This window comes from Paenibacillus timonensis (assembly GCF_022427145.1).
GTDB lineage: Bacteria > Bacillota > Bacilli > Paenibacillales > Paenibacillaceae > Fontibacillus > Fontibacillus timonensis.
In genome coordinates, this window is sequence record NZ_JAKSXN010000011.1 from 1 (window position 1) to 56,484 (window position 56,484).

62 protein-coding genes and 1 riboswitch (1 of these 63 only partly in view) are annotated in these 56,484 nt (G+C 55.4%); of the genes, 56 read left to right on the forward strand and 6 right to left on the reverse strand.

The features are described from left to right. The first annotated feature begins 107 nt into the window (after positions 1-107). The 31 genes from ypeB to aroH all read left to right on the forward strand — a co-directional run bounded on the left by ypeB (position 108) and on the right by aroH (position 26,433). Positions 108-1,475, forward strand: coding sequence for a germination protein YpeB (ypeB, locus tag MJ257_RS05890; RefSeq protein ID WP_240268362.1), 1,368 nt, complete (start codon positions 108-110; stop codon positions 1,473-1,475). Between the two features lie 149 nt (positions 1,476-1,624). Then, positions 1,625-2,278, forward strand: a complete 654-nt coding sequence (locus MJ257_RS05895) for a flagellar brake protein (protein WP_240268363.1) — start codon at positions 1,625-1,627, stop codon at positions 2,276-2,278. Between the two features lie 100 nt (positions 2,279-2,378). Beyond that, entirely contained in the window at positions 2,379-2,588 is a 210-nt protein-coding gene (locus MJ257_RS05900; protein WP_240268364.1) for a hypothetical protein, read from the forward strand. A gap of 114 nt (positions 2,589-2,702) precedes the next feature. Then, entirely contained in the window at positions 2,703-3,401 is a 699-nt protein-coding gene (gene cmk / locus MJ257_RS05905) for a (d)CMP kinase (protein WP_178022695.1), read from the forward strand. A gap of 6 nt (positions 3,402-3,407) precedes the next feature. After that, complete coding sequence (locus MJ257_RS05910; RefSeq protein ID WP_178022694.1) at positions 3,408-3,989, forward strand: lysophospholipid acyltransferase family protein; 582 nt, start codon at positions 3,408-3,410, stop codon at positions 3,987-3,989. A gap of 202 nt (positions 3,990-4,191) precedes the next feature. Then, positions 4,192-5,427, forward strand: coding sequence for a 30S ribosomal protein S1 (gene rpsA / locus MJ257_RS05915; RefSeq protein ID WP_178022693.1), 1,236 nt, complete (start codon positions 4,192-4,194; stop codon positions 5,425-5,427). A gap of 189 nt (positions 5,428-5,616) precedes the next feature. Beyond that, positions 5,617-6,939: a ribosome biogenesis GTPase Der gene (gene der / locus MJ257_RS05920; protein WP_178022692.1), complete on the forward strand. Its 1,323-nt coding sequence runs from the start codon at positions 5,617-5,619 to the stop codon at positions 6,937-6,939. 11 nt (positions 6,940-6,950) lie between these two features. Continuing rightward, positions 6,951-7,562, forward strand: coding sequence for a glycerol-3-phosphate 1-O-acyltransferase PlsY (gene plsY, locus MJ257_RS05925; RefSeq protein ID WP_178022691.1), 612 nt, complete (start codon positions 6,951-6,953; stop codon positions 7,560-7,562). Further along, positions 7,555-8,595 (forward strand): NAD(P)H-dependent glycerol-3-phosphate dehydrogenase, encoded by a 1,041-nt coding sequence (locus MJ257_RS05930; RefSeq protein ID WP_178022690.1) that lies wholly within the window; start codon positions 7,555-7,557, stop codon positions 8,593-8,595. The genes plsY and MJ257_RS05930 overlap by 8 nt, the downstream gene beginning before the upstream one ends. A 451-nt stretch (positions 8,596-9,046) precedes the next feature. Beyond that, the gene (locus MJ257_RS05935) at positions 9,047-9,319 is read left to right on the forward strand and encodes a stage VI sporulation protein F (RefSeq protein WP_178022689.1); all 273 of its coding nucleotides are present in this window, start codon (positions 9,047-9,049) and stop codon (positions 9,317-9,319) included. A gap of 164 nt (positions 9,320-9,483) precedes the next feature. Beyond that, entirely contained in the window at positions 9,484-9,663 is a 180-nt protein-coding gene (locus MJ257_RS05940; RefSeq protein WP_178022688.1) for a DUF2768 family protein, read from the forward strand. A 43-nt stretch (positions 9,664-9,706) separates the two neighbouring features. After that, positions 9,707-10,345 carry a nucleotidyltransferase family protein gene (locus MJ257_RS05945; RefSeq protein ID WP_178022687.1) on the forward strand — a complete coding sequence of 213 codons (639 nt, stop codon included), beginning with the start codon at positions 9,707-9,709 and terminating at the stop codon, positions 10,343-10,345. Positions 10,346-10,355: 10 nt separating this feature from the next. Then, entirely contained in the window at positions 10,356-10,706 is a 351-nt protein-coding gene (locus tag MJ257_RS05950) for a 2Fe-2S iron-sulfur cluster-binding protein (RefSeq protein ID WP_240268365.1), read from the forward strand. A gap of 30 nt (positions 10,707-10,736) precedes the next feature. Continuing rightward, positions 10,737-11,492, forward strand: a complete 756-nt coding sequence (locus MJ257_RS05955; protein ID WP_240268366.1) for a YphF family lipoprotein — start codon at positions 10,737-10,739, stop codon at positions 11,490-11,492. 423 nt (positions 11,493-11,915) lie between these two features. Then, entirely contained in the window at positions 11,916-13,394 is a 1,479-nt protein-coding gene (gene spoIVA, locus MJ257_RS05960; protein WP_178022896.1) for a stage IV sporulation protein A, read from the forward strand. Positions 13,395-13,748: 354 nt separating this feature from the next. Then, a complete protein-coding gene (gene hbs / locus MJ257_RS05965; RefSeq protein WP_178022684.1) occupies positions 13,749-14,021 on the forward strand; it encodes a non-specific DNA-binding protein Hbs in 273 nt (90 codons plus the stop codon). A gap of 121 nt (positions 14,022-14,142) precedes the next feature. Further along, positions 14,143-14,394, forward strand: coding sequence for a trp RNA-binding attenuation protein MtrB (gene mtrB, locus MJ257_RS05970; RefSeq protein WP_178022683.1), 252 nt, complete (start codon positions 14,143-14,145; stop codon positions 14,392-14,394). A 113-nt stretch (positions 14,395-14,507) separates the two neighbouring features. Beyond that, the gene (locus MJ257_RS05975; RefSeq protein ID WP_240268367.1) at positions 14,508-15,047 is read left to right on the forward strand and encodes a hypothetical protein; all 540 of its coding nucleotides are present in this window, start codon (positions 14,508-14,510) and stop codon (positions 15,045-15,047) included. A 149-nt stretch (positions 15,048-15,196) separates the two neighbouring features. Next, complete coding sequence (locus tag MJ257_RS05980; RefSeq protein WP_240268368.1) at positions 15,197-16,045, forward strand: heptaprenyl diphosphate synthase component 1; 849 nt, start codon at positions 15,197-15,199, stop codon at positions 16,043-16,045. A 12-nt stretch (positions 16,046-16,057) separates the two neighbouring features. Then, positions 16,058-16,786 carry a demethylmenaquinone methyltransferase gene (locus tag MJ257_RS05985; protein WP_240268369.1) on the forward strand — a complete coding sequence of 243 codons (729 nt, stop codon included), beginning with the start codon at positions 16,058-16,060 and terminating at the stop codon, positions 16,784-16,786. Next, positions 16,779-17,651 carry a UbiA-like polyprenyltransferase gene (locus tag MJ257_RS05990; protein ID WP_240268370.1) on the forward strand — a complete coding sequence of 291 codons (873 nt, stop codon included), beginning with the start codon at positions 16,779-16,781 and terminating at the stop codon, positions 17,649-17,651. The genes MJ257_RS05985 and MJ257_RS05990 overlap by 8 nt, the downstream gene beginning before the upstream one ends. After that, positions 17,651-18,268: a UbiX family flavin prenyltransferase gene (locus tag MJ257_RS05995; protein WP_240268371.1), complete on the forward strand. Its 618-nt coding sequence runs from the start codon at positions 17,651-17,653 to the stop codon at positions 18,266-18,268. Before MJ257_RS05990 ends, MJ257_RS05995 begins: the two co-directional genes overlap by 1 nt. Continuing rightward, a complete protein-coding gene (locus MJ257_RS06000; RefSeq protein WP_240268372.1) occupies positions 18,249-19,115 on the forward strand; it encodes a menaquinone biosynthetic enzyme MqnA/MqnD family protein in 867 nt (288 codons plus the stop codon). The genes MJ257_RS05995 and MJ257_RS06000 overlap by 20 nt, the downstream gene beginning before the upstream one ends. Then, entirely contained in the window at positions 19,112-20,086 is a 975-nt protein-coding gene (locus MJ257_RS06005) for a polyprenyl synthetase family protein (protein ID WP_240268373.1), read from the forward strand. Before MJ257_RS06000 ends, MJ257_RS06005 begins: the two co-directional genes overlap by 4 nt. A 116-nt stretch (positions 20,087-20,202) precedes the next feature. After that, positions 20,203-20,646, forward strand: coding sequence for a nucleoside-diphosphate kinase (gene ndk / locus MJ257_RS06010; protein ID WP_240268374.1), 444 nt, complete (start codon positions 20,203-20,205; stop codon positions 20,644-20,646). Then, positions 20,637-21,470, forward strand: coding sequence for a CheR family methyltransferase (locus tag MJ257_RS06015; RefSeq protein WP_240268375.1), 834 nt, complete (start codon positions 20,637-20,639; stop codon positions 21,468-21,470). Before ndk ends, MJ257_RS06015 begins: the two co-directional genes overlap by 10 nt. Positions 21,471-21,704: 234 nt before the next feature. Further along, a complete protein-coding gene (locus MJ257_RS06020) occupies positions 21,705-21,878 on the forward strand; it encodes a hypothetical protein (RefSeq protein WP_240268376.1) in 174 nt (57 codons plus the stop codon). 347 nt (positions 21,879-22,225) lie between these two features. After that, a complete protein-coding gene (locus tag MJ257_RS06025; protein WP_240268377.1) occupies positions 22,226-23,563 on the forward strand; it encodes a hemolysin family protein in 1,338 nt (445 codons plus the stop codon). 230 nt (positions 23,564-23,793) lie between these two features. Next, complete coding sequence (aroC, locus tag MJ257_RS06030; protein WP_240268378.1) at positions 23,794-24,963, forward strand: chorismate synthase; 1,170 nt, start codon at positions 23,794-23,796, stop codon at positions 24,961-24,963. Continuing rightward, positions 24,963-26,066, forward strand: a complete 1,104-nt coding sequence (gene aroB / locus MJ257_RS06035) for a 3-dehydroquinate synthase (protein ID WP_240268379.1) — start codon at positions 24,963-24,965, stop codon at positions 26,064-26,066. The genes aroC and aroB overlap by 1 nt, the downstream gene beginning before the upstream one ends. Then, the gene (aroH, locus tag MJ257_RS06040; RefSeq protein ID WP_240268380.1) at positions 26,059-26,433 is read left to right on the forward strand and encodes a chorismate mutase; all 375 of its coding nucleotides are present in this window, start codon (positions 26,059-26,061) and stop codon (positions 26,431-26,433) included. The genes aroB and aroH overlap by 8 nt, the downstream gene beginning before the upstream one ends. 124 nt (positions 26,434-26,557) lie before the next feature. Here the strand turns inward: aroH and MJ257_RS06045 are convergent, their stop codons facing one another. Beyond that, the gene (locus MJ257_RS06045) at positions 26,558-26,713 is read right to left on the reverse strand and encodes a hypothetical protein (protein ID WP_240268381.1); all 156 of its coding nucleotides are present in this window, start codon (positions 26,711-26,713) and stop codon (positions 26,558-26,560) included. An 81-nt stretch (positions 26,714-26,794) separates the two neighbouring features. Between MJ257_RS06045 and trpE the strand changes: the two genes are divergently transcribed. From trpE to MJ257_RS06085, 8 genes are read left to right on the forward strand one after another with little or no spacing between them, the layout of a single operon-like run. Further along, positions 26,795-28,357 (forward strand): anthranilate synthase component I, encoded by a 1,563-nt coding sequence (gene trpE / locus MJ257_RS06050; RefSeq protein WP_240268382.1) that lies wholly within the window; start codon positions 26,795-26,797, stop codon positions 28,355-28,357. An 18-nt stretch (positions 28,358-28,375) separates the two neighbouring features. After that, positions 28,376-29,416, forward strand: a complete 1,041-nt coding sequence (gene trpD, locus MJ257_RS06055; protein WP_240268383.1) for an anthranilate phosphoribosyltransferase — start codon at positions 28,376-28,378, stop codon at positions 29,414-29,416. Continuing rightward, positions 29,406-30,245 carry an indole-3-glycerol phosphate synthase TrpC gene (gene trpC / locus MJ257_RS06060; protein ID WP_240268384.1) on the forward strand — a complete coding sequence of 280 codons (840 nt, stop codon included), beginning with the start codon at positions 29,406-29,408 and terminating at the stop codon, positions 30,243-30,245. The genes trpD and trpC overlap by 11 nt, the downstream gene beginning before the upstream one ends. Continuing rightward, positions 30,238-30,903: a phosphoribosylanthranilate isomerase gene (locus tag MJ257_RS06065; RefSeq protein WP_178022892.1), complete on the forward strand. Its 666-nt coding sequence runs from the start codon at positions 30,238-30,240 to the stop codon at positions 30,901-30,903. The genes trpC and MJ257_RS06065 overlap by 8 nt, the downstream gene beginning before the upstream one ends. After that, positions 30,903-32,102 (forward strand): tryptophan synthase subunit beta, encoded by a 1,200-nt coding sequence (gene trpB, locus MJ257_RS06070; RefSeq protein ID WP_178022891.1) that lies wholly within the window; start codon positions 30,903-30,905, stop codon positions 32,100-32,102. The genes MJ257_RS06065 and trpB overlap by 1 nt, the downstream gene beginning before the upstream one ends. Beyond that, entirely contained in the window at positions 32,099-32,920 is an 822-nt protein-coding gene (gene trpA, locus MJ257_RS06075) for a tryptophan synthase subunit alpha (protein WP_240268385.1), read from the forward strand. The genes trpB and trpA overlap by 4 nt, the downstream gene beginning before the upstream one ends. 46 nt (positions 32,921-32,966) lie before the next feature. Beyond that, positions 32,967-34,064 (forward strand): histidinol-phosphate transaminase, encoded by a 1,098-nt coding sequence (hisC, locus tag MJ257_RS06080; protein WP_240268386.1) that lies wholly within the window; start codon positions 32,967-32,969, stop codon positions 34,062-34,064. 36 nt (positions 34,065-34,100) lie between these two features. Then, positions 34,101-35,195 carry a prephenate dehydrogenase gene (locus tag MJ257_RS06085; RefSeq protein ID WP_240268387.1) on the forward strand — a complete coding sequence of 365 codons (1,095 nt, stop codon included), beginning with the start codon at positions 34,101-34,103 and terminating at the stop codon, positions 35,193-35,195. Between the two features lie 1,286 nt (positions 35,196-36,481). Here MJ257_RS06085 and MJ257_RS06090 read toward each other — a convergent pair. Continuing rightward, the gene (locus MJ257_RS06090) at positions 36,482-37,414 is read right to left on the reverse strand and encodes an AraC family transcriptional regulator (RefSeq protein ID WP_240268388.1); all 933 of its coding nucleotides are present in this window, start codon (positions 37,412-37,414) and stop codon (positions 36,482-36,484) included. A gap of 140 nt (positions 37,415-37,554) precedes the next feature. Between MJ257_RS06090 and MJ257_RS06095 the strand changes: the two genes are divergently transcribed. Then, positions 37,555-40,680 carry an alpha-mannosidase gene (locus MJ257_RS06095; protein ID WP_240268389.1) on the forward strand — a complete coding sequence of 1,042 codons (3,126 nt, stop codon included), beginning with the start codon at positions 37,555-37,557 and terminating at the stop codon, positions 40,678-40,680. A gap of 243 nt (positions 40,681-40,923) precedes the next feature. Here the strand turns inward: MJ257_RS06095 and MJ257_RS06100 are convergent, their stop codons facing one another. Next, positions 40,924-41,226 carry a hypothetical protein gene (locus MJ257_RS06100; protein WP_178022663.1) on the reverse strand — a complete coding sequence of 101 codons (303 nt, stop codon included), beginning with the start codon at positions 41,224-41,226 and terminating at the stop codon, positions 40,924-40,926. A 194-nt stretch (positions 41,227-41,420) separates the two neighbouring features. Continuing rightward, positions 41,421-41,524: riboswitch (TPP riboswitch) on the forward strand. Between the two features lie 155 nt (positions 41,525-41,679). On the opposite strand from MJ257_RS06100, the gene tenA reads away from it, so the two are divergent. The 10 genes from tenA to MJ257_RS06150 all read left to right on the forward strand — a co-directional run bounded on the left by tenA (position 41,680) and on the right by MJ257_RS06150 (position 49,075). Next, complete coding sequence (gene tenA, locus MJ257_RS06105; protein ID WP_178022662.1) at positions 41,680-42,384, forward strand: thiaminase II; 705 nt, start codon at positions 41,680-41,682, stop codon at positions 42,382-42,384. A 46-nt stretch (positions 42,385-42,430) separates the two neighbouring features. Beyond that, positions 42,431-43,279, forward strand: a complete 849-nt coding sequence (thiM, locus tag MJ257_RS06110; RefSeq protein ID WP_240268390.1) for a hydroxyethylthiazole kinase — start codon at positions 42,431-42,433, stop codon at positions 43,277-43,279. Then, a complete protein-coding gene (gene thiD, locus MJ257_RS06115; RefSeq protein WP_240268433.1) occupies positions 43,276-44,094 on the forward strand; it encodes a bifunctional hydroxymethylpyrimidine kinase/phosphomethylpyrimidine kinase in 819 nt (272 codons plus the stop codon). The genes thiM and thiD overlap by 4 nt, the downstream gene beginning before the upstream one ends. A gap of 38 nt (positions 44,095-44,132) precedes the next feature. After that, positions 44,133-44,774 (forward strand): thiamine phosphate synthase, encoded by a 642-nt coding sequence (gene thiE, locus MJ257_RS06120; RefSeq protein ID WP_240268391.1) that lies wholly within the window; start codon positions 44,133-44,135, stop codon positions 44,772-44,774. A gap of 318 nt (positions 44,775-45,092) precedes the next feature. Further along, entirely contained in the window at positions 45,093-45,686 is a 594-nt protein-coding gene (locus MJ257_RS06125; protein WP_240268392.1) for an RNA polymerase sigma factor, read from the forward strand. Next, positions 45,683-46,285: an anti-sigma factor family protein gene (locus MJ257_RS06130; protein ID WP_178022657.1), complete on the forward strand. Its 603-nt coding sequence runs from the start codon at positions 45,683-45,685 to the stop codon at positions 46,283-46,285. The genes MJ257_RS06125 and MJ257_RS06130 overlap by 4 nt, the downstream gene beginning before the upstream one ends. 72 nt (positions 46,286-46,357) lie before the next feature. Beyond that, entirely contained in the window at positions 46,358-46,957 is a 600-nt protein-coding gene (locus tag MJ257_RS06135; RefSeq protein ID WP_178022890.1) for a histidine phosphatase family protein, read from the forward strand. A 116-nt stretch (positions 46,958-47,073) separates the two neighbouring features. Beyond that, on the forward strand, positions 47,074-48,162 hold the full coding sequence (locus tag MJ257_RS06140) for a DUF5302 domain-containing protein (protein WP_178022656.1): 1,089 nt from the start codon (positions 47,074-47,076) through the stop codon (positions 48,160-48,162). 155 nt (positions 48,163-48,317) lie between these two features. Beyond that, a complete protein-coding gene (locus MJ257_RS06145; protein WP_240268393.1) occupies positions 48,318-48,824 on the forward strand; it encodes a gamma carbonic anhydrase family protein in 507 nt (168 codons plus the stop codon). Positions 48,825-48,889: 65 nt separating this feature from the next. After that, on the forward strand, positions 48,890-49,075 hold the full coding sequence (locus tag MJ257_RS06150; RefSeq protein WP_009226994.1) for an IDEAL domain-containing protein: 186 nt from the start codon (positions 48,890-48,892) through the stop codon (positions 49,073-49,075). 66 nt (positions 49,076-49,141) lie between these two features. Here the strand turns inward: MJ257_RS06150 and MJ257_RS06155 are convergent, their stop codons facing one another. Both MJ257_RS06155 and MJ257_RS06160 read right to left on the reverse strand, forming a co-directional pair. Next, entirely contained in the window at positions 49,142-50,446 is a 1,305-nt protein-coding gene (locus tag MJ257_RS06155; protein WP_240268394.1) for an MFS transporter, read from the reverse strand. Between the two features lie 19 nt (positions 50,447-50,465). Next, positions 50,466-50,948, reverse strand: coding sequence for an ArsR/SmtB family transcription factor (locus tag MJ257_RS06160; protein WP_240268395.1), 483 nt, complete (start codon positions 50,946-50,948; stop codon positions 50,466-50,468). Between the two features lie 168 nt (positions 50,949-51,116). Here MJ257_RS06160 and MJ257_RS06165 point away from each other — a divergent pair, with 168 nt between their 5' ends. The 6 genes from MJ257_RS06165 to MJ257_RS06190 all read left to right on the forward strand — a co-directional run bounded on the left by MJ257_RS06165 (position 51,117) and on the right by MJ257_RS06190 (position 55,679). Beyond that, the gene (locus MJ257_RS06165; RefSeq protein WP_240268396.1) at positions 51,117-51,548 is read left to right on the forward strand and encodes a DUF2487 family protein; all 432 of its coding nucleotides are present in this window, start codon (positions 51,117-51,119) and stop codon (positions 51,546-51,548) included. Between the two features lie 177 nt (positions 51,549-51,725). Next, positions 51,726-52,268: a Rieske (2Fe-2S) protein gene (locus MJ257_RS06170; protein ID WP_240268397.1), complete on the forward strand. Its 543-nt coding sequence runs from the start codon at positions 51,726-51,728 to the stop codon at positions 52,266-52,268. A 16-nt stretch (positions 52,269-52,284) separates the two neighbouring features. Beyond that, positions 52,285-52,956 (forward strand): menaquinol-cytochrome c reductase cytochrome b subunit, encoded by a 672-nt coding sequence (gene qcrB, locus MJ257_RS06175; RefSeq protein ID WP_240268398.1) that lies wholly within the window; start codon positions 52,285-52,287, stop codon positions 52,954-52,956. A 109-nt stretch (positions 52,957-53,065) separates the two neighbouring features. Beyond that, complete coding sequence (locus MJ257_RS06180) at positions 53,066-53,941, forward strand: menaquinol-cytochrome c reductase cytochrome b/c subunit (protein WP_240268399.1); 876 nt, start codon at positions 53,066-53,068, stop codon at positions 53,939-53,941. 120 nt (positions 53,942-54,061) lie between these two features. Beyond that, a complete protein-coding gene (locus MJ257_RS06185) occupies positions 54,062-54,688 on the forward strand; it encodes a DUF1405 domain-containing protein (protein WP_240268434.1) in 627 nt (208 codons plus the stop codon). A 58-nt stretch (positions 54,689-54,746) separates the two neighbouring features. Further along, positions 54,747-55,679: a sporulation protein YpjB gene (locus MJ257_RS06190; protein WP_240268400.1), complete on the forward strand. Its 933-nt coding sequence runs from the start codon at positions 54,747-54,749 to the stop codon at positions 55,677-55,679. A 116-nt stretch (positions 55,680-55,795) separates the two neighbouring features. Here MJ257_RS06190 and MJ257_RS06195 read toward each other — a convergent pair whose 3' ends face one another. Next, positions 55,796-56,484, reverse strand: the 3' portion of a protein-coding gene (locus MJ257_RS06195) for a YitT family protein (protein WP_240268401.1). 181 nt of this gene lie beyond the right edge of the window; only the last 689 of its 870 coding nucleotides appear in the window; its start codon lies beyond the right edge, outside the window; it ends in the stop codon at positions 55,796-55,798.

Below are 56,484 nucleotides of genomic sequence, written 5' to 3' on the forward strand. Positions count from 1 at the left end.
GTGATCGAAAGCCGTTTTTTGAACTACCTTATTCATATGCATAAAGTTCTTTCCTTCTTGTCACACTAATCCCAACCTAGTTGAAGAAGGGAGAGAGCATAAGCCCAATGTACAAACGACTGAGTGCGATCCTGTTTCCGGTGACCGCTGTGCTGTTGATCGGAGCCCTGGTTTGGGGGTATCAAGAGAACCAGGAGAAGAACTCGATTCTGATTAAGGCGGAAAACCAATATCAGCGGGCTTTTCACGATTTGTCCTACCACGTGGACAAGCTGCATACGGAACTGGGCAACACCCTGGCTGTAAATTCGGCCTCCACCGGCGCGCAGCGTAAAGGACTGGTTAACGTTTGGCGTATCACCAGCGAGGCGCAAAACGAAATCAACCAACTCCCCTTAACCTTGCTCCCGTTTAATAAAACGGAAGAGTTCCTTTCGCGCATCGCCAAGTTTTCGTACCAAACCGCCATTCGCGATTTGACCCAACAACCGCTGAGCGATAATGAAAAGAAAAACCTGAAGGAGCTGTATAAAAGCTCGGCGCAAATCTCCCAAGACCTGCAAGGGGTGCAGAACAAGGTTATCGCCAACCGGTTGCGCTGGATGGACGTCGAAACGGCGCTGGCCAGCGAAAAAGAACCGCGCGACAATACGATCATCGACGGCTTCAAAACGGTAGATAAAAAGGTTGGGGAATATCCGGAACTGGATTGGGGACCGTCCATCTCCAGCATGTATAATAAACGTTCAGTGAAGAAGCTGGGCGGAAGCCCGATCACCGTCGAGGAAATCAAACGCAAAACGGCGGACTTTACGGGCGTCCAGAACGCAGCCGCGATCCAGGTCGTGGAGAACGGGAAAGGAACGGAATGGGCCTCGTATACCGCCAACCTGAAGATCGACAAAGGCGGCGAGTCCTGGTCGCTTGATTTTACCCGGAACGGAGGACACTTGATCTCCTATGTCTACCACCGCCAAATCGGCCCGAAAGCGGTAGACTCCAGTACGGCGAGAGAACGGGCCAGCGAGTTTCTGGAAAACAAAGGGTATCCCGGTCTGACGGCCGTTTCGTACGACGAGTACGATAATGAAGGGAACTTTACGTTCGTCAGCAAGCAAGGCGACGTCCTGATTTATCCGGAGAAAATCACGATCCGTGTCGCGCTGGACAACGGGCAAGTTACCGGGATGCAGGCCAGCGACTATGTTTATGAACGCGAAAGCCGCGAGAAGATCGGAAAGCCGAAACTGACGTTGCAGCAGGCACGCAAATTTTTGAATCCAGAATACAAAGAGAAGTACCATCGCTTGGCGCTCATTGAAAACGAGCAGTCGGAGAAGGTGCTGACCTACGAATTTGGCGGTTCGATCAACGGATCGCAATACAAAATCTACATTAACGCCAATAACGGCAATGAAGAGATTATCGAAGAGATTCGAAACCGCAACAATAAAGGAGGAGCCACGTCATCTTAACGCGGTGCGAGGCAAGATCAAAGGAATGTTCCGGTCGTCCGGAAGATTCCTTTTTGGCTTATCCGTAATAATTTAAGGTCCAGCTTGCGCCTCTCCGTGCTATAATCAGAAGGTAGCAATACTACCATGGTATAGGACGGTGGGGAAACTTGTTTCCTAAAGTGAACGATCTCGTATACATTCAAGTCGCTTCGGCGGACAAGCCAAACGAAGAGAAGAAATGTAAGTCACGGATCGCGGACGTAGAGGAAGAATCGTTTTTGATCGAGGTGCCGATCGAGGGCGGGAGCGGCCGCATCAAGAAATTGTACATCGGGGACGAGTTATCCGTTTATTTCTTGACGGAATCCGGAGTGAAAAACTACTTTAATACATACGTGTTGGGCTTCGCCGATGACGTCGTTCAATTGGTGCGCATTCGCAAGCCCGAGCCCGAAACGATCACGAAAATCCAACGGCGCAATTTCTTGAGGGTGGTTGCCGAATTGGAAATTGCCGTACTCATGAAGGACGGCGTCCGCTTCGTCGCTCATACGGAAGATGTTGGCGGCGGCGGGGTATCCTTTAGCTGCAGCAGCGAATTCAAGCTCGCTCAGGGGGATCAACTATTTTGTTGGCTGTTAATTCCCTTCAAGAACGGTTCGATCGACCATGCCCCTTTCGAAGCTGAAGTTGTTCGTACGAAGAAGCTGGAGACGGGACGGAACGTAGTGATGCTCAAATTCGTCAGCATTTCGGACCTGGAACGGCAGAAACTGATCCGGTATTGCTTCGAACGGCAGTTCGATTTCAAAAATCGTTGATTTCCCTCGACGTAGGCGTATTCCCGGATTCCCGAAATGGATAAGCTAGACATTGACGCCATGATTTCATGCGCGTTGACCAAACTAGGGAGGGAATAACGTGAAACGACCCCGGGATGATGAAATCTATACTGAGTTGTTTTTATCGTTCTCGGAAAAGGCGGAAACATGGCTGAAACGGGGACTGCTGGTGTTATTCGCGGCGTTATGCCTGTTTCAGATGATGCTGCGGATTCCGGAGCTGCGATATTTTCTCGCCTCGGCGGAAAAATACGAAGGGGTGCCGATTCACAGGGAGCAGGGGAAATAACGGGGAACGCAAGAGCGATTCTTTTGCATCCCTTTGCTATCTGTGGTATAATTTTCACGTCGCAGGCAATGCCTGCTTTTTTCTTGAGGATTTGTTTTGAGGAGGAATGCCCCTTTGGCAAGCGAGACGTCTACAACCCATGATAAAATCAACATCGCGATCGACGGGCCTGCGGGGGCAGGGAAAAGTACGATAGCTCGAATGGTCGCCGGCAGACTGCATTATGTTTATGTCGATACCGGTGCGATGTACCGGGCGGCAACCTGGTATTTTCTGCAGCGGGGCGTCGGACCGGACGAAGTGGACAAAGTGCTTCGTTACTTGCCTGAACTGGATATCGAATTGTTGCCCGGCGAACAAGGACAACAGGTTCGGGTAAACGGTCAGGACGTAACGGAGGAAATTCGCTCGTTGGCCGTCAATGCCCAGGTGTCCCGATATGCGCAAATCGAGGGGCTGCGCGAACGGCTTGTCTCTTTGCAGCGGCAAATGGCTTTGCGCAAAGGCGTCGTCATGGACGGACGCGATATCGGCACGTGCGTATTACCTGATGCAGAAGTGAAAGTGTTTATGACCGCGAGCGTCGAGGAACGGGCACGCCGTCGGTACAAGGAAATGAAGGAGCAGAACGAAATTTCGTTTGATGAGCTCGTGCGTTCGATTGAGGAGCGGGATCGGCTGGACCGGGAGCGGGAGGTTTCCCCGTTGCGCCAGGCAGACGATGCCCAGCTGTTGGATACGACGCAAATGTCCTTGGACGAGGTGGCCGACCATATCGTATCTTTGTGCAAAACCTATGGAAGTGAGAGTTGAGCCTGAATGATCTATCGTTTTTGTCGAAGCGTACTTCGGATCCTCTACAAGCTGTTTTTTCGACTTGAAGCAAGCGGCTTGGAACATATCCCGAGTGAGGGCGGAGTGCTCTTATGCTCCAACCACTTAACTTTGTTTGATCCACCAACCATCGGCATCATGCTGAAACGTAAGGTGCATTTTATGGCCAAACAGGAATTGTTTCAAATCTTCGGTTTCGGTTGGCTGATCAGACAACTGGGCGCTTTTCCCGTTAAGCGGGGGGGCGTGAGCAAAGAGTCGATCAAAACCGCGTTGACCTTGCTCCGTAACGGCCATGTGATGGGAATCTTTCCGGAAGGCCGACGGGTGAAAGGGGCCGAGGATAGCATGATCGGCAAGAAAGGGGCGGCGACTTTCGCGCTCCGCAGTGAAGCTACGGTGATTCCGGTCGCGATTATTGGCACTTATAAAATGTTCAAAAAAATGCGCGTTGTTTACGGACCGCCGGTGGATCTGACGGAATTCAAGGAGAATGGCGGGCCCGACGCGGCCGAGCGGGCTACGGAGAAAATTATGGCCAGCATCGCCGAGCTCAAAAAACGTTAATTTCTTCATGTCTTTGCCCGGTTGGGATGCATGAAGGCTGAAGACATTAGGGAAGCTATACCTTAAAGGCAAGTTTTGAACTTCGCTACAAGTGGGAGTTCGAAAAGTCAGGTTTTCTGCCTCGTGATCCAAGGATGACTTTTTGAACAACCTTTAGGGCGGGTTTAAATAAATGGGTTTTTGAATTGAGGAGGTTATTGACATGTCGGAAGAAACAAAAAATGTTCAAGAAGCTGCGGAAGTCGCAAGCCAGGATGAGATGGAGCAAATCGTCTCTTTGAAAAAAGGGGACACCGTCAAAGGAACGATCGTCAAAATCGAAGATAACCAAGCTTACGTAAGCATTGGATATAAATACGACGGCGTTATTCCTATCCGCGAGCTGTCCTCCGTGCACCTGGACAACGCAGCAGACGCTGTTGCGGTTGGTCAGGAGGTAGAAACGAAAGTGGTCAGCATCGACGACGAGAAGGAACGCCTGGTGCTTTCCAAACGCGCGATCGACAGCGAGAACGCTTGGGAAGAGCTGGAGAAGAAGTTCCAAAACGGCGAAACGTTTGAAGTTACGGTAGCTGACGTCGTTAAAGGCGGCATTGTAGCTGACGTAGGCGTACGCGGCTTCATTCCGGCATCGATGGTAGAACGTCACTTCGTCGAGGATTTCAGCGACTATAAAGGCCGCACGTTGCGCGTGAAAGTCAAAGAACTTGACCGCGAGAACAACAAAGTGATCCTTTCCCAAAAGGACGTGCTTGACGAAGAGTTTGAAGCCAACAAGCTGAAAGTCATGGGCGACTTGAAAGAAGGTCAAGTGCTGGAAGGTACAGTACAACGCTTGACTCAATTCGGCGCATTTGTTGACGTAGGCGGCGTGGACGGATTGGTACACGTATCCGAAATCGCATGGAACCATGTCGACAAACCGGCTGACGTCCTGTCCGAAGGCGACAAAGTGAAAGTTAAGGTTCTCAAAGTCGATCCGGAAAAAGGCAAAATCAGTCTCTCGATCAAAGCGGCACAACCAGGTCCTTGGGATACCGCGGCCGAGCAATTCCATACCGGCGACATCGTCAGCGGCGAAGTGAGACGTCTGGTGAACTTCGGCGCCTTCGTGGAAATCGCACCGGGAGTAGAAGGACTTGTCCATATCTCTCAAATTTCGCATAAACATATCGGTACTCCGCATGAAGTGCTGAAGGAAGGCCAAACGGTTCAGGTGAAGGTGTTGGACGTGAACCCGAGCGAAAAACGGGTAAGCCTCAGCATCAAAGAGACGGAGGAAGCTCCAGCTCCCGCACCGAAGAGCGAAAGACCTTCCAAAGGCAGCAGCGTGAGAAAAGAAGATTTGGGCGACAACCCTAACGTATCGCTGAGCAACCAAGGCCTGAGCATCACGCTGGGCGAACGCTTCGGCGACAAACTCAGCAAACTGAAATAATCAGGTTGATGTGGCTTGAACATCGGCGGACCCTGAAGAATCGGGTTCGCCGTTTTTGTTGTTGCCCGGTTAGCCAAGCAAACGTTTTTTTGCTATGATGATTAACGTGTATCCGCAAATAAACGAGTAAACCCTATATAGAAGAAATGAAATTGCAGTGTGAAAAAATACGAATTAGGAGGGATGTCTATGGCAAGACCCGTTGTGGCCATTGTCGGGAGGCCGAACGTGGGGAAATCCACGATATTTAACAGGATTATTGGAGACCGTCTGGCAATCGTAGAAGACAAGCCGGGGATCACGCGCGACCGGATATACGGCGCCTCAGAATGGAACGGGAAACCGTTCAGCATCATCGATACCGGGGGGATTGAGCTCGACGATGAGGAGCCGATTTTGAAATCGATCCGGATGCAGGCCGAGCTGGCGATCGAGGAGGCCGACGTGATCGTGTTTATGTGTGACGCCAAGGCCGGAGTGACCTCGTCGGACGAGGAGGTCGCCAATTTGCTGTACCGGTCGGGCAAGCCGGTCATTGTTGCCGTGAATAAGGTGGATAACATCGGCCGAGTCGACAATATTTATGAGTTTTACAATCTGGGCTTTGGGGATCCCATTGGGGTTTCGGGAAGCCATGGCACCGGTATCGGCGATTTGCTCGACGCGATTGCCGACAATCTGCCGGAGCTGGCGGATGACGACTATGACGAGGACGTGATCCGCGTCGCTCTGATCGGGCGGCCAAACGTCGGCAAATCCTCGCTCGTGAATGCGATTCTCGGGGAAGAGCGGGTCATCGTCAGCGATATCGCAGGGACCACCCGCGATGCGATCGATACGCCTTTTGAGAAGGATGGCCAGCGGTATGTCTTAATTGATACGGCTGGTATGCGTAAACGCGGGAAGGTCTACGAAACGACGGAGAAATACAGCGCCATGCGCGCGATGAAGGCGATCGAGCGGGCGGACGTTGTGCTGGTGCTGATCAACGGCGAAGAAGGGATCATCGAGCAGGATAAACATATCGCCGGATATGCCTACGAAGCGGGTAAAGCTTCCATTTTCGTCGTCAACAAATGGGACGTGGTTGAGAAAGACGATAAAACCATGCATCAATTCGAGCAAAAAATCCGCGACCACTTCCTGTTCATGACCTATGCGCCGATCGTCTTCCTGTCGGCCAAAACCAAGCAGCGTTTGCATAAACTGCTGCCGGTGGTTCAACATGTGGCGGACCAGCATGCCAAACGCGTGCAGACCCATCTGTTAAACGATGTCGTATCCGATGCGATCGCCATCAATCCTCCGCCAACGGATAAAGGACGGCGTCTGCGGATCAATTACGTGACGCAAGTCGCGGTCAAGCCGCCGACGATTGTGGTGTTCGTCAACGATCCAGAGCTGATGCATTTCTCCTATGAACGGTATTTGGAGAATAAAATTCGCGCGGCATTCGATTTTGAAGGAACGCCAATCCGGCTGTTTACGCGGCGTAAGTCTGACGAAGGTTAGGGGAGAATAAGGTGATTTTACCCATAATTGCTGTAATCGTTTGTTATTTGCTTGGTTCTGTCAGCTTCAGTGTCGTCCTGGCGAAGGCGCTTAAGGGAATCGACATTCGCCAGCACGGCAGCGGAAACGCGGGAGCAACCAACACGCTACGCGTACTGGGGAAAGGCCCGGCGATTCTCGTTCTGGCGCTTGACGTGCTAAAGGGCATCGCCGCGGTCTGGATCGGCCGCTGGCTGGGTGACGGCGTAGAATGGACCGCGGCGCTGTGCGGCATCGCAGCCATCATTGGCCACAACTGGCCGCTGTATTTCCGTTTTCGCGGCGGAAAAGGGATCGCCACCACGATTGGCGTGATGGCCACCCTGTTTTTCTTCCCTGCGTTGTACGCAGGGATTATCGCGATATTATCGATCGTGATTACCCGGTACGTCTCGCTTGGTTCGCTTATCTTCGTTTTTTTGACGCCGATTTTCCTGGCGGTCTCCGGCGAATTCGGCCCTTATTTCTGGACGAGTCTCATCATCTGCGTGTTCGCTTTCTGGAGACATCGCACGAATATCGTGAAAATCGTGCACGGCAAAGAAAATAAGCTGGGATCCAAAGGAGGAGATCGCGTTGTCTAATAAAGCCGCCGTGCTGGTGGCGGGCAGTTGGGGAACGGCTCTTGCCAGCGTGCTCGCCGACAAAGACATGGAAGTTGCCTTGTGGACGCGTAACGAAACGCAAAAGGAAGAAATCAATACGAAGCACCGGAATGAGCGGTTTTTGCCCGGAGTCGACCTATCGCCGCGGCTTGCCGCAACCACGGATTTGGAAGCCGCCGTTCGCGGCGCCAAAGCGGTCGTGATGGTCGCGCCGTCCTCGGCCGTACGCGAGGTGGCTCGGGCCTTAAAGCCATTCTGGCATGAGGATATGCTGGTAGTGCATGCCACCAAGGGCTTCGAGATCGAAAGCATGAAGCGGATGTCTTCGGTTATCGCCGAGGAGCTCGGCTGCGAGGAAGGGCGGATTGTCGTATTGTCCGGTCCGAGCCATGCGGAAGAAGTGGTTAAACGTTGTCCAACCACGGTAGTGGTCGCTTCGCAGATCGCGGCCCAGGCCGAGTTGGCGCAGGACCTGTTCATGAACCCGTATTTCCGCGTTTACACGAATCGCGATATGGTTGGGGTAGAACTTGCCGGGGCGCTGAAGAACATCATTGCGCTGGGCGCAGGGATGTCCGACGGCTTGGGATACGGCGATAACGCCAAGGCGGCGCTGCTTACCCGCGGGCTGGCGGAAATCACGCGGGTCGGCGTTGAAATGGGGGCCAACCCGCTGACGTTCGCCGGCTTGGCCGGGATCGGCGACCTTGTCGTGACCGCGACCAGCCGGCACAGCCGCAACTGGCGGGCCGGGTTTATGCTCGGCGAAGGCAAGCCGCTGGAGACCGTTTTAACCCAAATGGGCATGGTGGTGGAAGGCATCCGCACAACGAAAGCGGCGCATGCCATCTCCGAGAAATATCAGGTGCAAATGCCGATTGCGGCGCAGCTTTACCACGTCCTGTTCGAGGGTCTGGATCCGCGCACCGCCGTAGAAGCCCTAATGGGACGCGACCGGAAAACGGAGATGGAAGTGATGTCCCTAGAAACCTGGGAGCAATGGCACACTTGAGAGGAAGTTCAAAAGACGGCTTTTGATCACGATGTGGTCCGAAGAAGGTGATTCAGCGTCGAATCTTGAATTCAGCCGGGCCATCCGTTGCTCACGTACCCAAAACGTACGCTCCGCTACTCTGTCCCTAGCTTCATCCAACCTTCTTGGTGCTGAAAAGCCGACTTTTTGAACCTTTAATATAATGAAAGTTCAAAAGACGGCTTTTGATCACGATGTAGTCCGAAGAAGGTGATTCAGCGTCGAATCTTGAATTCAGCCGGGCCATCCGTTGCTCACGTACCCAAAACGTACGCTCCGCTACTCTGTCCCTAGCTTCATCCAACCTTCTTGGTGCTGAAAAGCCGAGTTTTTGAACTTCCGCTATAGAGCCCGTTTTGGTGGGTTGAGAGCACCTTTGTTTGTGCCTCCTCATACATTGGTTGAAGAGGACAGCGGAGGAGGCGATAGCGTGAGCAAAATATCCAAAGAGGCCCTGAATGCCATCAATAAAAAGGCGGGCAAAACCATTTCGGAAGGTTCGGTCAAAAAGCTGGCCAGCACCGTAAAGCCGTCAACGATGCAAAATGAAGCCGAATTGCGGAAGCTGATCAAGCAAGTATCGGCGATGGCGAAAGTCCCCGTATCGGAAAACACGATTCAGGAGATCGTGAACGCCGTGAAAAAGAGCGGCATGAATCCCTCCAATATGGAAGCCCTGATGAAATTAATGATCAAAAAATAATCGATCGGTTTCCTTGTTGCCCCTAAGCTCTGCGGCCATTTGCCGCGGGGCTTTGTTTAGTTTCCGGCCATCTTCGCAAATCCCGAAGGGCGCGTAGCCTGAAAAGCCGCATAATGCTATAATATGGATCATATTAAAGCAAAAAAAGAGTAGGAGATTCGGACATGGATGCAATGACGAAAATGTGGCTATCGATCGCGGCCGTGTTGATCATGGGGATTTCCGTCTTTTTGATCACGTTTGCACGGACGAAAACCAAAGGGATTGTCAGGGGAGTTTTATCGCTGCTCGCCTTTTTTATCATGCTGGCGGGTTTCCTGACCGGACTTGTGTCGATTACTTGAGAGGAACCTCCACACCACGGAATCCAAGAGAAGAGGAAGAAGAATGCAACAACAAGAAAGCAAAGCTTATACCGAATTGACGGAGGCTTTATGCAAGCTTGCCGCTCACTGCGAAGAAGTGGAAGGCGCCTGGCTGCTGGGCGGAAGCTGCGGCTTGTGGCTGCAAGGGGTCACGCTTGCGGCGGCGCCGCGCGATATCGATGTCTACGCCGATCTTGCGACCGCAGGCCGATTGCACGAGCGTCTTCAGCCGTTTGCAACGGACCAGCCGCGCCATGACCGGAGCGGCTTATACAGCTCTCAGTTAAGCCACTACCGCATGGGGGCGTCGACGGTCGAGCTGGTAGGCGGCTTTGAAGTCCGGACCGCCGGGGCGCTATACCGAACCGAGGTGGACTCGCTGCTGGCGCCGGCGGCGCAGCGCGTGACGCTTCGGGACATCGCTTTTCCGGTGATGCCGCTTGCCCATGAATTGGTTTTTAACCTCCTGCGGGAGCGTCCGGACCGCTATCTGCCGATTGCAGCCATGATCCGCAAGGAACCGGATCGGCATCTGCCGCTGTTGGACGAACTGCTGAAACGGAATGGGTGGTCGGCGGATTTGGTCGGACGCATGGCCGAGTTGTTGGACCGCCCGCTACTCTCCCGGCCGTGGCGCGAATACCGCGGCGGGGAAGCTTAAGGAGCGCGTCGTGGAGGGGCGTATCACGTTTTTGCCGTCAGGGAAAACCGTCCAGGTCCGGCCTGGTACCACGGTATTAAGGGCTTCCCGCGAGGCGAGGATCCATATTGCGACCCGCTGCGGCGGAAATGCCGGCTGCTTGATGTGCAAGGTTCAGGTCGATCCGAAACAAGCGGCGTCATTATCCCCGCCCAGCGAGGCGGAGCGTCGGAAGCTGGGCCCTTTGCTGGAGCAGGGGGTTCGATTGGCATGCCAGGCCAGTATTCGCGGTGTGGTGGCCGTGAAGTTACCCGAGGACCCGCTCAAGGCGGCGATTCGCAAGCAGCTGGAACGGCAGCGGGAAGAAGAGGAACTATGGTGAGTACGAAGGGGACAAAGTGAGGATTTCAACATGGTGAAGTTATCTTTTTTGAAACAGGCCTCTGCAAGATCGGCGGCGTTGATCGTCTTAGTGATACTAACGACCTCCCTGCTGACAGGGTGTTTGTACCGCGGGGACAGGCAGCAAGGCGGCCCGGTTTCCTATATCGAGAGCGTGGACCGGATTCAGCGTGCCATCGACCGCTTTCAGGAGGACAAAGGGATCCTGCCGATCATGACGGCCGGCGAGGAAACCCCTCGGTACGAGAAGTATCGTATCGATTTGGACCAATTGAAGCGGGAGGGCTACCTGGAAGGAATTCCGTCGGCGGCCTTCGAGCAAGGCGGGAGCGTGTATTTTCTCGTCATTGATGAGGAGACCGACCCAACGGTCAAAGTCATGGATTTAAGCACGGTACAGAAGGTAAACGACGTACAGCGGAAAGTGACGAGCTACCAATCCAACCACGGGGGAGCCCTGCCACACGAAGGTGACGGGGAGACCTATCCGGGCCTATACACCGTCAATCTCGCGCTCCTGCAGGCCGAGAGTTTAGCCCTGCCAAGCGTCTACTCCGGGGAGACGCTTCCCTATCTTATGGATGCGAAGGGCCGGGTGTATGTAGATTACGCCTTTGATATCATGCAAGCGATCGATCAGTCGGGCAAAACGCCGCAAGGCGAGGAGGACCTGCGCATCTGGTTGACGGACCGCTCGGCGTTCGTTCCGGTGAAGTCGCTGCCTTATCGTTGGAGCGGAAGTGAACCGGTGCCGGTCGCCGGGTAAAATGAAGAAGCCTTTCGGAATCTATCCGGAAGGCTTCTTTTTGCTAACGACTTGATCGCGCAGTTTTGTTCCTTCTCCGGGGGCGTCATACTTTTTCCGATAGACTCATACAAATGGGAGTATGGCGGTTAAGTGCCCGCCTTGTTCGGGTTGAATGAGCGGCCTCGCAAAAAAAACGGGCTTGGACGGTTTTAACCGTCATATTCTCGCATCTGGTACATAAGATGTTACTAGTCCAAATGCATGTACGAGTTTACGCCGCTTCGTTCAGGTTCCTTCCACAGGTTTGCGGCGGCGGACACGGGCAAGAGGGGCTGCCGCTCCTGCCGTAGCAGCGAAGCCCAAAATCATGGCGAATCACGAAGCGGATGCTCTCGGGGCATTTTTCCTTCGGCGAAATTTGAGGAGGGGATATCATTGGTATTGGAGAAAGTGGACATTTTTAAGGACATTGCCGAACGAACCGGAGGCGACATCTATCTGGGAGTCGTCGGTGCGGTCCGTACCGGGAAATCGACCTTTATTAAGCGTTTCATGGAAACGGTCGTTCTCCCGAACATCGCTAACGAAGCCGATCGGGTCCGCGCGGTAGATGAACTTCCGCAAAGCGCCGCCGGCAAAACCATCATGACGACCGAACCGAAGTTCGTCCCGAACAATGCGGTGCAAATCAAGGTGGCTGAAGGACTCGAGGTCAACGTAAGACTCGTGGATTGCGTCGGATACGCCGTGGAAGGCGCAAAAGGCTACGAGGACGAAAACGGGCCGCGGATGATTTCTACGCCGTGGTTTGAGGAGCCGATTCCGTTCCAGGAAGCGGCGGAAATCGGCACGCGCAAAGTTATCCAGGAGCACTCCACCTTGGGAGTCGTCGTCACGACCGACGGAACGATCGCCGATATTCCGCGTTACTCTTACGTGGAATCCGAGGAGCGGGTCGTCGCCGAGCTGAAGGAGGTCGGCAAGCCGTTTGTGCTTGTGATCAACTCGACGCGGCCAAACAGCGATGAAGCGCAGCAGCTTCGCGGCGAGCTGGCCGCGAAATACGACATTCCGGTCATTACGCTCAGCGCGGCGACGATGACGGAAGAAGACGTCACCGGCGTCCTTCGGGAAGTTCTCTATGAATTCCCGGTCCACGAGGTTAACGTCAACCTGCCTAGCTGGGTCATGGTGTTGAACGAGAACCACTGGCTGCGCAGCAATTATGAGAACTCCGTCCGCGACACGGTCAAGGATATTCGCCGCCTGCGCGATGTCGATCGGGTCGTCGGAAATTTCATGGAATACGATTTCATCGACCGGGCTGGACTCAGCGGACTGAATATGGGTCAAGGCGTAGCGGAGATCGATCTGTACGCACCGGACGATTTGTATGACCGCATCCTGATGGAAGTGGTAGGCGTGGAAATCCGCGGCAAAGACCATTTGCTGCAGCTGATGCAGGAGTTCACGCATGCGAAACGGGAATACGACCGATTCGCCGAGGCGCTTGAAATGGTCAAAACGACCGGCTACGGCATCGCCGCGCCGACGCTCGCGGAAATGGCGCTGGATGAGCCGGAGCTCATTCGCCAAGGCTCCCGCTTCGGCGTGAGACTGAAGGCGACCGCTCCTTCGATCCATATGATCCGCGTCGACGTCGAGTCGGAATTCGCTCCGATCATCGGGACCGAAAAACAAAGCGAAGAGCTGGTCCGTTATCTGATGCAGGATTTCGAGAACGATCCGATCAAGATTTGGGAATCCGATATCTTCGGCCGTTCCTTGCACTCCATCGTGCGCGAAGGCATTCAAGGCAAGATCGCCATGATGCCGGACAACGCCCGCTACAAGCTGCAGGAGACGCTGGGACGGATCATCAACGAAGGCTCCGGCGGCCTCATCGCCATCATATTGTAGACCTTCTCGGTGCTGAAAAGCCGACTTTTTAACCCTTATTAACTGCAATTCCTCCTCAATGACCGCGCGCATGCTGAACCTAGCTGCGTGCGGTTGTTTTGTTGTTTGCGGGGCGGATTCTCCAATTTTGTAGTGCGAAATGAGGAAAAATCGCCGAGAAGCCTTGAAATAGCTTGAAATTCTGCATGGGCTGTATTACTATAAATTTGTTCCGCGCCCCCCGAATGCGCGATCTCATCACGTTTTTGGGGAATTTGTACGGATTGAATTGCAAAAATCACGTATATTCTGCGGTAAAACGGAAACACAAATAGCAAGTGGTATTATTTTCCGTGGTGGGGAGGTGAATCACACATGAACAAATCCGATTTGATTTCTCAAGTAGCAGAAAGCACTGAGCTGTCCAAGAAAGACGCGACTAAAGCGGTTGATGCCGTTTTTGATGCGATTTCCGCAGCGCTGCAAAACGGAGACAAAGTTCAACTGGTCGGCTTCGGCAACTTTGAAGTTCGCGAACGTTCCGCCCGCAAAGGCCGCAACCCGCAAACCGGAGAGGAAATCGAAATCCCTGCGAGCAAAATTCCTGCTTTCAAACCAGGCAAAGCGCTCAAAGACGGAATTAAATAAAGATTTCTACATATCTTTCCGTGCAAAAGACCGTGGGCTTCTCGTTCACGGCTTTTTCTTTTCACGGGAAGTGTAAATGGAGAGCAGTCTGGCAAATAGACGAAGGGGGAGGCGCGCGATCATGGATAACCAGCACAACGGCGGAAACGAACAAGCGGCTACGGGCGGGGACTATTTCGTGGTTAAAGCCAAGGAGCAAGGGGTTACGGTCATCGGGCTGACCCGGGGGAAGGATACGCGGTTTCATCACACCGAAAAACTGGACAAAGGCGAGGTACTCATCGCGCAGTTTACCGATCATACCTCGGCGGTTAAGGTTCGCGGGAAAGCACTCGTATACACGAAGCATGGGATGATCGACACGGAAGAATGATTTTCGAATCTGCAGGCATAGCCTGCTTTTTTTCTATGTAGAATGGGGTATAAGAATCTCTTGGACAGGTGGGAATTACCGCTGTCCGAGTGTACCTGAAGGGGGAGTGCCCCATGAAACGAAAATTAGCCGTTCGTGCCATTCTGCTTACGTTTGGCTGTGCTCTGGCCATGGCAGGCGCAGCTTGGCTCGGCGAACATCCCGCCCAGCCGCGGCAGGCAGCCACCGTGTTTGCCGGGCCAACCCCGGCCGAGCTGACCGACGATAATCTCGTGGATGCCTTGGACCCGCTGCAGCTTCCGATGCCCATCGCCAAAGTCGAACTGAACCGGGACATCTTGTCCGTTGACCTGAAGGTCGAAGGCGATCAGGTCGGTGCCGATGACGTGTACCGGGGAATGTCCGAAATGATCTCCTTTGCGTTCGAGCACACGAGCAACATCGACCAGCTGCTGCTACGCTTGATGGCGGAAGACCGTTGGCTCGGCACCAAATACCTGCTCCTGGCTGCCGATGTCCGGCGCACCGAATTTTCGGCCGAGGAGCTGGATGTGCTGCGGCATGCCGGCAGCGGCGAGCTGCCGGAGGCGCTGCGGGTGCGCATGCGGTTGACGGAAACTCGTTTATGGAAGTCGCGTTTTCTGCAGGAATAGCCGGATCGTTCGACCGAGGAGCCGAATTCGCGTCTTGCCTCTGTGCGCAGTGAAATAACATATGCTATAATAGACAAGATTGTGACATCTTTATTACTGAAAGATCAGCGGCTCGGAGGCAAAGGATGAAACCTTATCGCATAACAGAATTGGCAAATAAATATGTCAGTTATGACATGATTACCGCATACACGGCGCTTCCGGAGTTTCCGGTGCCCCGTGTTCGTTTGCTTTATACGTTTTTAATCGAGCGGGAGGGCCGGTCGGCGGAGTCGGCCGAAACATGCGCGCTGGCAGCATTCCTCGTGCAGCTCGGCATGGATACCCATGATCGCATTGATCTGGCATCCGGATTAGGCGAAGCCACGCGAGCGATGCGTTCGCGTCAGCTTAAGGTTCTGGCCGGCGACTATTTCAGCAGCGTCTTTTATCATCTGCTCGCCGGAGCCGGGGAAACCGGCATGGTTCCGCTGATGAGCTCGGCGATCTGCGAGGTGAACCGCCTGAAAGTCCAGCTGTACAGCAAATTAAAGCGGGTGGTATTGCCTGCGGAGGAGTATCTGAAAGAATGCGTCCATGTCAAAATGGGGCTTTTTCTTTCTTTTACGGAGCTGTTGGACAAGTCGGTACAAAATCTGTGGCAGAAGCTGCTGTCCGAGTTAAGCCGCTGCGAAGTCATGCTGGATGAAATCCAGTCTTCCTCTGATCTGCCGCAGGATCGCAAGGGATTTGCCTATTTGCGCATCATGGAAACCGGATCCTCCGAGGATAAGGATACGCTCTCCGCACGGAAAGTCGCCGAGCGCGACTGGACGCTGATGCTTGTGAAATACAATATCAAGGAACAGCTGTTATCCATGCTGCACCAATCGGTGGACCATGTTCAATCGCTGCTGCATGAATGCAAGAAAGAAACGGTGCGTACGGAGCTCAAATCCATCCTTGAGCCGTTTATCGCCGTGTTGTCGCCGGCACGCCGTTCCGTGCAAGAAGGGTAGGGAGATAAGCAGATGAGTCAATCGTCTTCATCCGAGACAAAAGAACAGTTCGTTCACTCCGTATTCGAAAGCATCGCTCCGAAATACGACATGATGAACGATCTGCTCAGCTTCAGACGTCACAAAGCGTGGCGGAAATTCACGATGGCCAAAATGAACATGTCCCCCGGGGATACGGCGCTAGATTTGTGCTGCGGCACCTGCGACTGGACGATCAGCATGGCCGAAGCCAGCGGGGGGCCGATCATCGGCCTAGATTTTAGCGAGCAGATGCTGGAATACGGGCGCCGCAAAGTGAAAGACCGTCAGCTGGATTCGCGGATTAACCTGGTTCAGGGGAACGCGATGGAACTCCCGTTTGAAGATAACCGATTCGATTACGCCACGATTGGCTTCGGCCTGCGCAACGTCCCCGATTTACGCCAGGTGCTGAAGGAAATGCAACGCGTCGTGAAACCCGGGGGCATGGTCGTTTGCCTGGAATTGTCCAAGCCGACCTGGCAGCCGTTCAAAGGACTTTATTATTTCTACTTTCAACAGGTACTTCCGATGCTGGGCAAGCTGGTGGCGAAACGGTACGAGCAGTATAAATGGCTGCCGGATTCCCTCGTCCAATTTCCCGGCCGCGCGGAGCTGGCGGAGATCTTCCGGGAGACGGGACTTGCCCGGGTCGAAGCGTATCCTTTAACCGGCGGAATCGCCGCTTTGCACATCGGAACGAAGGAGACGCAACATGATTAAGAAAATCGTGATTTTCCTGCAAATGATCAAATTCGAACATACGGTATTCGCCTTGCCGTTCGCGTTCATGGGTGCGCTGCTTGGTTCCGAAGCGATCAACCATGAGTTGCCCTCCTGGGAACAGATCGGCTGGGTACTGCTGGCGATGTTTGGCGCGCGCAGCGCGGCCATGGGGCTGAACCGTCTGATCGACCGGGTCAGCGACGCCAAGAATCCTCGTACCGCAAACCGGGCGATCCCGGCAGGCCTCCTGAAAATCGGCGAAGTGGTGCTGTTCGTAATCGCCTCTTTTGTGCTGCTGTTCTGGGCTGCCGCGGAGCTGCATCCGCTGGCGCTCAAGTTATTGCCGATCGCTGTCATCATGCTGGTCTTGTATTCGTATACCAAACGATTCACTTGGCTTTGCCACGTCGTGCTTGGCTTGACGATCGCTTTAGCCCCGCTTGGCGGATGGGCGGCAGTTACCGGCCAGGTGGATTGGACGGCGATGGTGTTCTTCGCCACGATTACGTTTTGGATTGCCGGCTTCGACATTATCTATGCCTGCCAGGACGTGGAATTCGATACGAAAGAAGGGCTCTACTCCATCCCCGTACGGTTTGGCGTCGCCAAATCGCTTAAGATCGCCCAAGCGTTTCATATCATCACCGCGCTTGGCTTCATCGGTTTGCTGCTGATGACCGATTTGGGCGGGTGGTACATCGCGGGCATGGTTATCGCTTACCTCATCTTGTTTTACGAACATCATATCGTATCGCCGGGCGATCTCAGCCGGCTGCAAACCGCTTTCTTTACCATGAACGGCGTGCTTAGCATCGTGGTTTTTTCCTTTACCTTGATTGATTTGGTGGTGCGTCATTACTAATGGATAAAGCGAAAACGATCGTCGTCGGCATCACGGGAGCCAGCGGTTCGATTTACGGAGTGAAGCTGGTTGAAACGCTGTTAGGGATGAACTTCCTCGTGCATCTCGTCGTATCGAATGCGGGGTGGCGGGTGATCAAGGAGGAGCTCGGCTGGAACACGAGCGACCGGGATGCAGCGCTGCAGGAACATTTCGGCACGCTGCCCGGGAAGCTGGTGTATCATCCGATCGCCGATATCGGCGCCTCGATCGCCAGCGGCTCATTTATCACGCATGGCATGATCGTGATGCCCTGCTCCATGGGAACCTTGTCTTCGATCGCGAACGGAACATCGGACAACCTGATGGCCCGGGCGGCCGACGTTATGCTGAAGGAGGGCCGGCCGCTCGTGCTGGTCCCGCGCGAAACGCCGCTGCATGCGATCCATCTGGAGAACATGCTGAAGTTGGCAAGACTTGGCGTGCGCATCATTCCGGCCATGCCGGCGTTTTATTTCGGGCCGCAGACGATCGACGATCTGGTCGCCTTCTTGGTCGGCAAAGTGCTCGATAGCCTGGGGATTGAGCATGCGTTATTCAGAAGATGGGGGGATCAAGATGAACAACCGGGAGAATGAAGACATCCTCATCGGCAAAATCAGATATAGCAACGTTTGGCCCGTATTTCATTATTTCGACGTTACGCGCCTGCTGCAAGCAAGCCAACTGGTCACCGAGGTGCCTTCGAAGCTGAACCGCCGTATGCTCGGCGGCACGCTCGATATTTCCCCGGTGTCTTCTTTTGCTTACGGGTACGGATCGGATCGCTTCCTGCTGCTGCCGGATCTATCGGTCAGCTCCGATGGGCCGGTTAATTCGATCCTGCTGTTCTCTCGCAAGCCGCCGGAGCAAATCGCGAACGGGCGGATCGCGCTGACAAATACGTCGGCTACATCGGTGAACCTGCTGAAGATCATCATGGAGAAAGCCTATGGCGGCAAGCCGCATTACTGGGACAGCGAGCCTGACTTGGACGCGATGATGGCCGAAAGCGACGGCGCGTTGCTGATCGGCGATCATGCGATCGAGGCTTCCTGGCGGGACCATGGTTTTATCGTTACCGATTTGGGGGAAGTCTGGAAGTCATGGACCGGTTATGGCATGACGTTTGCGGTTTGGGCCGTACAGAAGACGTTTGCTGAAGCGAAAGGCGACTATTTGGCCGAAGTGACGGAAGCCTTTGCCGAGAGCAAACGCAAGAGCCTAAGCGACGTCTCCCCGCTTGTAGCCAAAGCTTGCGCGGAGATCGGCGGCACGGCGGACTATTGGCGGCATTATTTCAATAACCTGCGTTACGACTTCGGCGAATCGCGCCGCAAGGGCCTCGGCTTGTATTTTGAATATGCCTACGAAATGGGCTTATTGGACCATCGGGTAGAACTGGAGATTTGGAGTCACAATTCGTTGACACGGGTGAAAGAATGAAACTACTGGACATTTTCGGTGCACTCAAAAAAGACATGGATTTTATCGAACGGCAGCTGTACCGGAGCATCGACGGCGATGACGAGCTGCTTAGCGAGACGTCCCTGCACCTCCTGAAGGCGGGCGGCAAACGTCTTCGGCCGATCTTCGTCCTGCTCGGCGGAAAGTTCGGAAATTACGATCTGCAGAAGCTGCAGTATATCGCTGTGCCGCTGGAGCTGATTCACTCGGCTTCGCTTGTCCACGACGACGTGATCGACGATGCCGACACGCGGAGGGGCAAGGCGACGGTGAAGTCGAAATGGGACAACCGGATCGCCATGTATACCGGCGACTACATTTACGCCAAGGCGCTGATGCAGGTATCCGAGCTCGGGAATCCATACATACACCGCATCTTGGCCAAGGCCATGGTACAGATGTCGATCGGCGAAATGGAGCAGATTCGGGATTTTTTCAACACGGAGCAAAGCGTGCGCAACTATTTGCTGCGCATTCGCCGCAAGACCGCGCTGCTCATCGCGATCAGCTGTCAGCTGGGAGCCATGGCCGCAGACGCCCCGGATAAAGTGAATGCGCTGCTGTACCGGTACGGCTACAACGTCGGTATGGCCTTTCAGATCCGCGACGACCTGCTCGATTTGTTCGGTACCGAGAAGACGATCGGCAAACCGCCGGGCAGCGATATGCGCCAAGGCAACATCACGCTCCCGGTCCTCTTCGCCCTGCAGGAGCCGGAGCTAAGGGAGCCGCTGCTTCGGGAAATTCGCGGCATCCAGGCCGGCGACGGGAGCGGGGATGTATCCCGGGCCATCGAAATGATCCGGACCAGTCCAGGGATCGGCAAAGCCGAGGCGCTGGCAGACCGGTTTATCGCGAAGGCGCTCGAGGCACTGAAGCAGCTGCCGGCGACGGGAGCGCGCTCCCACTTGGAGGACATTGCGGAGTTCGTCAATAAACGCTCCTATTAAAATCTTGACGCTTTACCTGTTTCGCAAGTTTCTGGTAAAATGCAGGTGAAACCGCCTTCTTGGAGGGCCGGATTTTTGTATCGCTAACGATGCTGTTTAATTTCGGGAGGGGAACCATGGAAAGAACGTTTTTAATGGTTAAGCCGGACGGCGTGCAACGCGGGCTGGTCGGCAGAATCATCAGCCGGTTCGAGGACAAAGGCTTTCAACTGATCGCAGGCAAGCTGGTTCAGGTGACGGAAGCCCAGGCGAAGAAGCATTACGCGGAGCACGAGGGCAAGCCTTTTTTCGATGAGCTCGTCGGCTTCATTACTTCCGGGCCGGTGTTTGCCATGGTATGGGAAGGGGACGATGTCATCGCCTTGTCGCGCATGGTCATCGGCAAAACGAAAGTCACAGAGGCGCTTCCCGGCACGATTCGGGGCGACTTTGCCGCCCATACGCCGTTTAATCTGATTCATGGTTCCGACGGAGCGGAAAGCGCGGAGCGGGAAATCGCCAATTTCTTTGCGCCGCAAGAGCTTGTGCCGTACACAAGAAGCGTGAGCCCATGGATCTGAACCGGATATTCCCCGACATTCCTCGGGCAGACAACGCAGAGACGGCACCGGATCCGGATTACTTCGGCTTTATCCAAAGCATCAAGAAAAGCACGGGCATCGATTTGGCCCAATACAAGGAAGCGCAAATGAAGCGGCGTCTGACGACGCTGCGCAACAAGAACGGCTTTGCGACGTTTGCGGATTTTTACACGGCGATGATGAGCAACAAGCCGTTGTTTTATGAATTTTTGGACAAGATGACGATCAACGTGTCCGAGTTCTGGCGTAACCCCAACCGTTGGGAAGTGTTGCGGGATTCGGTGTTGCCGGAGCTGGCGGCCGGACGGCCGAAGCTGAAGGTATGGAGTGCGGCCTGCTCGACGGGCGAGGAGCCTTATACGCTGACGATGATCCTTGCGGATCTGGGGCTGCTGCCGAACACCTACCTGCTGGCAACGGACATTGACGACGGTGCGCTGGGCAAAGCCCAGGAGGGGTTGTATCTGGAGCGTTCGCTGAAGGATGTGCCGAAAGCGGTGGCCGACCGTTATTTTTCGCCGGAAGGCCACATGTACCGGTTTGATCCGAAGCTGAAGAAGGCGGTCACGTTCAAGAAGCAAAACCTGCTGCTGGATACGTTCGAAGAGGGTTTCGACCTGATCGTTTGCCGCAACGTCATGATTTATTTTACCGAAGAAGCGAAGCAAGGGCTTTATCATAAGTTTTCGCGTGCTCTGCGTCCTGGCGGCGTCCTGTTCGTTGGCAGTACGGAGCAGATTTTCTCTCCGGGCCAATACGACCTGGAGGCGGCGGAGACATTCTTTTATCGCAAGAAAGGGTAAGAGGGAAGTCACCGCTTCGGCTTGAAGGAGAAGACTGGTTTGTAGGAGCGGACCGACGACCTTATATATACGAAAAATCGTCCAAATCGACCCGATGAGGGGTTGGTTTGGACTTTTTTATAAGAAAAATCTTGCGAAATCAATTATTTGATCTGCTTCGTGGTCAAAAGCCGGCGGTATATTCTTGACGGTTCTTTCCTATACTTGGACCATACAGTCAATGGAGGTCAGGTCATGGACAAGCGAAAAGTGATCGAAGCTTACCGGCGGGGATTCTTGACGCCGCAGGAATGCGCGCAGGTACTGGGGATCGAAGGTTCGCATTTGAAAAGGATGCTGGAGGATTATCCGACGGACCCGCGGCGTGACGCTTCCCTGGAAAATCAATCGGCTTCGGGACTGAGATAGGCCGAAGGGAGGCCAAACCGAATAAGGAGTCGGCAGCGTCGGAGATCGCCAGGCTAGGCGGAAGCGGCGCTTTTTTGCGTTGGCGCGTTTGAGGCGTTCTTGACAGCCGCAGGGGGGCTTTCTATAATATTTATAAATTCAGGTCAGGAGAGGTTTCATCCATGAGCGATTCGGACGACCCGGAGAGTAGCAACACGGTACAACCAAAGAATAACCGATTCGGTATCGGCGGAGTTCAGGCATAACCTGCGTCAATTTTTTGTTGACGGCGGGTTATGCCTTTTTGCGTATATCCGCAGGGTGACAACCTCAAACTAAACCGGGGAAATTTTTGGAGGTGGAATGGATTGTTGGAACTGTTGGTCATTTTGATCTTAATTTTGATTAATGCTTTTTTTGCCGCATCGGAAATCGCCTTGATCTCCCTGAATGATAACAAAATCAAAGCGATGGCTGGGCAAGGCCACCGGAAAGCGAAGGTGATCGTCGGTTTGCTCGGCGAGCCCAGCAAGTTTCTGGCTACGATTCAGATCGGCATCACGCTGGCGGGCTTTTTTGCCAGTGCCTTTGCCGGGGAGAGCTTTGCCGGCGACCTGGCGGCTTATTTGATCCGCTTGGGGCTGCCGATTCCCGAAAACGTACTAAGTACGATTTCGCTCATCGTCATTACGCTGCTGCTCTCCTATTTCCAGTTGGTCCTGGGCGAACTGGTGCCGAAACGGGTGGCGATGAAAAAAGCCGAAGCCATGGCGATGTTCGCCGCCACGACGTTATCCGTGTTGTCGAAAGCAACCGCACCGTTCGTGAAGCTGTTGACTACGTCCACCAACTTGCTCGTGCGGCTGTTCGGCATCGACCCGAACGCCAACGATGAGGAGGTCTCCGAGGAGGAAATCCGCATGATGCTGGATACCGGAGAGGAGATGGGAACGATCCAGCCCAGCGAACGGCTGATGATCAACAATATTTTTGATTTCGACAACCTGACGGTGTCCGATATCATGACGCACCGGATCGACGTCGTGGCGATTCCCGTGGATGCCGACCAGCAGACGGTGGCCGAAATTGCCGACAAGGAGCAATACACCCGGTTCCCGGTGTACGAGGAAACGGTCGATAATCTGATCGGGATTTTGCACAGCAAGGATTTGATCCGCTTTTTGCGAACCGGGGAGAAGGAGAACTGGAATTTGCAGGAGCTGGTGACGCCGCCGTATTTTATCCCGATCTCCAAAAAAACCAACGAGCTGTTCGAGGAAATGCAGCAAAACCGCATCCATATGGCGATTGTCGTGGACGAATACGGCGGCACCGCCGGTATCGTGACGATGGAAGATCTGCTTGAGGAAATCGTCGGCAACATTTATGACGAGCATGACGAAGAGGAACGCGAATACGAGCTGGTTGGCGAAGGCAGCTACCTGTTCAGCGGCACGATGTCCCTCGACGACGCCCAGGACATCCTGGATATCAACCTGCCCATCGAGCACTACGATACGCTGAGCGGGTTTATGATCGGACAGCTCAGACGTATCCCGACCATCCACGAAAAGCCGGAATTCGAATACGGCGGTTATGTGTTCGCCGTGCGCGAAGTCGGGCAGCATCGAATTCGAAAGCTGGCGGCGACCAAGGTGACCGAACCGGAGGGGGCGTTCCCGACCCAAGCGGTTCCGGCGGAATAAACGGCAGGAAAAGCGGCCACCGGATTTTGGCAAGCCTCGAAAGGAGGTTGAGCGAAAATCCGGTCCGGGCAGGCCGCGTGCCCTTCACCGCAAGGCGAATCGGGGCGTGCGCGAGAAACAAAAGCGAATCACCACGTGACAGAATGCAGCAATCAATATTATAATGAGCAAAGATATCATCGGGTTTTAGCTCTTTACAGTTTAACAGTTTAAAGGGGGAACGCAACATCATGAGTTTGCGATACTTAACAGCCGGGGAGACGCATGGACCCCAGTTGACTGCGATTATTGAAGGTTTGCCCAGCCATTTGCAACTGGATTTCGAAGCGCTGAACTTCGAACTGGCCCGCCGTCAAAAAGGGTACGGCCGCGGACGCCGGATGCAAATCGAGAAGGATACGGCGCAGATCGTCGGCGGCGTCCGCCACGGGTATACGACAGGGGCGCCGGTCGCGTTGGTCGTGGAGAACAACGACTGGAAACACTGGCAGAAAATCATGAATATCGAACCGATCGAAGGAACGGATGAGGAGAAGCGCAGAGTCCATCGTCCTCGCCCGGGCCACGCCGATTTGAACGGCGGTTTGAAGTATGATCATAAAGACCTTCGCAACGTGCTGGAGCGTTCGAGCGCGCGCGAAACCGCCGTTCGCGTGGCCGTCGGCGCGGTGGCCAAGCAGCTCCTGGAGCGCTTCGGGATCCGCATCGCCGGGCATGTCATTCGCATCGGCGAGATCGAAGCGCCGCCCCATAACCTGCCGCTAGATGAGCTGGCACGGGTAACGGAAGCTTCCTCGGTCCGGGTTGTCGATCCCGAGACGGAGAAGAAGATGGAAGCCTACATCGACAAAATCAAGGAAGAAGGCGACTCCATCGGCGGAATCGTCGAATGCATCGTCGAAGGCGTGCCGGTCGGACTAGGCAGCCATGTGCAATATGACCGCAAGCTGGACGGACGCATCGCGCAAGCGGTGATGTCGATCAACGCGTTCAAAGGCGTGGAGATCGGCATCGGTTTTGAAGCCGGGACGTTGCCGGGATCCAAGGTGCATGACGAAATCCTATACAGCGAGGAGCGCGGTTATTACCGGGCCACCAACCGGCTTGGCGGATTCGAGGGCGGGATGACCAACGGCATGCCGATCGTCGTTCGCGGCGTCATGAAGCCGATTCCGACGCTGTATAAGCCGCTGCAAAGCGTCGACATCGACACCCGTGAGGCGTTCGCTGCCCAAGTGGAGCGTTCTGACGCTTGCGCCGTACCGGCAGCTAGCGTCGTGCTTGAGCACGTGGTGGCCTGGGAGGTTGCCAAAGCGTTCCTGGAGAAATTCGGCGGCGATTCGATCGGCGAGATCGAGCGCAATTACCAGGGATACCTGGCTCAATTGGAGGAGTATTGATGAGAACGCTGCAGGTCGACTTGGGCGAACGTTCTTATCCGATTTATATCGGCGGCGACTTGCTGGGGAAAGCCGGAGATTTCTTCGAGCAGCATAAGCTGTCGGCAAAAAGCCCCGTCCTGATCGTCACCGACGACCATGTCGCGCCGAAGTATCTGCCGGTCGTCGAGACCTCGCTGCAGGCCAAAGGCTATCGGACGGTCAGCAAAGTGGTCAAAGCCGGCGAGAAGTCAAAATCGCTCGACGTCTACGAGGACGTCATGACCACGGCCATTGAAGGCGGCCTGGACCGCCGTTCGTCGGTGGTGGCGCTCGGCGGCGGCGTCGTCGGCGATTTGGCCGGCTTCGTAGCGGCAACGTATATGCGCGGCGTAGCGTTCGTGCAGATGCCAACGACGATCCTGGCCCACGACAGCAGTGTCGGAGGGAAGGTAGCGGTCAACCATCGGCTCGCCAAAAATATGATCGGCGCTTTTCATCAGCCGGAAATGGTGCTGTATGACGTGGATAGCCTGCAAAGCCTTCCGCCGCGCGACGTCCGGGCCGGCTTGTCCGAAATGGTCAAGCATGGCTTGATCTGGGATTCGGCATTTGCGGATTGGTGTCGCGAGCATACAGCCGACTTGTTGGCTTTGGATCCCGAAGCGCTCGGATACGGATTGACCCAGGGCTGCTCGATTAAGGCCCAGGTTGTCTCCGTGGATGAGCGGGAGAACGGTCTCCGCGCGATCCTGAACCTGGGGCATACGTTAGGCCATGCGATCGAAGCGATCGGCGGGTATGGCGAGTTTTTGCATGGGGAAGCGATCTCGATCGGGATGGCAGCTGCGGCGAAGCTGGCGGTGAACCGGGGCCGGGATCCGCAAATTTATGAGGAGACGGTCTCCTTGCTGAGCGGTTTTGGCTTGCCGACGGCAATGCCGGAACATTTGAACGAGCAGGATTTGATCGGTGCCATGATGCACGACAAGAAGTTTAAGGAACAGACGATGGTATTTATTTTGCCGGTGGCGATCGGGCAAGTGGAAATAGTCTCTGACGTGACATTGGATGAAGTTCGCCAAGTGATCGCCGAATTGAAAGAGGAGGGACAACATGTATAACCGAGGCATTCGCGGAGCAACGACGGTAGCCCGGAACGACGAACAGGATATATTGGATGCGACGGCCGCGTTGTTGAAGGAAATTGTCGCGCGCAACGAAATCGAACCCGAGGATATCTGCAGCGTTTGGATCACGGTCACGCCGGATCTGGATGCCACCTTCCCGGCCCGCGCCATCCGGGTCTTGAGCGGTTGGGATATGGTTCCGCTGATGTGCTCCACGGAGATCCCGGTTCAAGGCGCCCTGCCCCAATGCATTCGCTTGTTGATTCAAGTGAACACCACCAAAGGACAGCGGGACATGAAGCATGTGTATTTGAACGAAGCCCGCAGTCTCCGCCCGGACCTCAGCACCTCCACTTCCTGAGCGCAGAAGGCGAAACCAGGGGCGGGGATTGCATCGGCAGGTTTGGGTTGCCAAACGGGCCGCCGATAAGGTATAGTTATTTTAGATTTTAGATGAGTGCAATGAGAGCAAGTTAGAAGCGTTTTTAGCGAACGCGAATTTTTAGAGTCGAGTAGAGCCCGAGTTGAGATGAGCCGAGTTTAGCTGAGTGAATGCCTGTTTCCGGGTGCGCTTTTTGCCATTTTTCTTTTTGCAGGGAAAAGTTAGGCATGACGCATCGTTCGGGGCGGAGCTTTCCCATAAACCGCAAATCCCAGAACCTCTACTTCGGTAGAGGTTTTTTTATTTGGCTCTAAACCAACCCGAAAAGGAAGTGAGAGATATGGCAACCCCGCAAGTAGAACAGGTCATTGCTTTGGCGAACGAATACAATCTGATTCCGATTACCCGTACGTTGCTCGCCGACATGGAAACCCCGATCCGGATTTTTCGCCGCATCGCCCAGCGGGAGCGGGCATTTTTGCTGGAGAGCGTGGAAGGTGGCAGCCAGTGGGCGCGGTATTCGTTTATCGGCACCGATCCCTTCCTGACCATTTCGGCTAAAAAAGGAGACATTATGATCGGGCGGGAAGGCGGCGAAGAGCAGCTGCGTTCGTCCCGGCCCGTTGATGAGCTGAAGGCGATCCTGCGGGGTTACCGCAGTCCGAAGCTTCCGGAAATGCCGCCGTTTACGGGCGGGGCGATCGGGTTTTTCGGTTATGATCTGCTGCAATACTATGAGAAACTGCCGGCCCATCAGGTCGATGACCTGAACCTGCAGGATATGCAGTTCATGTTCTGCGACCAGGTGATCGTGTTCGACCACGTCAAGCAACGGATCCTGCTGGTGGCCAACGTGCACGTGAAGCCGGGCGATCGCGACGAGGATATTCGCCGGGCTTACGCGGAGGCGGAGTTAAAGCTGGACCAGGCGGCAGATTTGCTGCAGCAGGAAGGGCCGGGCGAAAGCTTTAACCGAAGACCCTTGCCGGTGGTGACCGATCTTGGGGACGTCAAGTCCAATCTGACGAAAGCACAGTTCATTGCGAATGTGGATAAGGCGAAGGAGTATATCCGCGCGGGCGATATTTTTCAAGTCGTCTTGTCGCAGCGGTTCCACATTGAAACCGAAGTGGATCCGCTTCACGTTTACCGTGTCCTGCGGACCCTGAATCCGTCGCCGTACATGTATTACCTCAAGCTGGACGAGGAAATCATCGTCGGAACGTCTCCCGAAGCGCTGGTGAAGGTAGAGAACGGCCGGGTGGAGACCCGTCCGATCGCCGGAACGAGACCGCGGGGAGCGACGGAAGAGGATGATTTGGCACTGGAAGCGGAACTGCTGCAGGATGAAAAGGAGCGGGCCGAACACCTGATGCTGGTCGACCTCGGCCGCAACGATTTGGGCCGCGTATCCGATTTCGGCAGCGTAACTTGCGAATCATACATGGATATCGAGCGGTATTCCCACGTCATGCACATGGTATCCAAGGTGTCCGGCAGGCTGCGGGATGACAAGGATTTCTTCGATGCCTTTCTATCCTGCCTGCCGGCCGGGACGGTCTCCGGCGCGCCGAAGCTGCGGGCGATGGAGATTATCGCCGAGCTGGAGCGGGAAGCGCGCGGCACTTATGCCGGGGCTATCGGTTATCTTGGGTTCTCGGGGAACATGGATTCCTGCATTACGATCCGCACGATCGTGTTCAAGCAAGGCAAAGCTTACGTGCAGGCCGGCGGGGGAATCGTGTGGGACTCCATTCCGGAGAACGAGTATCAGGAATCGGTGAACAAGGCCAAGGCGCTGCTGACGGCGATCCGTACCGCCGAGCAGATGTTTCCGCCGCCAGCCCGACACGACGGCGTCATTAACCAGGATTACCTTTACGAATATACCCCGGGGAACTAAAGAGAGGAGCGAATCGAGATGACAGGACAGGTAGCGGTTCAGGCGGGCATCAGCCGCTTGATCGAAGGACGGCATTTGGCGCGGGAAGAAGCGCGCGGCGTGATGCAGGCGATTATGAACGGCGAGTCGACGCCGGCCCAAATCGGCAGCCTGTTGACGGCGCTGCGGATCAAGGGCGAAACCGTCGAGGAAATCACCGGGTTCGCCGAAGCCATGCGCGGCGCCTCCAGCCGAATTCAGACGGAATCGCAGAAGCTGTTGGACACCTGCGGCACTGGCGGTTCCGGCATTCACAAAATCAACGTGTCGACGACGGCGGCGATCGTCGCGGCTTCGGTGTCGGTTCGGGTAGCGAAGCATGGCAACCGTTCGGCATCCGGCCGTTCGGGCAGCGCCGATGTCCTCGAAGCGCTGGGCGTCAATATTCAGCTGGACGCGGGTCAGGCGAAGCGCTGTCTTGAGGATATCGGCATCTGCTTCATGTTCTCGCAGCTGTATCATCCCTCGATGAAGCATGCGGCGGGTCCGCGCAAGGAATTGGGCATCCGCACGGTTTTTAACATGCTGGGTCCGTTGACCAATCCGGCAGGGGCGGATCGCCAAGTGCTGGGCATTTATGACGGCAGCAGAACGTCAACGATCGCCGAAGTGTTGCGCGAGCTCGGCTCCAAGCGGGCGCTGGTCGTCAGCAGCCGGGAAGGGCTCGACGAAATCAGCATTTCCTCTCCGACGCGGGTATCCGAACTGAAAAACGGCGAGATCACCACCTATGATCTTCAACCCGAAGATCTGGGTCTCCAAACTTATCCGCTGGAAGCGATGATCGGCGGCGATCCCCAGACGAACGCGGAGATCGTCCGGCGCGTGCTGCAAGGGGAGCGCGGGGCTCACCGGGACGTGGTGCTGGCGAACGCAGGCGCTTGCGTGTATGTGGCCGGTCTGGCGGACAACGTTCGTGAAGGGGTCGCCATCGCTGCGGACGCGATTGATTCGGGGAAAGCTTACGCCAAGCTGGAGCAGCTAATCCAGACAACGGGGGAATTAAGTTATGTATCTTGAGCGAATCGTGGAGACGAAAAAAAAGGAGGTTGCGCGCCTGGCAGAGAGCTTCTCGATTACAGAAGCGGAGCGCCGCATTGCGGCGATGGAGCCGACGCGGGGCTTCCACTCGGCCCTTACAGCCGGCCGGAAGCGGGATATGGGGTTAATCGCCGAGGTGAAAAAAGCGTCGCCCTCCAAAGGACTGATCCGTCCGGATTTTCATCCGGTCCAATTGGCAGCGGCTTATGAAGCAGCAGGAACCGATTGCATTTCCGTATTAACGGATGAAACGTATTTTCAAGGGAGCGGAGCCTACTTGAGCGCGATTCGCGAGGCGGTAGGCGTGCCGCTGCTGCGCAAGGACTTTGTGATCGACGAGCGGCAGATCTACGAAGCCCGGCTGCTTGGCGCAGACGCCGTACTGCTGATCGCAGCGATCCTGAGCGATGCGCAGTTGCGCGATTATCTGGCGCTCGCCACGGCGCTGGGGCTTGATGCATTGATCGAGGTGCATGATCGCGCGGAGCTGGAGCGGGTTCTGGCGCTTCCTGCCGCGAAGCTGATCGGCATCAACAACCGGAACCTGCGGACTTTCGAGGTGTCCCTGGAGACGACGGCGGCGCTGGCGGAGCTGGTTCCTTCTAATGCAACGCTAATTAGTGAAAGCGGGATTCAGACGCGGGAAGATATAGAACGGTTGCAGCGGACCGGCGCTCAGGGCGTGCTGATCGGGGAAACGTTCATGCGGCGGGAGAACGTGGGGGACGCGGTGCATGACTTAATGGGACCGTTGCGAGCAGCGGAGGCAACGGAATTCGATGCGGAAGGGACGACGTCTCATGGGTGAAGTGGCCGTAAAAATTTGTGGACTTCAAAGCGTTGAAGTGCTAAAATCTATGGTGAACTTACCCGTGGATTATGTCGGATTCGTGTTTGCCAGAAGCAAGCGCCAAGTCAGCGGAGGCCGTGCGGCGGAGCTGCTTCCCGTGCTTCAGGAATGGAGCGCGGGGGGGCATCCGCAGAGCGTCGGCGTCTTCGTCGATCCGACCTTGGAGGAGCTGGACGAGGTTTTGCGGCAGGCGCCGCTGGACATCCTGCAGCTCCACGGGACGGAAAGCCCGGATTTCTGCCGGAAGGTCAAAGACGCTTTTGGGGTCAAGATTTTCAAGGCGTTTTCGGTCAAAACGGACGGATCGGTCCATGCCGGAGCAGCTTTGGCGGAGTACGACGGCGTGCTGGACGGGCTGCTGCTCGATACGTACGACCCGAAGTACGGCGGAGGCTCCGGCATCGCCTTTGATTGGGCCGCGGCGGAGCCTTATCGCCAATGGGCCAAGGAACGCGGGATCCCGTTCCTTGCGGCCGGAGGACTGCATCCCGGCAACGTTAGTACGTTGATTGAGGTACTGCAGCCGGACGGCGTGGACGTCTCGAGCGGAGTGGAAACCGACGGCGTGAAGGATATCGCGAAAATGACAGCATTCGTAGAGAGGGTGAAGGGATGATGAAGCAGGTACCGGATGAGCAGGGACGTTTTGGGCCTTTTGGCGGCCGCTACGTGCCGGAGACGCTGATGAACGCATTGATCGAGTTGGAAGAATCCTATTTGAAATATAAAGATGATCCCGAGTTTCAAGCGGAGATCGCCTATTTGCTGAAGCAGTACTCCGGGCGGGAGACGCCGCTTTATTACGCGGAACGCCTGACGGAGCATTTGGGCGGAGCGAAAATCTACCTGAAACGCGAGGATTTGAACCATACCGGCGCCCATAAAATCAACAATGCGATCGGGCAGGGGATTCTGGCTAAGCGAATGGGCAAGCAGAAAGTCATCGCCGAAACCGGCGCCGGCCAACACGGCGTGGCCACCGCCACCGTAGCCGCTCTGCTGGGTCTCGAATGCAAGGTGTTCATGGGCGAGGAGGATACGAAGCGGCAGCAGCTTAACGTGTTTAGGATGAAGCTGCTCGGTGCCGAGGTCGTTCCGGTCATGTCCGGCACGCGCACGCTGAAGGATGCCTGCAACGAAGCGTTGCGTTATTGGGTCAGCAATGTGCATGATACTTTTTATATTTTAGGGTCGGCCACCGGGCCGCATCCGTACCCGATGATGGTGCGGAACTTCCAACGCGTGATCGGCGATGAAACGCGGGAGCAGATTTTACGGGCCGAAGGCCGATTGCCGGATATGCTCGTCGCAGCGGTAGGCGGCGGCAGCAATGCGATCGGCATGTTTTATCCGTTCATCGAGGATCAGGATGTTCGTCTCGTGGGCGTGGAAGCGGCCGGCAAAGGCGTCGATACCGAATTCCATGCCGCCACGATGACCAAAGGCACGAAAGGCGTCTTCCAGGGTTCGATGAGTTATCTGCTGCAGGACGCTTACGGTCAAGTGCTGCCGGCCCATTCGATTTCGGCAGGCCTGGATTATCCGGGGATCGGTCCGGAGCACTCTTATCTGAAGGATATCGAACGCGCGAAATACTACCCGATCACCGACCGCGAAGCGTTGGATGCGCTCCAACTGCTGAGCCGGACCGAAGGGATCATTCCGGCGCTGGAGTCGGCGCACGCGGTGGCGCAAGTCGTGAAGATGGCCCCGGCCATGAGCCGCGGCGAAGTTATCGTCATCTGCTTGTCGGGCCGCGGGGATAAAGACGTGGAGTCGATTATGGCGTATACGGAAGGCGGGGAAACGGTATGAGTCAACCAGCGCACAATTTGCTTGATGACACGTTTGCGAAGCTGAAAGCGGCGGGGAAAACGGCCTTGATTCCGTTCGTGACCGTCGGAGATCCGGATCCCGAGACGACGTTCGACATCTTGGCGGTCCTGGAAGAGGCCGGTGCCGACGTAGTGGAGCTGGGCGTACCGTATTCCGATCCGCTGGCGGACGGACCGGTCATTCAACGGGCATCGGAACGTGCCCTTGTCCATGGCATTACGGTCGCTTCCTGCATCCGGACGGCCGCCAAAGCCCGGGAACGGGGCATCCGCCTTCCATTCGTCTTGTTTACTTATTACAATCCCGTTTTGCAAATGGGATCGGAACGTTTTTTTGCCGAGTTGAAGGATGCGGGAATCAGCGGCTTAATCATACCGGATCTGCCGTACGAAGAAGCGGAAGAGGTTCTGGGCATGGCGGATGCGGCCGGCGTCAAGCTGATTCCGCTTGTGGCGCCAACGTCCAGCGGCCGGATCGCACGGATCTTGGAGCGTGCCCGCGGATTCGTGTACTGCGTGTCCTCGCTGGGCGTGACCGGAGAACGGGCTTCGTTCCACGCCAGCGTCGACGAATTTATCGCCTCCGTTAAAGCGCAGACGGATTTGCCCGTCGCCGTCGGGTTCGGCATCTCGAGCCGCGAGCAGGTCGAGCGGTTTGCGGCAATCTGCGACGGGGCGGTCGTCGGCAGCGCGATCGTGCGCAAGATCGAAGAAAGCTTGCCGCTGTTGGCCCAGACTTCAACCCGGGACCAAGGATTGTTGCAAATTCGCGACTTTGTGGCAAAATTGAGATTATAGATTTTTGGGAACTGCACAACAAGTCAATTGAGGGAGGAAACCATACATGTTGCCGAAACCCCAGATCGTCAATCTGCCGGTGTATCAACCCGGTAAACCGATTGAAGAAGTAAAGAAGGAGCTTGGGCTCGAGGAAGTCATCAAGCTGGCTTCCAACGAGAATCCTTATGGCTGTTCGCCGCGCGTCCGCGCCGCCATCGAACAGGAACTGGCGAACCTGAGCCTGTATCCCGACGGCAGCGCCGCGGAGTTGACCGAAGCGTTGGCCGGACGGCTTGGCGTCGGGAAGGAGCAAATCATTTTCGGCTGCGGTTCGGACGAAATTATCGCTTTGATCGCCCGCGCTTTTTTCCAGCCCGGCGATGAGACGTTGATGGCGGATCAAACGTTCAGCGTGTACAAAAGCAATGCCGACATCGAAGGCGCCGTCAGCATCGAGGTGCCGCTCAAGGAAGGCACCCACGATTTGGAAGGGATGCTCGCTCGGATCGGGGACAAAACGAAGGTCGTTTGGATTTGCAATCCCAACAATCCGACCGGGACGATCGTGCCTCATGCCGAGCTGGTCTCTTTTCTGGACCGGGTGCCGGGACATGTGCTGGTCGTATTGGATGAAGCGTATGCGGAGTATGTCACCGATTCGTCTTATACGAACGGGATCGCTTTGTTAAGCCAATATCCGAACCTGGTGGTGCTTCGTACATTCTCCAAAATTTACGGACTTGCCTCGCTGCGCATCGGCTATGGCGTTGGCCAGCCGGCGGTCATCAAGCTGATCAACCAGGTGCGGGAGCCGTTTAACACTTCGCGAATCGGGCAAGCGGCGGCCAAAGCGGCTTTGGCCGATCAGGATTTCGTGACCGATTGCCGTGCCAAAAACCGCGAAGGGATCGCCTATCTGTACAATGAATTCGAACGGCTGGGACTTACGTATTTCCCGGCGCACGGCAATTTCATTATGGTCGACGTCCAGCGTCCGGCCGGTGAAATGTTTGGGTCGCTGCTGCAGCTCGGCATCATCGTACGAGCCGGCTTCCCGAAATATCCGAATTCGGTGCGGGTGACCGTTGGGTCGGCGGAACAAAACGCCAAATTCGTGACCGCCTTGGAGCAGGTGCTTGGCAAATCGGCAACCCGGGTCTAATCCCACAATTTATTCGCAGAAAATGAGTGAGAAATCATGACAACGAAAATTGCCATTTTTGGCGTTGGTTTGATCGGGGGTTCCTTGGCGTTGTGCCTGAAAGGCAAGCCGGGGATCACGGTCATCGGCCACGCCCACCGTCCGGAATCCCTGAAGCGCATCGAGGAGCGCGGCGTCGTTGACGCCGTGACTCTGTCCATGGAAGAGGCGGCGGCGGATGCCGACTTTATTTTTTTGTGCGTGCCGGTGGGTATGCTGGAGGATTACCTGCAGAAGCTGAACGGGCTCGCGCTGAAGCCGGGCTGTATCGTGACCGACGTGGGCAGCACGAAGGCGGCAGTCGCCGCTTGCGCGGCGAGAATCGCTCGGCCGGGCGTGCATTTCATCGGCGGCCATCCGATGGCCGGCTCGGAGCGTTCCGGCGTGGAGGCCGCCTCTACGCTCTTGTTCGAGAACGCTTATTATGTGCTGACGCCGTCGCCCGACGTGCCGGAGGAGGCTTACCAGCGCCTGGAGCGGTTGCTGACGCATACCAAAGCGCAAATCGTCCGCGTCGATCCGGTGATGCATGATGAAATCGTCGGGGCGATCAGCCATCTGCCGCATATCATCGCGGTTGCGTTGGTGAACCAGGTGCGCGATTACAACGACGGCAACGGGTTATACCGGATGTTAGCGGCCGGCGGTTTCCGCGACATTACGCGGATCGCCTCCAGCGACCCGGTGATCTGGCGGGACATCTTGCTCAGCAACCGTGAAGTGCTGCTTGGCCTGCTGAAGGATTGGAACCGCGAGATCGATGGCTTCATCTCGCTGCTCGAGGATCAGAACGGGGAAGGGATCGAGGCCTCGTTCCAAAAAGCGAACCAGTTCCGCAGCGAGCTGCCGGAGCGGCGTAAGGGTGCGATCACCTCGTTGTTCGACATCTACATCGACGTACCGGACACGCCGGGGATCATCGGACAAATCGCGACCGAACTGGGTCTTCGCCACATCAACCTGAGCAACATGCAGATCATCGAGAGCCGCGAGGACGTTCCGGGCGTGCTGCGCCTGTCCTTCCGTCAGGAAGGGGAGATGGAGAGGGCGAAAGCGCACCTCCAATCCCTAGGCCACACCGTCTACGTTTAACAAGGTGATTCTTAATTCGGCTTTAGATCACGAAGCGGAATCAAAAGGGGAGGGCCCGGCGTCGAATCTTGGATTCAGCCGGGCCTTGCGCTATTTTTAACCTGCTTTCGATATTTAACGGAACCTAGAGACGTTATTCGCGCGTATACAGGCCTTTTCTTATTCTAACGGAACGAGGAGACCTTATTTGGGATTTATGATATGAAGTAGCGGTCATAATTGTGGAATAAGGCCTCTGGGTTCCGTTACAGCGGGAAATCGTCGGGAAATGGAGAAATAAGGTCGCTACGTTCCGTTAGTAATCCGTCGCGATGGCGAAGGAACCTTCGAGGTAGCTTGTGAGCGGAGTGGAGTAACTTGATCATTCATGGCCTCGACCGCTCGTGTAGGCAAGGGCCAAAATGCCGTTACACCGAATAATGTAAGCGCTAAAAAAAGTTGTTGACAGAATGAAAACGTATACATATAATAAAAGTACAGTATGGTTTCTCTCCACTCCTATCCAATAACTTCTTGCTCGTGAGTGAGCAAGGACCGCTTCGAAAGAAGCGGTCTTTTTTTTGTCTTTTTGCGCTGCAGGCAAGTAATCTATGCGATATATCGAATAGATTTCGTCCATTTCTGCCCATTTCGGCCGATTATATATGAAATTTCATGCTTATTCGGGACACAGGAGGGGGAAGGGCGTTATTATGTATGAAATATCGAATACATTTCGTACTTTATGGCGTTGGAGACTAATTATATATGAAAAATCGAACATATTTGAGCAACTTGGCAAGGGGACTTCGAATGACTACGGTAATGCCGCCACCCAAACCTAGCTACTCGCCACCAAACCAGCTACTCTCCATAAAAATGCTGTTACTCTTCACCATATCCAGTTACTCACTGCAATACCAGCTACTCTCCATCAATCCAGTTCCTCTCCACCAAACCAGCTACTCTCCATCAATCCAGTTCCTCTCCACCAAACCAGCTACTCTCCATCAATGCTGTTCCTCTCCACCAAACCAGCTACTCTCCATCAATCCTGTTACTCTCCCCTAAAACCAGTTACTCTCCATCAAAACCGTTTCCTTATCGACGCCACAACAAGCCTGCTGCCTGGTACCAAACTTAATCCATCATTCATCGCCGCCGTGTCCATTCATTCATCGGTCCAAAAGTAAACGCATCTCAGCACCGGTTCCTTCGGTCACCTGTCGCCTGAATTCCAGCCGGCTCCCTTTCCCCAATCAGCCACCCACCACCTCTGTCACTCGTTACAAGCTACCCGCTACCCGCTACTTCACAAGGTTAAGTTGCTGCTTGCGAAAGGTGATCGGGCTGACGCCGTACTTCTTCTTGAACGCTTTGCTGAAATAATAAATGTCGGGGAAACCGGCTTGTTCGGCGACTTCCTTAATGAGCAAGGAAGGCTGCTTCAGCAGTTCGCAGGCTTTGGACAGCCGGATCCGGTTCATCTCCTCGATCAGGGTCCGGCCGGTTTTTTGTTTGTATAAACGGGACAGATGGCCGTAGCTCATATGCAGGGAGGCCGCCAAGGCTTCCACGTTCAGCCGGTCCCCGCGAAAGTCCTCCAAGTAAACCTCAACCTTGCGGAGCAGCGCGTCTTGAGCTTGCAACGGTTCCGAGGCGGAAACGGCCTGTCGTGCGGCAGTCACGCCGGATAAGACCTCCAGCAACTGCACCAGCAGTAACCGTTGATAAAAAGGCGATCGCCCGCACTCCGCTTCGGCAAAAAATTGAAGCAACAACGAACGGATGCCGTATTCGTCACGGTATGCGCCGGGGGGCCATTCCTTGAGCAGGGCGAGGCGCCGGTGAAAGCTCTCGTCCACTGCCGTTGACGCTGCCGTTGCCCCATCTTTGGACTCTGCCGCGCCTGGATAAGGCCGAAACCGCCACCGCAGGCAAATGCCCTCATGCGGATCTTCGCGGGAATAGTCATGAGCATGCGTCATTCCCGGCGGGATGAGAAAAAATTCGCCCGCGTACACCATCACGTCCTGGTCGATGAAGCGGGTTTGCATCCGGCCGGACAATACGTAGTTAAATTCATACCACGTGTGGGCGTGGGGCGGGCATCTTCCGGAACCGCCGGTTTGTTCTATCACGATATCGACCCAATCGATGACGGCATCGCCAACCGCGATTTCGCCGCAGATTCCGTTCAGTACGGGCGCCAGTTCGTTACGCCATTTTTTCAAATCCATGGGCAGGGGCTCCTTTGGTAGTCTTGGTTCCATCATATCATAATAGGACAAAAATTGATGAGGATAAGTAATTTACTTCGCCGGGACGGAAACGGAAAATGAGGGGGTAGGCACACTCAATCAGGGAGGTACCCGATACGATGTTCTGGACGGAAGAGAAATTAAACGCGCGGATTCGCGAGCTGGAAGCATTTCGTTACCGCGATGCCCAGCCGATCGAAGCGTTTCGCGCACAAGTGGACGAGGAAGGGCGCATCGGCGCCAGACCACCCAAAGAGGGGCCATGGTCCACGATGCAGGCGGGGGAACGCTGGGAAGGCCGCGATCTTTACTTATGGCTGGAGACGGAAGTCGAAATACCGGCCGCATGGAAAGGGCGCCAGATCGTCGGCGTGTTCGACTTCGGCAAAACGGGCGGAGGGAACAACTCCGGGTTCGAGTCGCTCCTGTACGTGAACGGCGAACCGTTCCAAGGCGTGGACATGAATCACCAGGAGGTGTTTTTCCCGGAACCGGCTATCGGCACCAAGGTGAAGCTGCAATTTCGTTTATGGTCCGGGCTGGAGGGCGGCGGGAAGCCGCAAGTACAGGAGCACCGGGTCAAACGGGCGGAGATCGCTTGGCTCGACGGGACGGTCGATCGCTTGTATTATACGGCCCGAGCGGTCATGCAGACAGTGGAGGTGCTGCCGGCAAACGCGCCGGAGCGGACTGATCTGTTAACGGCGCTGGATCGCGCGTTCCTGCGGATCGATTGGTCCTATCCGGGCTCAGAAGCGTTTTATGCGTCGCTGACGGAAGCCGAGGAACAATTGACCCAAGCGGTGGCGGGAATGAAGAAGACGTCGCCGGTCACGGTCCAATGCATCGGGCATACGCATATCGACGTCGCCTGGTTGTGGCGGCTGAAGCATACCCGGGAAAAAGCGGCCCGCAGCTTCAGCACCGTGCTGCGCTTGATGGAGATGTTCCCGGAATACGTGTTCCTGCAGACGCAGCCGCAGCTTTACGAATATATCAAGCAGGATTATCCGGAACTCTTTGAACAGATCAAGGAACGCGTCAAGGAAGGGCGTTGGGAAGCGGCCGGCGGCATGTGGCTGGAGGCGGACTGCAATTTGACGAGCGGGGAATCGCTGGTGCGGCAGCTGCTGTACGGAACGCGGTTTTTGCGAGATGAATTCGGCCAGGAATGCACCTATTTATGGCTTCCGGACGTATTTGGCTACAGCTGGGCCTTGCCGCAGATTTTGCGCAAGTCGGGCATCGATACGTTCATGACGACGAAAATCAGCTGGAACCAGTACAACCGCATGCCGCATGATACATTCCAATGGCGCGGCATCGACGGCAGCGAGGTGCTGACCCATTTCATCACGACGCCGCAGGACGGCAGTTTCTGGTGGTATACCTATAACGGGAATATCGAGGCGTCCAGCGTGCAGGGCATTTGGGAGACGTATCGCGACAAAGAGGTGAACAAAGAGCTTTTGCTCTCCTACGGTTACGGCGACGGAGGCGGCGGCGTCAACCGCGAGCATTTGGAGATGCGACGGCGGCTCGACGAAATGCCGGGCCTACCGCGCGTGACGACCGGCCGGGCGGATGATTACTTCGCCAAGCTGCATGAGACCGTTGCAGCGGCGGACCGTTACGTCCATACCTGGGACGGCGAGCTGTACCTGGAATACCATAGAGGAACCTATACCAGCCAAGCGTACAACAAAAAGATGAACCGCAAGCTGGAACTGTTGTCCCGGGACACCGAATGGCTGCTCAGCCTGCAGGTGCTGCTTGCGGGAGGAAACTGGGAGGCCTACCCGAAAGCGAAGCTGGACGAAAGCTGGAAAACGATCCTGCGCAACCAGTTCCATGACATCATACCGGGCTCGTCCATTCCGGAGGTGTACCGTGATTCCAAGCTGGAGTACGCGCAGGCCGAATCGTTGCTGGAGTCCTGCCGCGAGCAAGCCATTCAAGCCTTGACGAACGACGCGGGAGAATCGTATACCGTGTGGAATCCGTCCTCCTGGTCCTTTAGCGGTTTGGTTGCCTTGGAGGGGCAAGATGAAGGATCAAAGTGGGTCCAAGCGGGCGGCGTAGAGCTAAAATCCGAGTTCGACGGGACGACCGTTTGGGTGAAGGTAGAAAATGTGCCCCCGCTCGGTTATGTGACGATCCAGCGCAGTAAGGACGGGCAGGCGGATCCTGCCGCAAGCGAACCGTTTATCGTACGGTCAAACGGGATCGAAACTCCGATTTATGATATCGAGTGGAATGACCGCGGACAACTCATCTCCATTTATGACCGCGCCGCCGGCCGCGAGGTGCTTGCCTCCGGGGAACGGGGCAACGTGCTGCAGGTGTTTGAAGATAAGCCGAAGATGTTTGAGGCTTGGGACATCGATGTCTTCTATCAGGAGAAGCAGCGCGAGGTGGAGCAGCTTCAGGAATGCGAGGTCGCGACAGGCGAGCTGCGAGCCGTCGTTTCTTTTGCCTGGACGTACATGAGCTCGACGATTCGCCAACAGATGATCCTGTACGCCGACAACCGGAGGATTGATTTCCGCACCCGGGTCGACTGGCAGGAACGCCAGCAGCTGCTGAAGGTCGCTTTTCCGGTAGACGTGCGGGCGACGGAAGCCACCTACGATATCCAGTTCGGCAACGTCAAGCGGCCGACGCACTGGAATACGTCTTGGGATCTAGCCCGGTTTGAAACGGTGGGTCATCAATGGGTCGATTTGTCGGAGCACGGGTATGGGGTCAGTCTGCTGAATGATTGCAAATACGGCCATGACATCAAGGACAATGTGATTCGCCTGTCGTTGCTGAAATCGGCAACTTATCCGGATCCGCAAGCCGATCGCGGCGAGCATGAATTTACGTATGCCCTGTATCCGCATGAGGGGCATTGGTCCGAAGGCGGCACGGTACAGGCCGCGGCATTGCTGAATCAACCGGTGTACGCCACGCCTGGACGGGCGGCCCACGCGCCGTCGTTCTCGCTGCTTCATGCCAGCGGCAGTGCGGACGTCGTCATCGATACCGTGAAAAAAGCGGAAGACGGCGACGACCTGATTGTCCGTTTCCATGAATACAAGGGAGGCCGGGGCCGCGTCCATTTGCATTTCGAAGTGCCCGTGGCTTCCTGGCAGGAAACCGACCTGATGGAACGACCGTTCGGAGAAGCCTCCTCAGCCGAGGAGCCCGAGCTGGCGGTGTCGCCTTATGAAATCAAAACGATCCGCCTGCAGTTGAAATAACGAGAAAGCGCAGTACGGGCGCCTCCGCCGGTTAATCGGAAGTCGGAGCGCCCGTCAGCGTTTCAATATCGTTTGAACCGTAGAAAAACAGGACCACCAGGATGATGATTACGATCAGTTCCGAGAAACCCTCGCCGTCAAACTCGCTCATTTTTGGCAAACCCCCGTATCGTGGTTAGGATCAAGTGGTTTTGATCAAGTCGTATCCTCCCTCTCACCATCCGTTCGGCAGAACGAACCGGTTCAAGAGGAATTGTCCGCTTTTTTCTTCATGGCGTTGATGATGTCGTTAATCGTCATATCTCCGTTTTCGTTGAGGAAGTTCAGCAGTTTGTCGGCGTTCGCGTCGCTGCTGATCGTTTTGTATTCGCCGACCAGGGAGACGAACATAGTCGCGTTGCGGTATAACTGGACGGAATCCACGCGAAGTTTGCCGGAGAGCAGCAGCGCGGCTACGGTGTATTCCGGGGTTTTGGGCCGGAAACCGCCCTTTTTGCCGTTTTTCTTGCTGGAGGACGAGGACTTGTTTTTTCCGGCTGAGTTCATGGCTTAACCTTCCTTAACTTGATGGAGTCCGGTTGCAGGTCATGGGGAACGGGTCGGAAACGTTCCCTGTTATTTATGCTATGAAACCGGGCACAGTTGGTGTAGACGGGAGACGTTGGCAATCCAACTATCTTTCGCTGGACGGGATTGACAATCCAGGCAGGGATCGGTAGAGTAATAGATGAATTGCATAGGAAATCCACTAGGGGCGCCGTATTCGGCTGAGACAAGAGACCATCTTGGACCCTTTGAACCTGATCTAGTTCATACTAGCGTAGGAAAGTGGAGCCGGCCCCATGTGAATTGCGCTTAGGCTGCCGATTGCCGGTCAGCCTTGGGCTTGATCCAGCCGCTCCCTCTACGGAGCGGCTTTTTTGCGCTCTTCGACCGGTCGTTGTCGTAGCCTCTCAGGGGATTTCCTTTCAAAGCCAATCATTAAGGGAGGTGGAGACGATGGGGTTTTCGCAGGAGCTGCGCCGTCAAGCGGACGAGATTTATCAAGCAATCTTCGATCATCCGTTCGTCAAAGGCATCGCTAGCGGTCAACTGGGGAGAGAACAGCTTATTCATTACGTCAAGCAGGATTACGAATATTTGAACGCCTACATGCGGATTTACGGGATCGCGGTTTCCAAAAGCCGGACCCGCGAGGAGATGGCGATGTTCAATGAACAGATCGACTTCATTCTGAACAGTGAAATTCACCCTCATCAGAATTTTTGCCGGGTGGCCGGAGTGAAATTTGAAGAGATGCAGGGCTATCCGCTCGCGCCTTCGGCGCATCATTACATCCGCCATATGCTGACGGTGGCCCATGAAGGAAGTTTGGGTGAAATTTACGCCGTGCTTTTGCCTTGCCCGTGGACCTATCTGGAGATCGGGCAGAGGCTGCTGGAGGAAGTGAAGCCGACACCGGAGCATCCATTCTATGAATGGATCCATTTCTACGGCCAGCGTTCGGGAGGCGTAACGGAGAAGTTCGCCCGGGCATTGGACCGATGGGCGGAAACCGCTCATCCGGCGGAGCGCCAAAGGATGACCGAGCATTTTCTGCAGAGCTGCCAATTGGAATATCTATTTTGGGACATGGCCTATCGGCTGGAAGACTGGCCAGTTGCGATGCCAATGAATCGGCTGGACTCCGCGGCGAGTCGCTGATGAATTCCTGGAATCCATTAACTGATCGAAAGAGAGGATGAAATTCATGAGTTTGCTGGAAAAAGATCTGTCCGCTGTGCTGGAAAAAGTTCAAAACACGAAACCGCTCGTTCATAACATGACCAACGTCGTCGTCACGAATTTTACGGCGAACGGTTTGTACGCGCTTGGCGCGTCGCCGGTCATGGCCTACGCGCAGGAGGAGGTGGCCGAAATGGCCAAAATCGCCGGCGCGCTCGTCCTGAACATCGGCACGCTGTCGACGCCGCAGGTCGAGGCGATGATCCTCGCCGGCCGGTCGGCGAACGCCCATGGCGTGCCGGTACTGCTCGACCCGGTCGGCGCGGGAGCGACCGCTTTCCGCACCGAATCGGCCCTGCGCATCCTGCGCGAGGTGAAGGTGTCGCTCCTGCGCGGCAACGCGGCGGAAATCGCCCATCTCGTCGGGGAGTCCCGCGAGATCAAGGGCGTTGACGCCGGTAACAGCGCAGACGGCGAGGCGGCTGATCTCGCGGTACGGGCCGCGCGGGCGCTGAACACGGTCGTGGCGATCACCGGCCGTGAAGACGTCATCACCGACGGGCTGCAGTGCCGGATCGTCAGCGGCGGGGATGCGCTGCTGACCCAGGTAACCGGCACGGGCTGCCTGCTCACGTCGGTGCTGGGCGCTTTCGCCGCGGTGGAGCGCGACCTGCTGCTGGCCGGCACCGCCGGGCTGGCGTTCTACGGCGCCGCCGCGTCCCGCGCTGCCGAGCGCACGGCCGCCGCCGGCCCGGGCAGCTTCCAGATCGCGTTCCTCGACGAGCTGGCGAAGCTGCATCCGCATTCGCTGAAGGGCCACGCGGCGGTGCGCGAAATGCAGGCGACCGGCGCCGGCGGATGGTGGGTCGGATGAGCCGGATCGCCAGAGCGCTGACGATCGCCGGGTCGGACAGCGGCGGCGGGGCCGGCATTCAGGCCGACATCAAAACGTTCCAGGAACTGGACGTTTACGGAATGTCGGCGATCACCGCCGTGACGGTTCAGAACACGCTAGGCGTGTCGAACGTCTACCCGCTGCCGCCGGAAGCGGCGGCGGAGCAGATCGAGGCGGTCGGCTCCGACCTCGGCGTGGATGCGCTGAAGACGGGGATGCTGTTCAGCGCCGAAATCATCGAGGCGGTTGCCGCCCAAATCCGCGCTTTCGGCTGGACCCAAGTGGTCGTCGACCCGGTGATGGTCGCCAAAGGCGGGGCTTCCTTGCTCCAGCCGGAAGCGGTGCAGGCGCTGCGCGATCGGCTATTGCCGCTGGCCAGCATCGTGACGCCCAACCTCCCTGAGGCGGAGGTGTTGTCCGGCCGGTCCATCCGCAGCATGGAGGATCGCCGCGAGGCGGCAAAGCGAATCTGCGCGTACGGGTCGCGGCAGGTCGTCATCAAAGGCGGCCATGATGCCGATCCCGGCGATCGCATCGTCGATTTGTATTATGACGGAGCGACCTTCACGGAGCTCATCGGGCAGCGGATTCCCACACCGCATACGCATGGCACGGGCTGCACGTTCTCGGCCGCGCTGACGGCGGAGCTCGCCAAGGGAACGCCGGCCCTGGAGGCGGTGCGGATCGCACGGGCCTTCATTCAGGCGGCGATTGAACATGGGCTTGGTCTGGGGCAAGGGCACGGCCCGACCAACCATTTTGCCTATCGCCGGCTGCAAGGAGCTTCCCGGTGAGCGGCGGCGTCGGAAGCGGCCGCATTGCGGATGGACGCATGCGCGAGTTGCTGCGGACGTATCTCGTCCTCGGCAGCGTAAACTGCCGGGAAGAGCCGCTGCGGGTATTGGAAGAGGCGCTTGCCGGCGGCGTCACGCTGGTGCAGTTCCGCGAGAAAGGGCCGGGGGCGCTCTCGGGGGAGCCGCTGCGGGCGCTTGCCGTCCAGCTGCAAGCCGCCTGCCGCCGGCGGGGCGTGCCGTTCCTCGTTAATGATGACGTGGAACTGGCTCTCGCGATCGGAGCCGACGGCGTTCACGTCGGCCAGGGGGACGAGGCGGCCGCGCGGGTCCGCGCCCGGATCGGCGACCGCATCCTCGGCGTCTCCGCGCACACGTTCGCCGAAGCGGAGGCCGCCGTGCGGCACGGCGCCGATTACCTCGGCATCGGGCCGATCTATCCCACGGCCTCGAAAGCGGATGCCAAGGCGCCGCAAGGGCCGGAAATTCTCCGCGAGCTGCGCGCCCGGGGCATCGACTTGCCGCTGGTCGGCATCGGCGGCATCACTGCGGAGACGGCGAGCGACGTGGTCCGCGCCGGGGCGGATGGCGTCGCCGTGATCTCCGCGGTCACGATGGCGCCTGACGTCCGTGAATCGGCGACGCGCTTATACGCGGCCGTTGCAGCTGATTCCCTTTCATAACTCCATCTCTATATACACTCCAGACCTTTGCCTACATAGGCAAAGGTCTGGCAATTTATGGGATGTTTGGCAGGGAGAATTCGCATTTTATCGTCGCTTGCCATGAATTAAGCGTGAATCGATGTTTTTTTAAATCCAACTCCTGTGGTATAATATCCTCGAAGTTTGGCTACGCTGTTAATTTGCTTTCATGTCGATTGGATTTTTTTATCGAAGTTACATAGATCACCGCAACTTTTTTAACCCTGTTCGGTAATAATTGGTGTTGGAATCGAACGGGAAGAAGGCCCATGGAAGCGCGAGGAGGATCGCACCCAAATGACGGATTCCCAAATGATTCGCGAGATTAAGGAAGGCAATACGGAGCTGTATTCGGAGTTGATGCGAAGGTATCAGCGGAAGATATTGGCCTTCGTTTACCACATGTTAAAGAGCGCTCATATGGAGCTGCTTGCCGAAGATTTATGCTCGGAAACGTTCTATAAAGCATTTCGCAGTTTGCACTCCTTCAGAGAGGTAGATGCTTCTTTCTCAACCTGGCTGTACACGATAGCCCGTAACACGGTGCTCAGCGAACTCCGTAAGCAAAGAAACGGCAACATCCCCTTGGACGAAAGCGGGATCGTTCCCGTAGCTCCAAGCGAGGTCGCTCCGGAGCAAGCGGTATTGCGGAGCGAGAAAGTGGGCATGGTGAGAGAAGCCATCAACAATCTGCCGGAGAAGCAAAGATCGGCTTTGATCTTGCGCGAATACGATCAATTGGATTATCAGGAGATCGCGAATATTCTGGGACAAAGCGTCAGCGCCGTGAAGTCGCTGTTGTTCCGGGCGCGCAGCAGTGTAAAAAGTCAGCTTGAACCCTACTTTTATGAACCCATCTACGAGCATTACGAAGGGATGAAAAGCAGATGAATTGTAGAGAGGCCCAAGAATTGTTCGGATTGTTACGGGACTTGCCCGAACAACACCCTCAGCGGCTAATGCTGGAGCGGCATCTTTTGGGCTGCGAGTCTTGCGCGGGCGAATACCAGCAATGGGAAGAAAGCCTGGACATGCTGCAGTACATACCGTTGGAAGTGACGGAAGAGCAGGCGGAGGCGGTCAACCGGCGGGTGATGGATCGGATCTATGCCGAATCGCCATGGCTGGCTCCCGACGTCAAGCGCGGCGTCACCCGCCGTTTCCGGCGGAGAGTCGTATTTTGGGCCGCTAGTTTTCTGGCCATCTTCTTATGCAGCTTCGTTTTCCTGCTGATGGATCAAACATCGTCGAACCGGGAAGCGGCCGAGCCGATGACCGGAATTCTTCCGACCGCCGTCGCGGCAGCCGAGTCGGAGACGGAGGGGTACGAGGATTTTTCGATCGCGTTGCCTAGCGTTTCGCGAGGAATCGTAGAACCTTTTGCCGTGCAGATGGGCCCGGCCTATCCGCAATACTGGATGGTGCTGTCCATGGCGGGGATGCTGCTGGCACTCTTTTCCTGGAAAGGGTTGCGCCGCACCAAAAGATAAACGTAGTTCGCAAAACGCTTCTCCCGCTATTGGAGCGGGCGGGGCGTTTTTTACATCTAAAGGGGGATGAATATGCTCGTTGGTTTGATTCGCCACGGACTAACCGATTGGAACGCAATAGGAAGAATTCAAGGGCAAAGCGATATTCCCTTGAACGATGAGGGGCGGCGACAAGCCGGGCTGCTTGGCAAAAGATTGAAGGAAGAAGGCGAATACCGCTGGGATTTCGTCCTGACGAGCAACTTGTCGCGGGCGCGGGAGACCGGCGCGATCTTGGCCGAGACGTTGGGCATTCCGCTGTACGATCCCGATTCTCGGCTGATGGAACGTTCGTTTGGCCAGGTTGAGGGCATGACCTTGGTGGAAAGGGAAACGTTATGGGGGAAAGATTGGGACCGGCACGAGCTAGGGCAGGAAAAAGACGAGGAGATCCGTCAGCGGGCCTTGTCCTTCATGAGCGATTTGGCAGAGCGTTACCCCGATAACAATGTGTTGGTCGTATCGCATGGCGGCCTGTTGGCCCAATTATATATTGCTTTGTACCAGGAGAAATGCCAGGAGCGGATCGGCAACTTGTCTTTATCCATTTTGGAGAGAAAAGAACAATCCTGGGACTTGCGTTTATATAATTGCACGCGCCACTTGCAGGAAAGCGTGAAGGAACCGAAGTAAACCGGCTTAGGCCGGCTTATTTTTTTTGCCTATTTTTCGGGATTTATTTCAAAGACCGGGAATAAACGCCGGAAAACCTTCCCATAATGGGATTAAAACGGCGAGGCGGTAAAACTATGAATCTGGCGGATATGCTTACTTTTGCCGATATCGGTCAACTTAGCAGAATAGCGGACCATTACCGCTGCGAATGCAGCGGGCACTCGAAGCATGAACTGATTCAATCCATTCTGCAGACGGTAGGCCGCCGCGATTTCATCGAGCGGCATATCGGCGGGATGAGCATGGAAGATTTGCGCTTCCTGAACACCCTGCTGTTCGACGGACGCCGTCAGTTCAGCTTAGAGGAGCTGATCGCCTGCGCGCAGGGCTCGCGCTTTACGGAAGATGCCAAGGAGCGGGAAAGCCCGCGGGAAATGATCACCCGCTTTCGCCAGCAGGGTTGGCTGTTCAACGGAACGACCCAGCAGACCCGCTATCTGTTCGAGGTTCCCGAGGATTTGAAGCGACGGTTCCGGGAAGCTCTTGAACGCCGGTTTCTTGCCGAAGTGAAGGCGGCTGCCGCCGAACCGCCGATGTACCGGGAAGAGCCGGATATGTTATCCGCCGACCTGCTGCTCTTCCTGCAGTACGTTTCCCGGCATGATATCCCCTTAAACAGCGAAGGCATCATGTATCGGAGAAACCAGGTACAGATCCTGGAATCGCTGCACGTGTCCGAGGGTTTGGTAGGCAAAGGATGGCGTTTCGGGTACGGCCGCCGTTTTAAGGATTACCCGAACCGGTTTGCGCTGCTGTACGACTTTGCCTATCATTCCCGTCTCATTCAAGAGACCAACCATCGACTGGAATTGACGGAGGCGGGAGCAGCCTATCTGGCGGAAGAACGCAAGGAGCCCATGATACAGTTCGTCCGCTTCTGGTTAAGATTATATAAAGGGCCCATTCCTAACTTGCTGTCTCTAGTCTACTGGATTGTGTCCTGTTCGAAAGATTGGGTGACGGTACCCTCGCTGTTTGAAAGAATCGAGGTGCTCATTAAACCGTTCTTCTATGACACGTCGGCTTCGATTTTCGAAGAGCGGATTTTGCAGATGATGCTCCATTTGGGCATGGTGCGCTTCGGGGAAGACGAGCAGCGCGAACGGTATGTGCAGGCCTCCCCGTTCGGCAAACAGGCGGTTCAGCAAATCCATAAGGCCTAAGCGTTGGCAACCGCGATCAACGCACTTACATACACTTCTACAGCAGATGCTTTGGCCTAGACGAAGCGAGCCGTGCGGGCGGACTATGGTCCGTTGACAGAGGGCGACTTGAATTGGTACAATCACTCGCAATTCAAGCAGGGAGAGTGATAGGCGTGTTGATTCCATATCAAGGGAGATATCCTCAGATCGACGGCAACGTATTTATAGCGGAAGGAGCCAAGTTGATCGGTGACGTCCGCATAGGCAACGAGTCAAGCATTTGGTTTAATGCGGTACTTCGCGGCGATCTGGCGGAAATCGTCATCGGCAACCGCACCAATCTGCAGGACGGCGTGATTGGACACGTAAATGCTTCCCAGCCTTTGGTCGTGGGCGACAACGTATCCGTAGGACATGCCGCCGTGATCCATGGATGCCGCATAGGCACGGGCACATTAATCGGCATGGGGGCGATCGTCCTAAACGGCGCGGATATCGGTGAATATGCTTTAGTAGGAGCAGGTTCTTTAGTGACGGAAAATACGACAATTCCACCCTATACTCTTTCCCTGGGCTCACCTGCCAAAGTCGTACGGGAATTGAACGAGGAAGATTTAGAACGCATGCGGCGGACGACGGAAAGTTACGTGGTCAAAGGAAAAGAATATAGAATCCCCTAGATGATCGATCCAAAGACATCTACGGCGCAAAGAGATCATTGAACGATGGTTTGGAGGTGCATCCTATGGATCAGATGAAGGTTACTTATGAAGCAATGCTTGGATTGGCGGCGGAAATGATATGGGACGAAGCGCTCCGGAAGCATCGCTCGGAACAGATCTACAACGAGATCGACACCGCCTTGGCGAATGGCGATGAGGTTGCCTTCCGGCTCCTGACGGATGAACTGAAAACATTGGAAGAACGCTAAAGGCAAACCGCCCCTTCTGTTCACGAGGATGTTGAACGGATGGGACGGTTTTTTTGTGAACCGAGGTTAATCGTAGTTGCGGACGGCCGGGGTAAACATGACGGCCAGGACGGCTAACGTACCGATCGAGGCAAACAGCGCAATCGTTTGTAGGCCGCCGATGGAGTCGGCAAGCCAACCGACAACGATGTATCCGATGGGGAGCAGGGCGAACGACCCCAGCATATCGAGGCTGGCCACGCGGCCGAACGTTTCCTGGGGAACCATCTCCTGCATGCTGGTTTCCCAAATCAAGCCAAACATCATCAAACCGAAACCCTCTAGGGCAAAGAGCACGCATAGGACAGCCGGCGCAGGGGCAGTAGCCATCAGCAGCAGGGAAATCCCGCTCAACAAGGCGCCGCCATAAGCAAACAGGCCGCGGTGCCGCCAGCGCTTCTTCGCTCCAAACAGCAAGCCGGCTGCGATCGCACCTATCCCTGAGCAGGTCACGGCGATGCCGTAAACATACGGTTTCAAGTCCAGGTGGATTTTGAATAACCAGGGGATGACCACGGTGATGATCGCACCAAAGCAGATGTTGACTAAGGAAAAGGCCAAGATGGTAATCCATAGCCATGGTTTGGCTCTCAGCACAGCCAAGCCTTCCTTGAAATCCGCGCTCATCCCCGCGCTTTTTCCGGTTTCCTTCGGTTGATAGGGAACGAGCTTCCGTAGTCCGAAGAGGCATAGGAAGGAAACGACATACGTCAGGGCATCGAGGGCGACCCCCCAGCCGGCCGAGAAGAACGTGACCAGCACGCCGCCCAGGGAAGGTCCGATCAGACGTACGGCCTGATTGCTGATCTGCGTTAACGCATTAGCCGAATTCCGGATATCCGGGGTAAAAACTGCGGCGCGCGTGGCGGCGTAAGCCGGTTGGAACAAGCCGTCCATTAAGCCGTACGACGTGACCAGGATAAACAGCAATTGAATCGTTAAGTCGTCCGTAAACAGAAGCACGGCTAAGACACCCATGACCGAAAAACGAAGCAGGTCCGTCAGCAACATCAGATTCGTGCGATTATAGCGATCGACCAGCGTACCGGAGATAGGCAACATGATGATATTGGGTAACATGTATGCAGCCATGAGCAAACCCATCGTGGTCGACGAGCCGGTCAGGGAATAGACGATGATCGGCAGAATGACCAAAGTAACGGAGCTGCCGAGGAAAGAAACGAGCTGTCCGAGCCATAAATAGGGAAACGCTTCGGACTTTCGGAACGGCTCGGCGAATCCTGCGAACGGATTCCTGGCCCCAGGCTTGTCGGCCGGCCGGGCCGCTTGCCTAGATGCATCGTCTTCCAATTGTGAAGTTTCAAGATTCATAGAAACGGAACCCTCCTCGTCATCCTTCGGAACCTGCGTCGCTGTCCTGTACGCGCCCCAAGGTGAATAATACGCCGTATTCGGCGCCATCGGTGTCCTTTGCTTCCCATTTACGTATCAGGGCATCCAATTCGCCGATAAATTCCTGATATTGGTCCGTGGATAGAAGCAACCGCGTTGCCGCCCGGTATCGCGGAGCACCATCAACATAATTGAATTCCGTGAACTGGTCGGGCTTGAAATACGTTGTTTTGGAACGGTAATACTTCTCGATAACGCCGCCAACCGTCTGGGTTTTAACCAAGTCCAAGAGCCCGCCGTCATGCAGCTTCTGGATGTGGTAATGCACGTTTCCGGGGGTTTTACCCAGTAGATCGGCGACCTGCTTGGAGGTATGGGGTTCATTGGCCAATACGTTCAGGATCTTGATCCGCAACGCGCTTTCGAGGAGTTTGCTCTGCTCGGCGTTGATTGGCATAGGAACATTCTTGCTGCCGCTCATCCTTTCTCCTCCTTCAATTCATGGATGTTTGCGATTCGCTCTGAAACACATATCAATCTAAATTACAGTACGATCTGGATTACAGATTGATAGTATAGGAAGAAGGATGGATTTGTCAAGAAACCCTGTTTATAATGGGAAGACATGATTCGGAAAAGGGGTTATCGCATGAAGTTCAGTGAAATCGAAGCTTCCGCCTGGGAAGAGCTGCGCCCATATTTGGACACCTGCCTCATTCCGGTAACGGGATTAACCGGCCTGGAACGACCGTATGAAGTAACGGAAAAGTTGGAAAGACTGAGGGATGTCCTCGATTGGGTGGAAATTCCTTTCAAAGGGAGAGTGGTCACGTACCCTTCTTTCCAATATCAAACAGAGGGGATGCCGCGCTTTGTAAATGATCTGTGTCGAAATGTCAAGTCTAGCGGATTTGCTTATGCCATCGTCGTTTCAGCGGACTTCGAGTGGAATAGCGAGGAGCTTCCGGATGCTGATTTAATCGTGACGTTACGCGGGTTCTCGGCGGATTCCGGGGGCGCGGCGGGAGGACAAGTGAAGGCGGCCGTACAAGAAATGTGGCAAGCCGATAAGGGGTTTTGATTGTGACAAAATATCGACAATTTCAAGGCTGACAGGCTTTTCGACGGCCAAAAAAATGTGTCAAATTCTTGACGCTCTCAAAACGCTAATATATTATTAATATGTCTTACGCGATGTTGTGATAATTATCATTGAAACGTTCGGAAACAATTGCTTGGCAAAGGGGGTTGAAGACATATGAGCAATCAGCATGACCAGCAGGAATCCTCGCATAAACCGCCTATTCGCAAAGAGATGTCCCGTCGGCAATTTCTTACATACACGCTTGGGGGCGCCACTGCATTCATGGTGGGTGGGGTGACGCTTCCTATGGTTCGTTTCGCGGTTGACCCGATTCTGCACAAGAAAGGCGAAGGCACCTTCGTCAAAGTTGTGGAAGTCAGCAAAATTACCAGCGAACCGCAGGAATTTTCGTTCGAGCTCAAGCAGCAGGACGGCTGGTACCTAAGTACGGCCTCCCTTACGGCTTGGATTCGCAAAGACGAGAGCGGAAATATTTATGCGCTTTCACCGATTTGTAAGCATTTGGGATGTACGGTCGGTTGGAATAACGACACGAATTTTCCGGATGAATACCACTGCCCTTGCCATGGCGCGCATTACACCAAGGAAGGCAAGCAGTTGGCGGTCGCGTCGAAGCCGCTTGACGAGTACAAGGTTATGATTAAGGACGATTGGGTTTATCTGGGGGATATTATCCCGAACACCATCGTGAAATAAGGAGGCGTAGATTCGGATGTTTAAAAATGTGTACAACTGGATAGACGAACGTCTTGATATCACGCCGATCTGGCGCGATGTGGCCGATCACGAGGTTCCGGAGCACGTTAACCCGGCGCATCACTTTTCCGCGTTTGTGTATTGCTTCGGCGGCTTGACGTTTTTTATCACGGTCATCCAGATCTTGTCGGGGATGTTCCTGACCATGTATTACGTTCCCGATATTATTAACGCCTATGCCAGCGTGGAATACTTGCAGACGCAGGTCGCCTTTGGCCAAATCGTTCGCGGGATGCACCACTGGGGGGCAAGCTTGGTTATCGTAATGATGTTCTTACATACGCTTCGCGTGTTCTTCACCGGTTCCTATAAAGCGCCGCGCGAAATGAACTGGGTTGTCGGCATGCTGATTTTCTTCGTCATGATCGGTCTCGGCCTGACGGGATACCTGCTGCCTTGGGATAACAAAGCTTATTTCGCCACGAAGGTCACATTGGAAATCGCCAACTCCGTACCGGTGCTTGGCCCGATCATCAAGGAGCTGCTGCAGGGCGGTTCGATCGTAGGCGCGGAAACGTTAACCCGGTTCTTTGCCATTCACGTGTTCTTCCTTCCGGCGGTATTGCTGATTCTCTTGGTGGGTCACTTTATCATGATCCGCAGACAAGGGATTTCCGGCCCGTTGTAAGAAACGATGTTAACGAAACGATTCGACGTCGAGTCTTCGTTTTGGCTCCATCGTGATCAAAAGATGATGTTTTGAACTACCTCTATAAGAGAAGGGGGGCAAAAAGGACATGGCTCATCATGACAATTCTAAGGAAAAAGTCGTGTTCGTCGGCGATTCCCGCGTCCGCAAGGGCAAAGGCTTTATCACGCCGCCGGATTATACGGCTTATCCCGGCAAGTCGGAAGCGTTCATTCCTAACTTTTTGCTGAAGGAATGGATGGTCGGCGTCGTCGTGCTCGTCGGCTTCCTTGTGCTGACCATTTCCGAACCGGCTCCGCTTGGCTTCCCGGCCAATCCGACCGCTTCGGTTATTCCGATGCCGGACTGGTACTTCCTGTTTCTGTATCAATATTTGAAATATCCGTATGCCTCCGGCGACTACGTCGTGCTGGGTACCATGGGGATACCGGGCGTCATGTTCGGCGGGTTGTTGCTTGCGCCTTTCCTCGATCGGGGCAAGGAACGCCGTTTCTATAAACGTCCGATTGCTTCGTCGCTGATGTTGCTGTCGATTGCCGCGGTCGTCTATTTGACGAACTTCGCTTGGACGCATTACCAGCATGAACTGGAAGCGACGGGTCAAGTTCCGGAACATATTCAGCGGGAAGAGAAAGCCCGCGAGAACCGGGAAAAAGGCTTGCCGACATCCAATGCGAAATCCCAGGAAGAAGTCGCCATCGTGGACAAAGACGATCCGGCGATGGAGCTGTACAAGAAAGCCACTTGCGTATCGTGCCATGCCGCGGACCTGAAAGGGGCGGGCGGACCATCGCTGCGCGGAGTCGGCGACAAGCATGACAAGGAAGCGATTCTTTCCATCATTAAAGAAGGCTATAACGGCAAGATGCCTGAGATGTACACTACGGCGATCAATGCCGGCCTGACGGATCAGGATATCGACCACTTGGCCGAATGGCTTGCGAAACAAAAAGCGGAACAGTAAAATAGAATGTAATGGGAAAACCTGATCGTGATGCGGTCAGGTTTTTTAAGCTTGCGCGCCGGATTGGCGAGGAACGTGCGTGTTCTCGGCGCCATTTTCGTGAAAATGAGGGATATCGCGTTGAAATTATCGGATCTTTGGAGCACATCGTTTCTATCCTCCCGCATCATCCTCTGGGCCTTGTTCGTATGTAATCTGCTGGGAACGGCTTACGGCTACATCTGGTATGACGCCCAGCTCGCGGATACTTGGCGAAATCACCCGCATTGGCAAATCGTCTTCGTACCGGACAGTCCGACGGCGAGTTTGTTTTTTACGTTAAGCTTGTTATTCCTGTTGTTCCCGGGAAAGCTCGGGAAGTATTATCGACTTCGCACCTTGATCGAGGGACTAGCCGTCGTTACAAGCGTGAAATATGGCGTGTGGGCCGTGTCGATGATCTTCGCCGGAGCGTATCAGGGCGGGGAGCTCGTATGGCAGGACTGGATGCTGGTCACCTCCCATTTGGCAATGGCCGTGGAGTCGCTGCTATTCGTCCGATTGTACAAGTTCGGTCCGTTGATGCTGCTTGGAGCCGGAGCCTGGACGTTGCTTAATGATACGGTGGACTATACGTACGAGGTGTACCCGTGGTTGCCGGAGACGTTATGGGACGACGTGTCCGGAGTTGCGGTCTTTACCGTGGTCTTGACGTTTGCCAGCGTCGCCGCCGGATGGCTAGCGTTGAAACGGGCCAAACGTGCTTAAGAGCAAGGTTCTAACGTAGGACAGCCTGCCATACCATGATGGTAGGGAGGGGATGTCCGTGAGTAGAATTTGGATGAAAGGGACGGCGGCCGCGCTGATTCTGCTTGCCGTGATGCTGATCTGGAGCACGGCGGCTTTGGCTCAACCGGAAGAGAACGGAAGCGCAGGGGCTGCTGGCAAGGCAGGAACATCATCGGCAAGCGCGCCTGCCTTATCCGAGCAGGAGCGCAGCGAGCGGCTGAGCCAGCTCGAATCCGCCTCGGAACGGTTGTACGAGCACATGCAGCAGGGAAGTACCCAGGAGGCGCTGGCCGATATGGAATCGTTGATCGGGGCTTTGGAGGGCGTAACCTTCAAGGGATTGACGTCGGTGGAAGGGATCCATGCTTTGGCTGAAACGATCATGGACACCAAGGAAACGTTGGCAAGAGCCGAGGTCCGGCCGGAGGAGTGGGCGTTTTCCTCGGCCCGCTTGCGGCTGGCGGTAAACAGCCTGCTGCATCCGGATAAGGCCTTATGGCAGCAATATTATAAAGTGATGGCTGATAACCTGCGGCAGATGAACCAGGCGCGCGCCGGCGGGAAACCGGCGGAGGTGCGCAAGGCGTTTCAGGCTCTGCAAGACCATTACGAAGTGATTCGTCCGGCTGCGGTGATCCGGCGTCCGGCGTCCGAAGTCAACCGGTTCGATTCTTGGTTGTCCTACGCCGGTCGGTTGAGCAACGAACAGACCTGGGACGAAGCGGCGCTGAAAGGGGCCATCGTTCAGGGGGAGGGCGCACTTAAAGGATTGTTTGGCCGCCGGGGAGACGAGCCCGTCTTTCTGCCGATCACCGGCTTCGAAAACCCCTGGTATTGGAGCGGCCTGATCGGGCTTTGGATCGTGCTCGCCTTAACCTATACGGGCATCCGCAAGTATCGTGCTTCGCAAACGGTCTCCGCCGTGCGGGAGAAGCGCCGGGAGGAGGACGCCCACCGATACCGGCTGTAGGTGATAGTGAGGAACTATTTTACCGCTATCATATCTAGGGGCATATCAAAAAAAGCAGAGAGACAAGGGAATCCCTTAGCCTTTCTGCTTTTTGTCATGCTTGCAGGGGGTTAATCTCAATCCTCTTTGAACCCTTCCCCATGGACGTCATGCACGTCGCTGATGATGATAAACGCCTGCGGATCGACCGATTTGGCGATGGACTGCAGCCGCCGGATCTCCTGTCGCGACACGACGCAGTAAGCCATATGCTTCGCTTGCTTGGAGTAAGCGCCGATCGCCGGAATCAGCGTCACGCCGCGATCCATTTCCTTCGTAATGATGTCGGCAATCGCCGGCGCATGATCGCTGATGATCGTAAACGCTTTGGCGGAATACGCGCCTTCCTGAATAAAGTCGATCACTTTGGAAGCGATAAATACGGCCACGAGCGTATACAAAATATTTTCCTTCCTAATATAGAAGAGCGACAATCCGATAATGACGATGTCCAGCGTCAAGATGACCTGTCCCATGCTGAAGCCGTATTTGCGTCCGAGAATCCGAGCCACGATGTCCGATCCCCCCGTCGTGCCGCCAAAACGGAACACGATCCCCAGCCCGGCTCCCAGCGTTACCCCCGCATATAACGATACGAGGATATAATCCGTTTGCGTCTCAAATGGAAGGATCCAGCCTCCTTTGATCATCCGCTCGAACAACCATAAGAAGAAAGTCAGCGAGCCGATTCCGATCCCGGTCCAGATGATTTGCCGTCCGCCGAGGATTTTCCAGCCTAATAGAAACAACGGAATGTTAAGCAGCA

Bases quoted from the DNA above. Each gene is read 5' to 3' on its own strand.
- ypeB (WP_240268362.1), top strand. From the start codon at position 108: ATGTACAAACGACTGAGTGCGATCCTGTTTCCGGTGACCGCTGTGCTG.
- MJ257_RS05910 (WP_178022694.1), top strand. From the start codon at position 3,408: ATGATCTATCGTTTTTGTCGAAGCGTACTTCGGATCCTCTACAAGCTG.
- rpsA (WP_178022693.1), top strand. From the start codon at position 4,192: ATGTCGGAAGAAACAAAAAATGTTCAAGAAGCTGCGGAAGTCGCAAGC.
- der (WP_178022692.1), top strand. From the start codon at position 5,617: ATGGCAAGACCCGTTGTGGCCATTGTCGGGAGGCCGAACGTGGGGAAA.
- MJ257_RS05940 (WP_178022688.1), top strand. From the start codon at position 9,484: ATGGATGCAATGACGAAAATGTGGCTATCGATCGCGGCCGTGTTGATC.
- MJ257_RS05945 (WP_178022687.1), top strand. From the start codon at position 9,707: ATGCAACAACAAGAAAGCAAAGCTTATACCGAATTGACGGAGGCTTTA.
- MJ257_RS05955 (WP_240268366.1), top strand. From the start codon at position 10,737: ATGGTGAAGTTATCTTTTTTGAAACAGGCCTCTGCAAGATCGGCGGCG.
- hbs (WP_178022684.1), top strand. From the start codon at position 13,749: ATGAACAAATCCGATTTGATTTCTCAAGTAGCAGAAAGCACTGAGCTG.
- mtrB (WP_178022683.1), top strand. From the start codon at position 14,143: ATGGATAACCAGCACAACGGCGGAAACGAACAAGCGGCTACGGGCGGG.
- MJ257_RS05975 (WP_240268367.1), top strand. From the start codon at position 14,508: ATGAAACGAAAATTAGCCGTTCGTGCCATTCTGCTTACGTTTGGCTGT.
- MJ257_RS05985 (WP_240268369.1), top strand. From the start codon at position 16,058: ATGAGTCAATCGTCTTCATCCGAGACAAAAGAACAGTTCGTTCACTCC.
- MJ257_RS05990 (WP_240268370.1), top strand. From the start codon at position 16,779: ATGATTAAGAAAATCGTGATTTTCCTGCAAATGATCAAATTCGAACAT.
- MJ257_RS05995 (WP_240268371.1), top strand. From the start codon at position 17,651: ATGGATAAAGCGAAAACGATCGTCGTCGGCATCACGGGAGCCAGCGGT.
- MJ257_RS06000 (WP_240268372.1), top strand. From the start codon at position 18,249: ATGAACAACCGGGAGAATGAAGACATCCTCATCGGCAAAATCAGATAT.
- MJ257_RS06005 (WP_240268373.1), top strand. From the start codon at position 19,112: ATGAAACTACTGGACATTTTCGGTGCACTCAAAAAAGACATGGATTTT.
- ndk (WP_240268374.1), top strand. From the start codon at position 20,203: ATGGAAAGAACGTTTTTAATGGTTAAGCCGGACGGCGTGCAACGCGGG.
- MJ257_RS06015 (WP_240268375.1), top strand. From the start codon at position 20,637: ATGGATCTGAACCGGATATTCCCCGACATTCCTCGGGCAGACAACGCA.
- MJ257_RS06020 (WP_240268376.1), top strand. From the start codon at position 21,705: ATGGACAAGCGAAAAGTGATCGAAGCTTACCGGCGGGGATTCTTGACG.
- aroC (WP_240268378.1), top strand. From the start codon at position 23,794: ATGAGTTTGCGATACTTAACAGCCGGGGAGACGCATGGACCCCAGTTG.
- aroB (WP_240268379.1), top strand. From the start codon at position 24,963: ATGAGAACGCTGCAGGTCGACTTGGGCGAACGTTCTTATCCGATTTAT.
- aroH (WP_240268380.1), top strand. From the start codon at position 26,059: ATGTATAACCGAGGCATTCGCGGAGCAACGACGGTAGCCCGGAACGAC.
- MJ257_RS06045 (WP_240268381.1), bottom strand. From the start codon at position 26,713: ATGGGAAAGCTCCGCCCCGAACGATGCGTCATGCCTAACTTTTCCCTG.
- trpE (WP_240268382.1), top strand. From the start codon at position 26,795: ATGGCAACCCCGCAAGTAGAACAGGTCATTGCTTTGGCGAACGAATAC.
- trpD (WP_240268383.1), top strand. From the start codon at position 28,376: ATGACAGGACAGGTAGCGGTTCAGGCGGGCATCAGCCGCTTGATCGAA.
- trpC (WP_240268384.1), top strand. From the start codon at position 29,406: ATGTATCTTGAGCGAATCGTGGAGACGAAAAAAAAGGAGGTTGCGCGC.
- MJ257_RS06065 (WP_178022892.1), top strand. From the start codon at position 30,238: ATGGGTGAAGTGGCCGTAAAAATTTGTGGACTTCAAAGCGTTGAAGTG.
- trpB (WP_178022891.1), top strand. From the start codon at position 30,903: ATGAAGCAGGTACCGGATGAGCAGGGACGTTTTGGGCCTTTTGGCGGC.
- trpA (WP_240268385.1), top strand. From the start codon at position 32,099: ATGAGTCAACCAGCGCACAATTTGCTTGATGACACGTTTGCGAAGCTG.
- hisC (WP_240268386.1), top strand. From the start codon at position 32,967: ATGTTGCCGAAACCCCAGATCGTCAATCTGCCGGTGTATCAACCCGGT.
- MJ257_RS06085 (WP_240268387.1), top strand. From the start codon at position 34,101: ATGACAACGAAAATTGCCATTTTTGGCGTTGGTTTGATCGGGGGTTCC.
- MJ257_RS06090 (WP_240268388.1), bottom strand. From the start codon at position 37,414: ATGGATTTGAAAAAATGGCGTAACGAACTGGCGCCCGTACTGAACGGA.
- MJ257_RS06095 (WP_240268389.1), top strand. From the start codon at position 37,555: ATGTTCTGGACGGAAGAGAAATTAAACGCGCGGATTCGCGAGCTGGAA.
- MJ257_RS06100 (WP_178022663.1), bottom strand. From the start codon at position 41,226: ATGAACTCAGCCGGAAAAAACAAGTCCTCGTCCTCCAGCAAGAAAAAC.
- tenA (WP_178022662.1), top strand. From the start codon at position 41,680: ATGGGGTTTTCGCAGGAGCTGCGCCGTCAAGCGGACGAGATTTATCAA.
- thiM (WP_240268390.1), top strand. From the start codon at position 42,431: ATGAGTTTGCTGGAAAAAGATCTGTCCGCTGTGCTGGAAAAAGTTCAA.
- thiD (WP_240268433.1), top strand. From the start codon at position 43,276: ATGAGCCGGATCGCCAGAGCGCTGACGATCGCCGGGTCGGACAGCGGC.
- thiE (WP_240268391.1), top strand. From the start codon at position 44,133: ATGCGCGAGTTGCTGCGGACGTATCTCGTCCTCGGCAGCGTAAACTGC.
- MJ257_RS06125 (WP_240268392.1), top strand. From the start codon at position 45,093: ATGACGGATTCCCAAATGATTCGCGAGATTAAGGAAGGCAATACGGAG.
- MJ257_RS06130 (WP_178022657.1), top strand. From the start codon at position 45,683: ATGAATTGTAGAGAGGCCCAAGAATTGTTCGGATTGTTACGGGACTTG.
- MJ257_RS06135 (WP_178022890.1), top strand. From the start codon at position 46,358: ATGCTCGTTGGTTTGATTCGCCACGGACTAACCGATTGGAACGCAATA.
- MJ257_RS06140 (WP_178022656.1), top strand. From the start codon at position 47,074: ATGAATCTGGCGGATATGCTTACTTTTGCCGATATCGGTCAACTTAGC.
- MJ257_RS06150 (WP_009226994.1), top strand. From the start codon at position 48,890: ATGGATCAGATGAAGGTTACTTATGAAGCAATGCTTGGATTGGCGGCG.
- MJ257_RS06155 (WP_240268394.1), bottom strand. From the start codon at position 50,446: ATGAATCTTGAAACTTCACAATTGGAAGACGATGCATCTAGGCAAGCG.
- MJ257_RS06160 (WP_240268395.1), bottom strand. From the start codon at position 50,948: ATGAGCGGCAGCAAGAATGTTCCTATGCCAATCAACGCCGAGCAGAGC.
- MJ257_RS06165 (WP_240268396.1), top strand. From the start codon at position 51,117: ATGAAGTTCAGTGAAATCGAAGCTTCCGCCTGGGAAGAGCTGCGCCCA.
- MJ257_RS06170 (WP_240268397.1), top strand. From the start codon at position 51,726: ATGAGCAATCAGCATGACCAGCAGGAATCCTCGCATAAACCGCCTATT.
- qcrB (WP_240268398.1), top strand. From the start codon at position 52,285: ATGTTTAAAAATGTGTACAACTGGATAGACGAACGTCTTGATATCACG.
- MJ257_RS06180 (WP_240268399.1), top strand. From the start codon at position 53,066: ATGGCTCATCATGACAATTCTAAGGAAAAAGTCGTGTTCGTCGGCGAT.